The sequence below is a fragment of the Thermoflexibacter ruber genome, from assembly GCF_900113045.1.
Taxonomy (GTDB): Bacteria; Bacteroidota; Bacteroidia; order Cytophagales; family Thermoflexibacteraceae; genus Thermoflexibacter; species Thermoflexibacter ruber.
This window is the reverse complement of sequence record NZ_FONY01000019.1, coordinates 32,722-90,392: the sequence shown is the minus strand read 5'-3', so window position 1 is coordinate 90,392 and position 57,671 is coordinate 32,722. Positions and strand designations below refer to the sequence as shown.

Annotated in this window: 45 protein-coding genes, 1 tRNA gene and 1 pseudogene (1 of these 47 running past the window's edge); 22 read left to right on the top strand and 25 right to left on the bottom strand. The window is 38.6% G+C overall.

Annotation, left to right across the window (positions count from 1 at the left end; all coding sequences use genetic code 11):
- From secE to BM141_RS11705, 4 genes are all read right to left on the bottom strand, one after another.
- A protein-coding gene (gene secE / locus BM141_RS11720; protein ID WP_091545466.1) for a preprotein translocase subunit SecE crosses the window boundary here: on the bottom strand, nucleotides 1-127 show its 5' portion. Its footprint begins 65 nt before the window's first position; 127 of the gene's 192 nt are visible here — the first part of the coding sequence; the start codon lies at nucleotides 125-127; the stop codon falls past the left edge of the window.
- A gap of 19 nt (nucleotides 128-146) precedes the next feature.
- Nucleotides 147-219 (bottom strand) — tRNA-Trp (locus tag BM141_RS11715).
- 81 nt (nucleotides 220-300) lie between these two features.
- On the bottom strand, nucleotides 301-1,230 hold the full coding sequence (locus BM141_RS11710) for an MlaD family protein (RefSeq protein WP_091545464.1): 930 nt from the start codon (nucleotides 1,228-1,230) through the stop codon (nucleotides 301-303).
- Nucleotides 1,231-1,329: 99 nt separating this feature from the next.
- Nucleotides 1,330-2,115 (bottom strand): N-acetylmuramoyl-L-alanine amidase family protein, encoded by a 786-nt coding sequence (locus BM141_RS11705; RefSeq protein WP_091545462.1) that lies wholly within the window; start codon nucleotides 2,113-2,115, stop codon nucleotides 1,330-1,332.
- Between the two features lie 264 nt (nucleotides 2,116-2,379).
- On the opposite strand from BM141_RS11705, the gene BM141_RS11700 reads away from it, so the two are divergent.
- Nucleotides 2,380-5,001 (top strand): putative LPS assembly protein LptD, encoded by a 2,622-nt coding sequence (locus BM141_RS11700; RefSeq protein WP_091545459.1) that lies wholly within the window; start codon nucleotides 2,380-2,382, stop codon nucleotides 4,999-5,001.
- A 9-nt stretch (nucleotides 5,002-5,010) separates the two neighbouring features.
- Here BM141_RS11700 and BM141_RS11695 read toward each other — a convergent pair whose 3' ends face one another.
- From BM141_RS11695 to BM141_RS11670, 6 genes are all read right to left on the bottom strand, one after another.
- Entirely contained in the window at nucleotides 5,011-5,871 is an 861-nt protein-coding gene (locus BM141_RS11695) for a polysaccharide deacetylase family protein (protein WP_221407672.1), read from the bottom strand.
- Between the two features lie 22 nt (nucleotides 5,872-5,893).
- Entirely contained in the window at nucleotides 5,894-7,840 is a 1,947-nt protein-coding gene (locus BM141_RS11690; protein ID WP_091545454.1) for an ATP-binding protein, read from the bottom strand.
- 54 nt (nucleotides 7,841-7,894) lie between these two features.
- Complete coding sequence (gene miaE, locus BM141_RS11685; RefSeq protein ID WP_091545452.1) at nucleotides 7,895-8,476, bottom strand: MiaE family protein; 582 nt, start codon at nucleotides 8,474-8,476, stop codon at nucleotides 7,895-7,897.
- A 10-nt stretch (nucleotides 8,477-8,486) separates the two neighbouring features.
- Nucleotides 8,487-9,821 carry an ABC1 kinase family protein gene (locus tag BM141_RS11680; RefSeq protein ID WP_091545450.1) on the bottom strand — a complete coding sequence of 445 codons (1,335 nt, stop codon included), beginning with the start codon at nucleotides 9,819-9,821 and terminating at the stop codon, nucleotides 8,487-8,489.
- A 125-nt stretch (nucleotides 9,822-9,946) separates the two neighbouring features.
- Nucleotides 9,947-10,573, bottom strand: coding sequence for a TetR family transcriptional regulator C-terminal domain-containing protein (locus BM141_RS11675; RefSeq protein WP_091545448.1), 627 nt, complete (start codon nucleotides 10,571-10,573; stop codon nucleotides 9,947-9,949).
- A 255-nt stretch (nucleotides 10,574-10,828) separates the two neighbouring features.
- Nucleotides 10,829-12,004, bottom strand: a complete 1,176-nt coding sequence (locus tag BM141_RS11670) for an O-succinylhomoserine sulfhydrylase (protein WP_091545446.1) — start codon at nucleotides 12,002-12,004, stop codon at nucleotides 10,829-10,831.
- 250 nt (nucleotides 12,005-12,254) lie between these two features.
- On the opposite strand from BM141_RS11670, the gene BM141_RS11665 reads away from it, so the two are divergent.
- Nucleotides 12,255-13,793, top strand: coding sequence for a YifB family Mg chelatase-like AAA ATPase (locus tag BM141_RS11665; protein ID WP_091545443.1), 1,539 nt, complete (start codon nucleotides 12,255-12,257; stop codon nucleotides 13,791-13,793).
- 53 nt (nucleotides 13,794-13,846) lie between these two features.
- Here the strand turns inward: BM141_RS11665 and ccsA are convergent, their stop codons facing one another.
- The 3 genes from ccsA to BM141_RS11650 form a co-directional block, all read right to left on the bottom strand.
- Nucleotides 13,847-14,539 carry a cytochrome c biogenesis protein CcsA gene (ccsA, locus tag BM141_RS11660; RefSeq protein ID WP_091545516.1) on the bottom strand — a complete coding sequence of 231 codons (693 nt, stop codon included), beginning with the start codon at nucleotides 14,537-14,539 and terminating at the stop codon, nucleotides 13,847-13,849.
- Nucleotides 14,540-14,567: 28 nt separating this feature from the next.
- Nucleotides 14,568-15,596, bottom strand: coding sequence for a recombinase RecA (recA, locus tag BM141_RS11655; RefSeq protein WP_091545514.1), 1,029 nt, complete (start codon nucleotides 15,594-15,596; stop codon nucleotides 14,568-14,570).
- A gap of 491 nt (nucleotides 15,597-16,087) precedes the next feature.
- Nucleotides 16,088-16,435, bottom strand: a complete 348-nt coding sequence (locus BM141_RS11650; RefSeq protein ID WP_091545441.1) for a hypothetical protein — start codon at nucleotides 16,433-16,435, stop codon at nucleotides 16,088-16,090.
- Between the two features lie 183 nt (nucleotides 16,436-16,618).
- On the opposite strand from BM141_RS11650, the gene BM141_RS11645 reads away from it, so the two are divergent.
- The 5 genes from BM141_RS11645 to rpiB all read left to right on the top strand — a co-directional run bounded on the left by BM141_RS11645 (nucleotide 16,619) and on the right by rpiB (nucleotide 23,621).
- Nucleotides 16,619-17,131 (top strand): (2Fe-2S)-binding protein, encoded by a 513-nt coding sequence (locus tag BM141_RS11645; RefSeq protein ID WP_091545439.1) that lies wholly within the window; start codon nucleotides 16,619-16,621, stop codon nucleotides 17,129-17,131.
- A gap of 26 nt (nucleotides 17,132-17,157) precedes the next feature.
- The gene (locus tag BM141_RS11640; RefSeq protein ID WP_091545511.1) at nucleotides 17,158-18,585 is read left to right on the top strand and encodes a glycoside hydrolase family 140 protein; all 1,428 of its coding nucleotides are present in this window, start codon (nucleotides 17,158-17,160) and stop codon (nucleotides 18,583-18,585) included.
- A 52-nt stretch (nucleotides 18,586-18,637) separates the two neighbouring features.
- A complete protein-coding gene (locus tag BM141_RS11635; RefSeq protein WP_091545436.1) occupies nucleotides 18,638-20,824 on the top strand; it encodes a xanthine dehydrogenase family protein molybdopterin-binding subunit in 2,187 nt (728 codons plus the stop codon).
- 168 nt (nucleotides 20,825-20,992) lie between these two features.
- Nucleotides 20,993-23,098: a ComEA family DNA-binding protein gene (locus BM141_RS11630; RefSeq protein ID WP_177217357.1), complete on the top strand. Its 2,106-nt coding sequence runs from the start codon at nucleotides 20,993-20,995 to the stop codon at nucleotides 23,096-23,098.
- 76 nt (nucleotides 23,099-23,174) lie between these two features.
- Nucleotides 23,175-23,621 carry a ribose 5-phosphate isomerase B gene (gene rpiB / locus BM141_RS11625; RefSeq protein WP_091545432.1) on the top strand — a complete coding sequence of 149 codons (447 nt, stop codon included), beginning with the start codon at nucleotides 23,175-23,177 and terminating at the stop codon, nucleotides 23,619-23,621.
- On the opposite strand, the gene BM141_RS11620 is transcribed toward rpiB, so the two are convergent.
- From BM141_RS11620 to BM141_RS11610, 3 genes are all read right to left on the bottom strand, one after another.
- The gene (locus BM141_RS11620) at nucleotides 23,618-24,658 is read right to left on the bottom strand and encodes a quinone-dependent dihydroorotate dehydrogenase (RefSeq protein ID WP_091545430.1); all 1,041 of its coding nucleotides are present in this window, start codon (nucleotides 24,656-24,658) and stop codon (nucleotides 23,618-23,620) included. The two genes, rpiB and BM141_RS11620, sit on opposite strands and share 4 nt — an antisense overlap.
- Nucleotides 24,659-24,726: 68 nt before the next feature.
- The gene (locus tag BM141_RS11615) at nucleotides 24,727-25,695 is read right to left on the bottom strand and encodes an SDR family NAD(P)-dependent oxidoreductase (protein ID WP_091545427.1); all 969 of its coding nucleotides are present in this window, start codon (nucleotides 25,693-25,695) and stop codon (nucleotides 24,727-24,729) included.
- A 256-nt stretch (nucleotides 25,696-25,951) separates the two neighbouring features.
- Nucleotides 25,952-26,665, bottom strand: a complete 714-nt coding sequence (locus BM141_RS11610; protein WP_091545422.1) for a superoxide dismutase — start codon at nucleotides 26,663-26,665, stop codon at nucleotides 25,952-25,954.
- A gap of 162 nt (nucleotides 26,666-26,827) precedes the next feature.
- On the opposite strand from BM141_RS11610, the gene BM141_RS11605 reads away from it, so the two are divergent.
- Complete coding sequence (locus BM141_RS11605) at nucleotides 26,828-28,165, top strand: glycosyltransferase 87 family protein (RefSeq protein ID WP_091545419.1); 1,338 nt, start codon at nucleotides 26,828-26,830, stop codon at nucleotides 28,163-28,165.
- Between the two features lie 209 nt (nucleotides 28,166-28,374).
- Here the strand turns inward: BM141_RS11605 and BM141_RS11600 are convergent, their stop codons facing one another.
- Entirely contained in the window at nucleotides 28,375-28,887 is a 513-nt protein-coding gene (locus BM141_RS11600; RefSeq protein WP_143090903.1) for a hypothetical protein, read from the bottom strand.
- Between the two features lie 288 nt (nucleotides 28,888-29,175).
- On the opposite strand from BM141_RS11600, the gene BM141_RS11595 reads away from it, so the two are divergent.
- The 3 genes from BM141_RS11595 (at nucleotide 29,176) to BM141_RS11585 (ending at nucleotide 34,292) form a co-directional block, all read left to right on the top strand.
- A complete protein-coding gene (locus BM141_RS11595) occupies nucleotides 29,176-31,650 on the top strand; it encodes a penicillin acylase family protein (RefSeq protein ID WP_091545414.1) in 2,475 nt (824 codons plus the stop codon).
- A gap of 202 nt (nucleotides 31,651-31,852) precedes the next feature.
- On the top strand, nucleotides 31,853-33,241 hold the full coding sequence (glmM, locus tag BM141_RS11590; RefSeq protein WP_091545412.1) for a phosphoglucosamine mutase: 1,389 nt from the start codon (nucleotides 31,853-31,855) through the stop codon (nucleotides 33,239-33,241).
- A 52-nt stretch (nucleotides 33,242-33,293) separates the two neighbouring features.
- Nucleotides 33,294-34,292, top strand: a complete 999-nt coding sequence (locus BM141_RS11585; RefSeq protein WP_177217356.1) for a lysylphosphatidylglycerol synthase transmembrane domain-containing protein — start codon at nucleotides 33,294-33,296, stop codon at nucleotides 34,290-34,292.
- Here the strand turns inward: BM141_RS11585 and BM141_RS11580 are convergent.
- The 5 genes from BM141_RS11580 to BM141_RS11565 all read right to left on the bottom strand — a co-directional run bounded on the left by BM141_RS11580 (nucleotide 34,289) and on the right by BM141_RS11565 (nucleotide 38,258).
- Nucleotides 34,289-34,627 (bottom strand): hypothetical protein, encoded by a 339-nt coding sequence (locus tag BM141_RS11580; protein WP_091545407.1) that lies wholly within the window; start codon nucleotides 34,625-34,627, stop codon nucleotides 34,289-34,291. The two genes, BM141_RS11585 and BM141_RS11580, sit on opposite strands and share 4 nt — an antisense overlap.
- Nucleotides 34,628-34,632: 5 nt before the next feature.
- Entirely contained in the window at nucleotides 34,633-36,618 is a 1,986-nt protein-coding gene (locus BM141_RS11575) for an ATP-binding protein (protein WP_091545404.1), read from the bottom strand.
- Entirely contained in the window at nucleotides 36,605-36,766 is a 162-nt protein-coding gene (locus tag BM141_RS23430) for a hypothetical protein (RefSeq protein WP_221407671.1), read from the bottom strand. The genes BM141_RS11575 and BM141_RS23430 overlap by 14 nt, the downstream gene beginning before the upstream one ends.
- 74 nt (nucleotides 36,767-36,840) lie before the next feature.
- Nucleotides 36,841-37,500: a hypothetical protein gene (locus tag BM141_RS11570; RefSeq protein WP_091545402.1), complete on the bottom strand. Its 660-nt coding sequence runs from the start codon at nucleotides 37,498-37,500 to the stop codon at nucleotides 36,841-36,843.
- A 257-nt stretch (nucleotides 37,501-37,757) separates the two neighbouring features.
- A complete protein-coding gene (locus BM141_RS11565) occupies nucleotides 37,758-38,258 on the bottom strand; it encodes a RidA family protein (protein WP_091545509.1) in 501 nt (166 codons plus the stop codon).
- Nucleotides 38,259-38,468: 210 nt separating this feature from the next.
- On the opposite strand from BM141_RS11565, the gene BM141_RS11560 reads away from it, so the two are divergent.
- The 7 genes from BM141_RS11560 to BM141_RS11530 all read left to right on the top strand — a co-directional run bounded on the left by BM141_RS11560 (nucleotide 38,469) and on the right by BM141_RS11530 (nucleotide 50,849).
- Entirely contained in the window at nucleotides 38,469-39,665 is a 1,197-nt protein-coding gene (locus tag BM141_RS11560) for a DegT/DnrJ/EryC1/StrS family aminotransferase (protein ID WP_091545399.1), read from the top strand.
- A 319-nt stretch (nucleotides 39,666-39,984) separates the two neighbouring features.
- A protein-coding gene (prfB, locus tag BM141_RS11555; RefSeq protein ID WP_143090902.1) for a peptide chain release factor 2 occupies nucleotides 39,985-41,062 on the top strand; the annotation gives its coding sequence in 2 pieces (ribosomal slippage) (nucleotides 39,985-40,035 and nucleotides 40,037-41,062; 1,077 coding nt in all).
- Between the two features lie 111 nt (nucleotides 41,063-41,173).
- Nucleotides 41,174-41,599, top strand: a complete 426-nt coding sequence (locus BM141_RS11550; protein WP_091545396.1) for a hypothetical protein — start codon at nucleotides 41,174-41,176, stop codon at nucleotides 41,597-41,599.
- Between the two features lie 122 nt (nucleotides 41,600-41,721).
- A complete protein-coding gene (locus tag BM141_RS11545) occupies nucleotides 41,722-47,202 on the top strand; it encodes a S8 family serine peptidase (RefSeq protein ID WP_091545393.1) in 5,481 nt (1,826 codons plus the stop codon).
- 108 nt (nucleotides 47,203-47,310) lie between these two features.
- Nucleotides 47,311-48,222 (top strand): DUF3078 domain-containing protein, encoded by a 912-nt coding sequence (locus tag BM141_RS11540; protein WP_091545390.1) that lies wholly within the window; start codon nucleotides 47,311-47,313, stop codon nucleotides 48,220-48,222.
- Between the two features lie 229 nt (nucleotides 48,223-48,451).
- Nucleotides 48,452-49,039 carry a gluconate 2-dehydrogenase subunit 3 family protein gene (locus BM141_RS11535; RefSeq protein WP_091545387.1) on the top strand — a complete coding sequence of 196 codons (588 nt, stop codon included), beginning with the start codon at nucleotides 48,452-48,454 and terminating at the stop codon, nucleotides 49,037-49,039.
- Nucleotides 49,040-49,136: 97 nt separating this feature from the next.
- Nucleotides 49,137-50,849 carry a GMC oxidoreductase gene (locus tag BM141_RS11530; RefSeq protein WP_091545385.1) on the top strand — a complete coding sequence of 571 codons (1,713 nt, stop codon included), beginning with the start codon at nucleotides 49,137-49,139 and terminating at the stop codon, nucleotides 50,847-50,849.
- A 97-nt stretch (nucleotides 50,850-50,946) separates the two neighbouring features.
- Here BM141_RS11530 and BM141_RS11525 read toward each other — a convergent pair whose 3' ends face one another.
- Nucleotides 50,947-52,575 carry an acyl-CoA carboxylase subunit beta gene (locus BM141_RS11525; RefSeq protein ID WP_091545507.1) on the bottom strand — a complete coding sequence of 543 codons (1,629 nt, stop codon included), beginning with the start codon at nucleotides 52,573-52,575 and terminating at the stop codon, nucleotides 50,947-50,949.
- Between the two features lie 232 nt (nucleotides 52,576-52,807).
- Between BM141_RS11525 and BM141_RS11520 the strand changes: the two genes are divergently transcribed.
- The 4 genes from BM141_RS11520 (at nucleotide 52,808) to BM141_RS11505 (ending at nucleotide 56,376) form a co-directional block, all read left to right on the top strand.
- Nucleotides 52,808-54,112, top strand: a complete 1,305-nt coding sequence (locus tag BM141_RS11520; protein ID WP_091545383.1) for an aminotransferase class V-fold PLP-dependent enzyme — start codon at nucleotides 52,808-52,810, stop codon at nucleotides 54,110-54,112.
- Between the two features lie 83 nt (nucleotides 54,113-54,195).
- Complete coding sequence (locus BM141_RS11515; protein WP_091545381.1) at nucleotides 54,196-54,570, top strand: response regulator; 375 nt, start codon at nucleotides 54,196-54,198, stop codon at nucleotides 54,568-54,570.
- A 117-nt stretch (nucleotides 54,571-54,687) separates the two neighbouring features.
- Nucleotides 54,688-55,659: an ABC transporter permease gene (locus BM141_RS11510; protein WP_091545378.1), complete on the top strand. Its 972-nt coding sequence runs from the start codon at nucleotides 54,688-54,690 to the stop codon at nucleotides 55,657-55,659.
- 39 nt (nucleotides 55,660-55,698) lie between these two features.
- Nucleotides 55,699-56,376, top strand: a complete 678-nt coding sequence (locus BM141_RS11505; protein ID WP_091545376.1) for a leucine-rich repeat domain-containing protein — start codon at nucleotides 55,699-55,701, stop codon at nucleotides 56,374-56,376.
- A 78-nt stretch (nucleotides 56,377-56,454) separates the two neighbouring features.
- Here the strand turns inward: BM141_RS11505 and secG are convergent, their stop codons facing one another.
- Nucleotides 56,455-56,811, bottom strand: a complete 357-nt coding sequence (secG, locus tag BM141_RS11500; protein WP_091545373.1) for a preprotein translocase subunit SecG — start codon at nucleotides 56,809-56,811, stop codon at nucleotides 56,455-56,457.
- 48 nt (nucleotides 56,812-56,859) lie between these two features.
- Nucleotides 56,860-57,671, bottom strand: a pseudogene (locus BM141_RS11495) (hypothetical protein); the annotation flags it as partial.

Sequence of the window (57,671 nt, the reverse complement as noted above, 5' to 3'; positions counted from 1 at the left end):
CTGCAAATATTAGGGAAGCAACTAATACTAAAATAGTGTGGGATTGTAACTCTTTGTACTTAGTCCAAGTTACATGCTCTACCATCTCATTTTTACACTCTTTGACAAACTGAATTATCTTGTTCATTATCTTAACTTTTTAATTGCACGGGTGGCAGGGATCGAACCCGCAACCTACGGTTTTGGAGACCGCCACTCTACCAGTTGAGCTACACCCGTAAGACTACCTTCAAAATTGGTTCGCAAAGGTAGAAATATTTTTTTGATAATCCAATTTGTTATGTAAAAATTTATTTCAACTTATTTCTTTGGTTCACTTTTGTCCTTTCTGCCAAAGACGGAAAAATGCACGTATCGCTTGGGATGTTCGCGAAAATCTACCAATAACTTATCTAAATCGGCGATGGTTTTGTTCAGATTTACGTAAACTGAATCGTTGCCCATGAGTTTAGTGAGGGTTTCACCTTGTTTCATGGAGTTGAGCATTTCATTAAGATTTTCCACAGATTTGCGTGCCTCTTGCATGGTGCTGGCAAGTTTCATAGCATTGACCGAATCTGCAATAGTGTTCATCTTGCTCATCAGCGGTTTAATACTCTTTTCTGTTTCGACCAAAGAGGTAGAAAGTTTGTCTAAATTAGACGTGATATTGCTGATTCTTTGGCGATTATCTATCATAATGCGATTGACATTGCCTGTGGTGGATTCTAAGTTATTCAAAATATTTTTGATGTTGCTGCTCAGTCCCTTATACTCTGTAAGCAGTTGATTTACTGAGGTGATGGTAGTATCTAAGCTACTCATGAGGGGATTAGCTTTAGAAGCTACCATGCCCATCAATCCTTGGTCTATGTTGGCTTTTAGTGTATCATCTTGCTTGATTGCTTGTCCTTGATTGACTACTATTTCTATCATCTTCCCTCCCAAAAGCCCGTTATCTTTTAGAATAGCCACAGAGTTTGTATTTAGCTTTATCTTTTTGTCCAAATCAAACTCTACTAAAATCTTACTGCTTTGGTTCTGCAAGATTTCCGTAGCAATAACTTTCCCTACGCTCATCCCGTTGATTTGCACAGGGTTAGAAGGAACTAAGCCATCTATTTTATCATATACTACAAAGTAAGTAGCTGTAGAAGAAAGGAAATCGTATCCTTTTAAAAAGTTTACTCCAAAATAAAGGATTACTCCGCCAATGACTGTGAGCAAACCCACTTTAAGTTCTTTTGACACTGATTTTTAGATGATTAAGTTAGTGTTATTATATCTGCTAAGCCTCTATTAGGGTTTATAAATGCTAATAGGGTTTTACAAAGTTAATAACAATTGCTTTTATTTCTTGTTTTCTACTGCATTTTTGTATTTTTCTATAGCTTTAAAAATGCCATAAGCGATATTTTTCTTGCCGTGCTTCCCTTCTAAGTAGTTCTCCTCATCTTGATTAGTCAAGAAACCTACTTCCACTAAAACACTGGGCATGGCTGTTTTCCAAAGTACTACAAAGCTACTTTGTTTTACCCCTCTGCTTTTGCGTTGGGCGGTTTCTACAAACTCGTTTTCTATGTACGAAGCTAATCGGAGGCTATTGTTTTGAAAATTATTTTGATAATTAGCTAAAATAATGTGGCTCATAGGGGAGTTAGGGTCAAAGCCGTCGTATTTCTCTAAGTAATTAATCTCACTGAGAATTGCTGAGTTTTCTCTTAGGGCGACCTCATCATCTTCGTCTATGTTACTTAACCCCATGATGTAAGTTTCTGTACCACAAACGTTTGCAGAGGAAGCCGAGTTACAATGGACAGATATGAACAAATCACCGTTTTCTCTATTGGCTAACCTTGCCCGCTCTCTAAGTTCTACAAACTGATTTTCGCTGGTGCGGGTGTAAACAACTTGGATATCGGGCAAATAGGTTTTTATCAAAGCACCCACTTCCATAGCTACGTCAAAACAAACATCTTTTTCCTGTAGTTTTTTGCCAAAACAACCAGGGTCTTTTCCTCCGTGTCCTGCATCAATGACTATCTTTCCTAACTTGTTGGGTTTTATACACAAAGGCGTATAAGAAGCTAATACAAGGCAACTTATTAGCAAAGTTGCAAATAATTGCTTTTTCATGCGAAGTAAAGGGGTTAATTTTAAATTATAAAGTATTAAAGCAATTGCTATTAAAGTAGAGCCACACCTACTTTTAACGAATTAAGAATAAATAAAATTGTATCTCAGCTATAATTTATGTTAAATCTTACATGCTTGTTTGTATGCAAAATTGCATAGTGCTAATATTGTAGCCTTAAAATATGTCTATTGTAATTTTTGATGTACTTTTTAACAAAAAAAGCAAATCTTTGTAAAAAACTAAAATATTCAATAAAAATATTATTGATTTTTAGTTGTTTTTGTCATACCTACGGTTTATTCGCACAAACAGAACCTGCGGATGATACAAGTAAAGATTCTACCTTTATCAAAAAAGACTCTATTCCAGTCAGAGATATTAAAACAACGGTTATTTACTCTGCCAAAGATTCCATTCGCTTTAACGTTATCAAACAAAAAGTCTATCTCTATGGAGATGCCAAAGTTACTTATGGAGAAATTGCGTTGAAAGCCTACAAAATAGAAATAGACTGGAAAACAAGCATAGTCAAAGCCACAGGTCGCAGAGATACGGTAAAAAATGAAGATATAGGCTTACCTGTTTTTACTGATAAGGGAGTAGATTACAAGGCAAAAGAAATGACCTACAACTTCAAAACACTTAAAGGTGTTATCAATAGTATTACAACTAAACAAGGGGACGGATTTATAGTAGGAGAGCGAGTCAAGAAAGACCAATATGACAACCTTTTCATGGGCAGAGGGATTTATACTACTTGCGACCTTCCACACCCGCATTTTGGGATTCGGGCTAAGAAAATCAAGGTAATTCCGGGGAAGTTGGTCGTAGCGAGTATGTTTAACTTGGAGTTAATGGATATTCCTTTGCCGTTGGGCTTCCCATTCGGCATGTTCCCCCAACCTAAAAAGCGTGCTTCGGGTTTTGTCATGCCCCAATATGGAGAAACGCGGGAGAGAGGTTTTTTCCTTAGTCAAGGCGGTTTTTATTTTGCTATTAGTGATTATGTAGATATGCAAATTTTGGGAGAGATTCACTCTCGCGGTGGCTGGGGGGCTACTATGCAATCTAACTATTTAAAAAAATATGCCTTCAATGGGAATTTTGCCTTCCGTTATAATCGCAGAGTAAATGAAATCCCCGGAAGTTTAGAAGCAAATATCGTCAATGATTTTAATATTACTTGGAGTCATACGCCTCAAAGCAAGGGCAATGGAAGGTTTAGTGCCAATGTCAATGCTGGGACAAATAGCTTTAATCGGAATAACTCCTTTCAACCCAATAACTTTCTTCAGTCTTCTTTCAACTCCTCTGTAAACTATACCTATACTTTCCCTACCCTTCCTTTTACTTTTAGTGCAAGCCTGCGACACACACAAAATATCATTACCAAAATAGTAGATGTCGCTCCTGACATCAATCTGACTATGCAAAGATTGCAACCATTTAAAAGTAAAACAGGGAAGAAAACCCTACTCTCTGAGCTTTCTTTTAGCTACAATATGACGGGTAGGGCTACGATTACCAACCTTTTCCAAGGCGGTAGTGGCTTCTCCTCTGCGGAAGGAGTGAAACTTGCTAATGTAGCTACCAGAGCAGATACGGTAGCTTTTAACTTCCAAAATTTGTCGCGTATTTTCCAAAATACCCGAATGGGTATGGAGCATAATATCCCTCTAAGTACCTCTGTTACCGTACTGAAGTATATCACTATGAACTTAAATGCTACCTACAAAGAGGTTTGGTATCCAGAAAAATATAGCTATACTCCTATCAAATCAGATTCCGTACAAATAGATACGCTTAGAGGTTTTTCCCGCTTCAATGACTACAACGGAGGTCTGAGTATGCAAACTCGCTTGTATGCTTTTTACTATCCTAAGTCTAAAAAAATAGAAGCCATCAGACATGTGATAAATCCTTCGCTATCTTTATCTTATACTCCAGACTTCAGTTCACCTTTTTTTGATTTTTACCAGCAAGTACCTATTCAAAAAAGGCAACTGACCAGCGTAGGCGAGGCAACAAGAGAGATAGTTGCCCCCATTTCTCGCTTCAATGGGATTTACAGCACACCGCGCAGAGGGGAAGCAGGAACTATTAGCTTCAACCTAACGAATACTTTAGAAGCCAAATTGAGAAAATCTGAGGAGGATACTGCCGCCAAGAAGCCCGCAGAAAAAATCATGCTTTTAGACAACTTTGGCTTTACTACCAGCTATAACATGATAGCAGACTCTTTCAAACTCGCCCCCATCGCCTTGAATGCAAGAACGAGATTGTTTAAAAAATTAGATATTAATTTCTCGGCTACGCTTGACCCTTATACCTTTGAATTGCAAAGTATTAACCCTACTACGGGAAATATTATACAAAGACGAGTAGATAAATATGCTTGGCAGACGGGCAACGGTATCGGCAACTTGACTAATGCCAATGTGGCTATATCTACTAACTTTAAGCCACCTTCTGCTAAAAAAGAATACAAAGACAGCCGCTATACAGAAGAGGAGTTAGCCTTTATCAATGCCAATCGCAATCTCTATGTAGAGTTTGATGTGCCTTGGACGTTAAATATCAGCTATAATTTTAGCTATTCTAAGCAAGGATTTGCAAAGTCTAACATCGTGCAGACCTTGAATTTTAATGGAGATGTCAGCATTACTAAAAAGTGGAAAATAGGCTTTAACTCAGGCTATGACTTTGTAGCTCAGGCATTGAGTTTTACGCAGTTCAATATCTCTCGTGACCTACACTGCTGGGCAATGACGGCTACTTGGATTCCTTTCGGACCCAGAGCAGGTTATACAGTTGATATCAACGTAAAATCTGCCTTGCTTAGAGATTTGAAATTGAGTAGGAGAAACAGTTGGTATTTTAGATAAAATATTTCCTCAAAAAGCCTTGACTAACAGTAATTTATCCAAAGTAACCAATTCATAGCCTTCCTTTTGCAGAAAGGTTATTAGCAAAGGAAGTGCTTTGAGGGTATTTTCCCTGTCCTTGCCTGAGCTATGTAATAAAATAATGCCTCCATTATGAGCGTATTTTTCTACTCTTGCCAAAATTTCTTCGGGGCTATTTCTGCTTGTATCCCAGTCATAAGTATCTATAGACCAATTAATTATCTTGTAGTTTCTAATACCCAACTCTATGATTTGCTCATCGGTCATTACTCCATAGGGAGGACGAAAAAGTAAGGGCTGGATTTCAAGATACTTGACAAACTCTTGCTCTGCCAAAGCAAGGTCTGCCAATGCCTGCTCCGTTGTCATTTCAGTCATTTTTTGATGGGCAAAAGAGTGATTTCCTATTAGGTGACCAGCGTTTTTAATAGCTTCTGCGTTATACCGATAGGCTTTTAAGCGGTTAGCTATCAGAAAAAAAGTGGCTTTTACTTTATATTTATCTAAAATTCTCAACACTTGTGGGCAATACCAATCATCTGGACTATCATCAAAAGTAAGGGCAATCTGTTTTATTTTTTTGCGTTTGGCGGCGGGTTGCTCTAAAAAATATACATCAGGGAACTTGTAGGCTTGGCGTTCTATTTCTTTTTTAAAAAGATATTGCGCCTCATTGCTTGGCTCGCCGTTCATAGATGTTTGATAAGAAAAAGAGGAATTAGAAAAGTCTTGCAAATATCTTACAGTTTTTTGGTGGGTAAAAGGCTTAAAAGTATATAAGAGGGCATAAAAGGAAATAAAAAGCAAGCAAATAATCAACAATTTTTCTTTTATATTCTTCATTTTCATTGTTTCCCTTTTGAATTCTTTTTCAAATTTTCTGGCGTGCTTGCTCTCTGACCTCATCACAAAGTTGAAATATTCTTCTTTGCAAACCTTGTAATGCTTTTCCCTTGTCTTCTGCACTTTGATAAATGCTTAATGTACTATCAATTTCCTCTTTTAGTGTATCTTCATTAATCATCGCAAAAATCATGTTGTATTTGTGAACAAGGTCATTGATAGCTTTGCTATTTATTTGTCCCTCTTTGCTAATCATGTTTTGATAATCTTTTTTAAGCTCATCTAATACATTGATGACTTGTTGCATCAGTTCTTTTTCAAACGCTGTATCACCTTGACTAAATTCTTGTATCTGACTCAGGTTCAGACTTAGCTCATAATCAGAAGGTTGCTTAGGAGGGAGATGTTTTTGCAACTTTTGCAATAAATCGGACATCTCAAAAGGTTTAGTCAAAAAGTCAGTAATTTGAATATCTTTTATCTTTTCAGCTATGTCTGTATATGAGTAAGCCGTCATCAGAAAGATAGGGATGGTTTGGAAGGGACTACCTGTTTTATTCCTGATTGCTTTGATAGTTTCACTGCCGTTAAGTATAGGCATATTCATATCTAAGCATAGTAAGTCATAATGCTTATTTTCTAACTTTTGCAAAACTTCCTGCCCATTTTTTGCCGTTTCCACATCAAAACCAATATTTTGCATTTTCTTTGTAACGACCATGAGGTTGATTTCGTTATCATCTGCAATCAGTACAGAACGATTGGCATACTGATACATGATTGATTTGTCCTGCAAGGTGCTTATAGGTTTGCTTTGCTCAAAAACAAGTTCAAAGTAAAAAGTTGTGCCTTGATTTGCCTTGCTCTCGACAAAAATTTGCCCGCCCATTGCCTCTATCAACTGCTTGACAATAGTCAAACCCAACCCTGTTCCTCCATAAAGGCGATAAGTTTCGTTACTTTCTTGGGTGTAAGGCTCAAAAATAGAAGCCAATTTGTCTGCGGCTATACCTACGCCTGTATCCTGCACTACAAACTTAATGCGAAACTTGTTTTGTACGGTGATTTCTTCTAAACTTGCGGCTACTCGTACTTCTCCCTTTTCAGTGAACTTGAGCGAGTTACTTACCAGATTATAGATAATTTGGGAAATACGAGTAATATCTCCTAATAAATAGTCTGGAATTTTCTCATCAATAGAAAAAAGCAATTTGATTTCTTTCTTATCAGCTAAGGACTTGAAAGCTAAGGCGATATTATTGAATATCTCTCCTAAGTTAAAGGGAACCTGCTCAAAAGTAATTTTCTTTTCTTCTAACTTAGAAAGGTCTAATAAGTCATTAACAATGGTTTTTAGTTGCGTAGCTACTTGCACAAGGGCTTTTAGGTAGCCTTGTTGCTGTTCGGTGGCGGTTTCTTCTAACATCTCAGCTAAGCCCAAAATTCCATTTACAGGAGTGCGAAGTTCGTGGCTGGCTTTAGCAAAAAAGTCATTTTTCATGGCTTTGGCTCTTTCCAATTCTTGATTTTTCATCAAGATTAATTCATTTTCCAAAGCAGTTTTTTCATGTTTTATCTCCAATAGCTCTTTTTCCATTGCCGTAGCACGCTGCTCTGTAACTATTTCTTGCAACTGCTCATACCGCATAACCTCATCTCGCATGACGCAGATATAATACGCATCGGCATCGTTTCGTTTTTTGGTCAGGATTAAATCCAAAATTTGGGTAGGATTATGGGGAAAATTAATTTCTACCCTTGGGAAAATAAGTTGCTCGTCGTCTGGGGTATCTTTCAAAATTTCGTGGATATTGTCTATGATAGGAATAGGAACGGTACTTTGTTTTTCTTTGTAATCGCTAAGTGCAATGATTGTATCGCATGAGTCTATCAAATACCCATTTTTATCAAAAAAAATTACCTGACACTTCTCTTCGTTCAGGAGAAAGTTTACCTTAAAGTCGATGAGTTTCATTAAAAAAGTAGTTATAGAGAATCAACTTGCAAAAATAATACGAGTTTCTAAAAATCAGTGTATTCTGTCCCCTCTTACATCAAGGTTTGCAATAATTTCTGCTTCTATTCTCAAAAACTCCTGCCAACGTTGAGCTACTTTTTCTTTGGGAAGGTATTGGCGTGCCAAATCCATAAATGTAGTATAATGCCCTGCCTCAGAAACCATAAACTCATAGTAAAACTGCCTCAAATCGGGGTCGGAGTGATTTTGCCAAAGCATTTTGAAACGCTCACAACTGCGTGCTTCTATCAAGGCACATACCAATAATTTGTCTAATAGCCTTACTTCCACAGAATTACCTTTGGTGATGTGTGCCATGAGTTGGTTTACGTACTCGTCTTTGCGTGCTTTGCCTAACTTGATACCTCTGCGTTTCATCTCTGCCAATACTTTCTCAAAATGTTCCCATTCCTCTGCTACAATGGGGGCAAGGGTTTCTACTAAGGCTTCTTTTTCAGGAAACTCTACAATCAAAGAAATACAGGTCGTAGCCGCTTTCTGCTCGCAGTAAGCATGGTCTATGAGAATTTCTGCAATATTTTTTTCTGCTACATCTGCCCAGCGTGGGTCAGTGGGTAATTTCAAGTGCAACATAACAAAAAATTTACCTTGCCTTCCAACTCGTATGGGTTCTAATATTGGCTTTGAGTTGGTTGAGCATAGAATACAAACCAAAATAAGTGCGATTCAAATAAAGTGCTTCTTTTGAGCCTCTTGGCTTGGTAGAATTTTTAAGCTCAGGAGTTTTGGCTAACTTTTCTCCAAAATCATATAGCATTTTAAAGTACTCATTGTTCCCAAAGTCAAAAGTTTCTTGGCGGAAAGGGCTGACCGTCAGGCGAATCATGTCTTTAAAAATATTGGTAAAAAGTTCCTTTTCATGCTCGGTGTCATCTTCATAGATAAAGCCCAACTCATAAAAAGCATCTAACATCATCTTATCATCATCTATGATTTGTGGGTTAATTACTTTGAAATGAACGCGATAGTACTCCAAAGGAATGACTTTGACGCAACCAAAATCTATGATGCCCATAGTTCCGTCTGCCCGCATCAAAAAATTGCCGGGGTGCGGGTCTGCATGAACTGATAACAATTCGTGCATCTGGTAATCGTAGAAATCCCACAAAGATTGCCCAATTTTGTTGCGGACTTCCTGAGAAGGATTGGTCGCTAAAAACTCGTTGAGGTGCTGCCCTGTAAGCCAATCCATTGTCAAGATTCGCTTAGAGGAATACTCTGGGTAGTATTGGGGGAAATCAATATTGGGGAGATGGGCGCAGGCTTGCGAAATTTCTACTCCCCTTTTTAGCTCCAACTCGTAATCCGTTTCTGCAATAAGCATCTGCTCTACCTCTCCCATATACATCTGCAAGTCTTTTTCTTGCAAGCCAAGTATCTGTTTTGCAAAGGGTTTGACCATTTTTAGGTCAGAACTTATGCTTTCCGCTACGCCCGGGTATTGCACTTTTACGGCAAAATATTTTTCTCCTTTGCTTGCCTTATGTACCTGCCCAATAGAGGCAGCATTAACGGCTTCTTTGGTAAAAGTATCAAAAATTTCTGTGGGAGATTTGCCAAAATACGTTTGAAAAGTTTTGACTACTAAGGGATAAGAAAGCGGCGGAGCAGAATACTGTGCCATAGTAAATTTATCGGTGTAGGCTTGGGGGAGCAGGTTCTTGTCCATGCTCATCATTTGGGCTACTTTAAGCGCGCTACCTTTTAGTTCGCTCAATGCCCCATAAATATCTTCTGCATTTGCTTTGTCTAAGTCTTCCTTGCTTAGGTTGGGGTTTACTACTTTTTGAGCATAATGCTTTACGTAGTTTGCCCCTACTTTTACGCCTGTTTTTACAAACTTAGTAGCTCTCTCCACTTTAGAAGTAGGAATACTAGATTGAACTTTTAAATTAGGGTCTTTGATTTCGTCAGCCATGATTTTTAATATAGTGATTCTTTGAATAGTTGGTTGTTAATTGTTAGTTGTTAAATAGTTGAACAGCTACTTATGTTTTGAAATACAAAACTCAACTATTTAACTATTTTAACTATTCAACTATTTTAATTCTTGCTAAAAAGGAATTTGATAAAGTCGAAAGTAGCATCTGCAATATTTTTACCTAAGAGGTCAAAGGCTAAATTGACTGATTTCTCGATGGCAGCATCGGTGCGTTCAAAGTTTTTGCTACTATCGTATATCCAAAAGCGAATAATGAAAACGGTTTCCCACCAAATAGCCCCTGCGTAGCGTTCAGTCAAGAAAGTGCGGTCTGCAATTTCTCCTGTATAAACTCCTTCGGTAATAAGCTGAGAAACAAAGTCATGGAAAGTTTGCTTGCTTTCTTTCAATACGCCTCCATCCAAAGGAAAATCTTTCTGATTTTTAAAGCTATAAGTAGCAAAAGAGCGAACTGCTTTGAGGTTTTCTATCAAAGTAAAATAAAAAGATAGGATTTTTTCTCTTACTGTATAGCCTTCATATACTTGCTCTTGCTGGATTTTTTCTATGGTGTCTTTGAAAGTATCTGACCAAATGGCGGCTTCCAAATCATAAAAAGTAGTATAATGTTCATAAAAAGTCTTCTCTTCCCCGCCTATGTTTTTCATAAACAAGTAAATAGATTCTGGTCTTTTGCTGTTTTGCAACACATAGTCTATATAGTGCGTTTTGATGTCTTTGATGTCCATTGTGTATTGAATAAGTTATTAATTATCAGTTAGATGATTGATATTAGATGTTAGTATTGATACTTAATTTTTTTTACTTTATTTCTTTCAAAAATCATTTGTAAGCACACCTCACAGGTTTGTGAAACCTGTGAGGTGTAAAAGATTGATAATAATATTTTTTTACTCAAATAAATTCACAAACTAATTTTGTTTGGGTATATAAAAGAACTTCATCTTATAAACTATGAATTGAGCAAAAAGGTTGTATTTTCTTTAAGAAGAATGTTGAATTGCTTGGGTAATATCTGCGATGATGTCTTTGATATTTTCTAAACCTACGGAAATTCTGACCAAACCTGCTGTAATGCCTACTGCCTGCCTTTCTTCTTCTTTGAGTTTGGAGTGTGTCATAGAAGCGGGGTGAGTTGCCGTTGTTCTTACATCTCCTAAGTTTGCTGTTAATGAACACATTTTCAAGGCATCTAAAAACTTTTTGCCTTGCTCTAAACCTCCTTTGAGTTCAAAAGTTACTACTCCTCCGCCCAGACGCATTTGCCTTTTTGCCAAATCATGCTGAGGGTGTGAGGGCAAGAAAGGGTATTTGACTTTGCTAATCTGTGGCAGAGTTTCTAAGTAAGTAGCTAATTCTAAAGCATTTTGGCAATGCCTTTCCATGCGGACTGCCAAAGTTTCTAAGCTCTTAGAAAGCACCCACGCATTGAAAGGCGACATAGCAGGTCCCGTATGCCTTGCAAAAAAGCGAATTTGTTTGATGAGGTCTTTGTTTCCTAAAATAGCCCCGCCAATAGTTCTTCCTTGTCCGTCTATGAATTTGGTAGCAGAGTGGGTTACAATGTCTGCGCCATACTTAGCGGGAGTTTGCAAATAGGGAGTGGCGAAGCAATTATCCACATTCAAGATGAGCTTGTGTTTTTTTGTTAGCTTGCCTAACCATTCCAAATCTATAATGTCCAAAGCGGGATTAGAAGGAGTTTCCAAAAAAATCATTTTGGTATTGGGCTGGATAGCAGCTTCCCATTTTTCAGGCTCGGTAATATCCACATAAGTATGAGAAATCCCCCATTTAGGCAGTATCATGGTCAGAATCTGATGCGTAGAGCCAAAAACAGAACGCGAGGCAATGATGTGGTCGCCTGACTGAAGCAATGCCGCCATGCTCACAAACATTGCCGCCATGCCCGAAGCCGTCGCTATTCCGTCTTCTGTACCTTCTAAGAGGCATAGTTTTTCTATCAATTCGGAATTGTTGGGGTTGGAAAAGCGCGTATAAATGTTTCCTGCAATTTCATCAGCAAACAAAGCCCTGCCCTGCTCGGCAGACTCAAAAGTAAAACTTGACGTGAGGTAAAGAGGGACAGAGTGTTCTCTGAACTCGGTCTGCTCTACTTGGGTGCGAATGGCGTTAGTTTCAAAATTTTCGTAAGACATGATTAGATTGTTAGTTTATTCTAAAGTTTTGTTTTTTTGGCAAAACAGTTAATTTTGTTTAAAAACTATTTAAAGGTTTATTAGATTTGAGAGGTTTTTTTCTTAGTTCCTTGATTTTGAAGCACTATTGATGAAATCAAAGAATAAGCAACGCAAGTTATGCAAAAAATCTCAAAATGATGCTTCATAGGAGAATGATGCTGTAAATAAAATTTGTAATTTTCACGCTTTAAATAATCAAGCTAATTGTATGGTTTCCAAAACGTATGGTGCTTCTACTTATGGGGTTGATGCTTCTATTATTACTATCGAGGTCAATGTAATGCAAGGGACAAAGGTTTTCATGGTAGGTTTGGCTGATAGTGCAGTAAAAGAAAGTGAACAGCGTATTGAGTCCTCTTTGAAGCACTACGGCTATAAAATGCCAAGACAAAAAACTTTGGTGAACCTTGCCCCTGCTGATGTTCGCAAAGAAGGCTCTGCTTATGACCTACCTATTGCTTTGGGAATCTTAAAAGCCTCAGAACAAATCTTTTCAGAAGAATTAGAAAAGTACCTGATAATGGGGGAGTTGTCCTTAGACGGCGAGCTTAGACCTATCAAGGGTGTATTGCCTATTGCGATTGAGGCACGGAAGCGAGGATTCAAAGGTTTTGTACTGCCCAAAGATAATGCAAGCGAGGGAGCAATCGTCAATAATTTGGACATCATAGGGGTAAGCAATATCCAAGAGGCAATAGATTTTTTTGAGGGAAATTTAAAAATTACTCCTTTGGTAGCAAATACCAGAGATATTTTTTTTACTACTCAAAATGAATATGAAGCTGACTTTTCTAACGTGCAGGGGCAGGAAAATATCAAGCGTGCCTTAGAAATAGCAGCAGCGGGTGGGCATAATGTCATTATGATAGGACCTCCCGGCGCAGGAAAAACTATGCTTGCTAAACGATTACCCTCAATTTTACCGCCATTGACCTTGCACGAAGCCTTAGAAACGACCAAAATTCACTCTGTTGCGGGTAAATTAGGAAAAGCTATGGGACTAATTGCTCAAAGACCTTTTCGCTCCCCTCATCACACGATTAGCGATGTAGCCTTGGTTGGAGGCGGCGGTAATCCTCAACCCGGCGAAATTTCCTTAGCTCACAACGGCGTACTGTTTTTAGATGAACTACCTGAGTTTAAACGAACTGTGCTGGAGGTGATGCGACAGCCTTTGGAAGAGAGGAAAGTAACTATTTCCAGAGCAAAAATTTCCGTGGAGTTTCCTGCTAATTTTATGCTTATAGCCAGCATGAATCCTTGTCCTTGTGGCTATTACAACCATCCTGAGAAGGAATGTGTCTGCCCGCCCGGTGCAGTTCAGCGTTACCTCAACAAGATTTCGGGACCTCTTTTGGACAGGATAGACCTGCACATAGAAGTTACGCCTGTGTCCTTTGACCAAATGACTTCCAATAGACCCTCAGAAAGTAGTGAACAGATTAGGAAAAGAGTTATCAAAGCAAGGGAAATACAGACTGAGCGTTTTAAAAATCACAAAGGTATTTATTCCAATGCGATGATGCCCTCTCAGATGGTCAAAGATATATGCCAAATTAGTCAAGCAGGAAAAACCTTACTGAAAACTGCAATGGAAAAATTAGGACTCTCGGCACGTGCTTATGACCGTATTTTGAAAGTTGCTCGCACCATTGCAGACCTTGCAGGAAGTGAGGACATCAAAATAGAACACTTAGCCGAAGCTATCCAATTCCGTAGTTTGGACAGGGAAAATTGGGCGGGATAAAGTACTTACCCACCCAATTCTCCATAACTTGATTAGAATCGCAAAATGATGAATTACAAACTCTCTAACAAACTTGGCTCATTTTCTTGCTCTGCTACGCTTTCCTCTACCTTTCTTAATCTAACTCTCAAAGTAGTAATCCAAACCCCTAAGAGCGTCCAACCTACGACGGCAGGATAGAAAACTAAACGCAATCTTGAATCTAAATCATAGGCATTAAAACCGGGATTACCGCCATTGCCAGGGTGCAATGAATCGGTCAATCTTGGCAAAATATATATCAGAGGAATGTATGTAGCAAAAGCAAAAATGTTATAAATAGCACTGATTCGTCCTTTTTGCTGTCTATCCTCAAAGGAGTTTCGCAGAAGCAAGTAGGCAAAATAAATAAGCAAGGCAATAGCAGCAGCATTCTGCTTGGGGTCGCCACTCCAAGGACTGCCCCAAGTGAATTTTGCCCATTCCATTCCTGTCAGTATGCCTAATATGCCAAATACGATTGCCATGTTTGCAGATTCTACTGCCCAAGTATCATTGTTAAAAGAGGACTTTCTCAAATAACGAATAGAAAAAACAACAGAAACGGTAAGTAGAATCTGCATTCCAAACCACATAGGTACGTGAAAATGCAAATTTCTTATGGTTTCGTTTAGTATAGCTAAGCGGGGGGCTTCAAAAAGTAAACCTCCAATAATAGTATAAAAAAGCAAAACTACTGCTAAGATTTTCCACCAATTTTTAAATATAGTATTCATTTTCAAGGTCAATTAATCTTTAACCATTATCAATTTCAACTTCTTCTCCTCTTGCCTTTGCCCTTACCTTAGCCTCTAACTCTTCCATGAGTTCAGGATTATCTAAGAGAATAGTTTTTACCGCATCTCTGCCTTGTCCAAGTTTGTTAGTTTTATAAGAGAACCATGAACCAGATTTTTTGATAATTTCCATCTCACTGGCTAAGTCAATAATCTCACCTACTTTGGAAATGCCCTCGCCATAAATAATATCAAACTCAGCTTGCTTGAAAGGAGGGGCTACTTTGTTTTTTTGTACTTTTACTCTTGTTCTGCTACCTATCACATTTTCAGCACCTTCTTTGATAGCACTAATCCTGCGAATATCTAAGCGTACAGAGGAGTAGTACTTCAAAGCATTTCCTCCTGTGGTAGTTTCAGGGCTACCAAACATGACCCCAATCTTATCACGCAACTGATTGATAAATATGCAGCAGCAGTTAGTTTTGCTAATAGTTCCTGTGAGTTTTCGCAAAGCTTGCGACATCAAACGTGCCTGCAAACCCATTTTGCTATCGCCCATTTCGCCCTCTATCTCTGCTTTTGGAACAAGTGCCGCCACAGAGTCTATCACCAAAATATCTATAGCCCCAGAGCGAATCAAATGCTCGGCAATCTCCAAAGCCTGCTCGCCATTGTCAGGTTGTGAAACAAAAAGATTATCCAAATCTACTCCTAATTTTTCCGCATATACCTTGTCAAAAGCGTGTTCTGCATCTATAAAAGCCGCCAACCCGCCTGCCTTTTGAGCCTCAGCGATGCAGTGCAGCGTCAAAGTCGTTTTCCCTGAGGCTTCAGGTCCGTAAATCTCCACGATACGACCACGCGGCAAGCCACCTACGCCCAACGCAATATCCAAACCCAGCGAGCCTGTAGAGATACAAGGCACTTCTTCTACTTTATCGCCATTCAGTTTCATTACTGTTCCCTTGCCGTAGGTTTTATCCAACTTCGCAAGCGTTAGCTCGAGCATTTTTAATTTTTCAGATTTATCATCTACTGCTGCCATTTCCATTGTCTATTTTAAAGTTTAATAAAGTCTAATGCTGTTTTAAAGTTTCAAAGTTAAAAATTTGCTTCAAAAATAACTCACAAATATAAGTACTTTGTTTTGAAATTATGAAATTTATAATTGATTTTTTCAATAAATAAATAAAAATAGTAACAAATCTTTGATGTGTATGACTTTAAGTAAGCAGATTAAATCATAGATAAACATTTATACTCAATCAAAAGTGGTTTTGAAATTTTCTTTACTGCAAAGTCTCGGTTCTCTGACACTTCTTGTGTAAAACTTATGTAAGCATTGGACTTTAAGACTAACACAGTAGCTGTGCTATTTTTGTAGAAAATAATGAATATTATACCATATAAAACCGCGTAGCAGTGGCATATTTCACGCCTACAGCCTTGCTGTATATTAGTTGGGCTTATTCTTTTCTACCAAGATGACAGCCCTACGGGCTTAAAGTTAGATGTAGTATGGTTCATTGGCTAACTCTACAAAAAATGTAAGAGAACCAAAGTCCCTTTCTTAGCAAGAGAAAGGGATTGAAAAATCATTTTATTTTGAGTATAATTCTTATCCGTCAGTAATGTGCCTTGCCAATAAATAATTCTACCGATTAGAGTATGTTTAGAAAATAGCAAGCCATTTGTTGAAAAATACAAAAAGGGTGTTTTGAACGCCTCAGGCTTGGAATCTTGATAGAAAAATACTTCTTGAAAAGCCTCGTAGCGGCGAAATCTTGCCTTAAGATTTGGCGTTCTTGAGAAGCACTTTGCCTTCTTTTCTACAAAGATTTCGCACTTATGGAGGTTATCATTTTTCAATTTATTGAAAATCAATTTTTTATATTCTAAAATATACTCTTAGCACAGTTAAACCACTAAAAATTGACAAATCAAACTATAAATTAGAAAAAAATGGTAGATTTGTAATAGTTATAAACACCCCTAATTTCAAAACTTGCATTTCATCAATCCAAGTTTCTTTTTTGGCAATTTTTAGAATATAAAAAACTAAGTTTTATGGCTGAAATTAAACTCATTATCAACGAAAAAGAGCATACTGTTGATGTAGAGCCACAAATGCCACTCCTTTGGGTCATCAGGGACTTTGCTAACCTAACAGGCACAAAGTTTGGCTGTGGAATGTCGCAGTGTGGGGCTTGCACGGTGCATTTAGATGGCAAGCCTATCAGGTCTTGTACTTTTCCTGTGGTAGCTGTGCAAAAACAAAAAATTACGACCATTGAGGGAATTGCTATGGACAATTCGCACCCCGTTCAGAAAGCATGGATTGAGGAGCAGGTGCCTCAATGTGGTTACTGCCAGTCGGGTCAAATCATGTCTGCCATTGCCTTATTAGAAAAAAATCAGAACCCTACTGACGAAGACATCGATACTGCTATGGCAGGAAATCTCTGTCGCTGTGGTACTTATGGGCGAGTTCGCAAGGCTATCAAAAAAGCTGCAGAAGCGATGCGAAATAATCCTGCTTATCAGAAATCCAAAGCAAGCGGAGATAGCGGAAATAAATAAACGCATGAAACAAAATACAAATGAAAATGAAAAAGTGCTATCTATTTCTTTGGTTTGCGGTGCTTTTGCTATCAAGCCATGCCTATACTCAGAATATCAAACTAAAAGTATCTGATAATAAGCGATTTATCATAACAGATAAAGATAAGCCTTTTGTATGGGTAGGCGATACGGCTTGGGAGTTGTTCCACAAACTAAACCGAGAAGAAGCAACCGAATACCTCACTACCAGAGCCAAACAAGGTTTTACCGTCATTCAGGCAGTAGTATTAGCCGAACTTGACGGATTGCGCGTGCCTAATCCTTATGGAGAGATTCCTTTGCACGACTTTTCTCCTGAAAAACCCAATGAAAAGTATTTCGAGCATGTAGATTTCATCGTCAACAAGGCAGAAGAATTGGGTTTAGTAATAGGAATGTTACCCACTTGGGGAGATAAGTTGTATTCCTTGCACCCTGGCGCGGGTCCCGTAGTTTTTAATAGGAATAATGCGGCGGTTTTTGGAGAGTTTTTGGGCAAAAGATATGAAAACAAACCAATAGTTTGGATATTAGGCGGTGATAGAAATGTGGATAGTTTCGAGGTCTTAGAAATTTGGCGTGCTATGGCGGCAGGTTTGCGAAAAGGCGACAAAGGCAAGCACCTTATTAGCTTCCACCCAAGAGGAGGAGCAAGTTCGTCTTATAGCTTGCATAACGAGGATTGGCTGGATTTTAATATGTACCAAAGTGGTCATGCTTTTCGCTACAATAAAGTGTATCAATACGCTACCAATGACTACCTGCTCCGTCCTACTAAACCTTTTGTGGATGGTGAGCCTGCTTACGAAGACCTGTCCATAAGATTTTGGGAAGACACAGACTGGCAAGCAGCCTTAGCAGAAAACGGCATAGTCAAAGACATGAGCTATTTTAAAAAAGACTTTTTCACCGCTCACGATGTTCGGGTTCATGCTTATTGGGACTTTTTGTCAGGAGCTTGTGGCTATACTTATGGCAATAATGCGGTTTGGCAAATGTTTAAGAAAGGGAGTAAGCCTATTATTGCTTGCCTGACGGATTGGCGAGAAGCCTTAGACCGTCCAGGTGCCAATGATATGCAGCACGTAAGGAAACTGATGGAAGCAAGACCGGTTTCTAAAATAGTACCAGACCAGTCTTTGGTGTATGGTCTTAATGGTAATGACAGCACACACATCAGGGCGGCGGTAGCTTCTGATAACTCTTTTGCCTTAGCTTATCTGTCAGTAGGTCAGTCTATTACTGTAGTAATGAAAAAAATTGCAGATAAAAATGTGGTGGCTTGGTGGTACGACCCGCGAGAAGGGACATCAAGCAAAATAGGAGAATTTACTAATACAGGTTTGCAGACTTTTACCCCACCTTCTTTAGGTGAAGGGAATGATTGGGTACTGATTTTAGACAGTGTAACTAAAAAATATCCTAAGCCGTAAGAATTTTTTACAAAATCTATATGATTTAGAAAAAAACTAAAAAACGATTATAATGGAAACAAAAAATAAATATAAGAATAAGCAAAGTGTAGAGAAAAGCCCTAATGCTATTTCTCGTCGCTTTTTCTTGAAAACCGCAGGGGCAGGCTCAGCACTCTTAGCTATTGGTTTTCAAACTTTGGGTGGGGAACTAATGAAGTTCAAACCCACTGAATTTAACCCGCACCCACTTGTTTTGCTTGACGCAGAGGGCAAAATAACTATCATGGCACACAAGCAAGAAATCGGACAGGGTGTCTATCAGTCTTTACCTACTATTATTGCAGAGGAAATGAATTTTTCTTCTTTAGACCAAATTAACATCAAGTTGGCAAATACAGCCACTAAATACGGCGACCAAAGTGTAGGAGGAAGCTACTCTGTAAGAGGCTATTACACAGATTTGCGGAAAATTGGGGCGGGAGTAAGAGAAATGTTGGAAAAGGCGGCGGCAAACCGTTGGAAAACTACGCCCGAGAATTGCTATGCAGAAGATGGAAAAGTTTTTTTGAAAAGTGATAAATCTAAGTTTTTATCTTTCAAAGAATTAGCTGAGGAAGCAAGCAAGTTGGAAGTTCCCAAAGAACCTAAGCTCAAAGATGCCAAAGATTTCAAACTCATTGGCAAATCTTTACTACGCCCAGATATTCCTTTGAAAACCAACGGTTCTGCTATTTTTGGGATAGATTTCAAAGTAGAGGGAATGTTGTACGCTTCGGTGGAACACTGTCCTGTCTATCGTGGGAAAGTGAAAAGCGTAGATGACCGCAGGGCAAAAAACGTAAAAGGCGTAAAAGCAGTAGTGCAAGTAGAAAGAAATTTGTTTAAAAATTCATTCTTTGGCGTGGCAGTGGTTGCAGAAAACTACTATGCCGCAACCGAAGGCAGAAAGCAACTCAAAATAGAGTGGGATACCGCAGGTTACGACCAAATTAGCACAGAAAATAACTTAAAGCAGTTCAAGGCATTAGCTAAAACAGAAGGCACGGTTTATGAAAAAATTGGCGATTTTGATGCTACTTTCAACAATGCACCTACTAAGTTAGAAGCTGAGTACGAAACTTCCTTTGCCGCCCACGTTCCTTTAGAACCTATGAACTGCATAGCCCACGTAAAAGAGGGGGAATGTGAGATTTGGGTATCGACCCAAGTACCAAGCGACGTAAGAGAAACCGTAGCCAAAATGTTAGGTTTAGATGTTGAAAAAGTCAAAGTAAACCTTTCTTTTGTAGGTGGTGGCTTTGGTAGGAGACTCACAGCAGACTATGTAACCGAAGCAGTCAATATTTCCAAACAAGTAAAAGCCCCAGTAAAACTCATCTGGACAAGAGAAGATGACATTTCCCAAAGTCCCTTGCGCCCAGCTACTTACAGTATTTTGCAAGGTGCATTGGATAAAAATGGTAAGGCTATCGCTATTCACCATAAAGTAGTTGCTCCTTCTATAGGTTTTGAAAACTTCGGTGGAAAAGTAGGAGAAGAATTTGACAAAGGAGCATTGGAAGGTTTTGATAAAAGTGCCTATTCCATTCCCAACCAAAAAGTAAGCGGGGTTTACTTCAAAACTGACATTCCGCTGATTTGGTGGAGAGCAGTTTACTCTACTACTACCGCTTTTGCTCACGAAAGCTTTATAGATGAAATGGCAGTGAAAGCAGGAAAAGACCCCTTGCAGTTTCGCATAGACCTCATAGAAAAAGATGAACGCATGAAAAAAATGCTCATTTTCTTGGGCGGAAAAGCAGAGTGGAGCAAAGCTCTACCTCCTAATTGGGGCAAAGGTGTAGCTTGGTGGCAGTTTTTCGCAGGGCAGGCAGGGCATGTTGTATATGTTTCTAAGCAAAAAGACAATACGATAAAAATAGAAAAAGTAGTAGTAGCGATTGACTGCGGAACGGCAGTAAACCCTGACAACATAAAAGCACAAGTAGAAGGAGGAACGGTCATGGGCTTACGCGAAGCGGTAGCCAACGAAATTACCTTCAAAGGTGGGAAAGTAGAGCAAGGCAACTTTAACAATTACAAGCTATTGCGCATGAATGAAGTCCCTCCTATCGAGGTGTATATCGTTCCCAATAGCGAAGTTCCTCATGGAGTAGGCGAGCCGGGGCTTCCTCCTGTGGCTCCAGCTTTGGCAAATGCAATTTTCAACTTGACAGGAAAAAGGATTAGAAAGATTCCTTTTAAGTTGGAAGGGTAATCAGATTTTATGTCGGACCTAAGCCCTAAAGACTTTGAAAATCTTTAGGGCTTAGTATTTTGATTATAAAATAGTTATACTAATTTTGTCTGCTAACTAATTTCTTTTCAGTAGATTCGGAGAACAATGAATGTTCAGAAGATTTTTTTAGTTTACCTTCTTCTTTTAGTGTTTTTATCTTATGCCCTGCCCGACGGCTTCGCCCAAACTCGCCCCTCGCTTAACCCCAAAGTCAAACCTGCTGAGGCAGATTTAGATAATTTCATTCAATCGCTTTTTGCCGTTCAAGATGAGAATATTAACTACGAAGACGCTTATGAGGCTCTTTATCTGTATTTTGCCAATCCGCTCAATCTCAATACTGCTACTCGTGCCGAGCTTGCTTCGCTTTATATTCTTTCAGAGAATCAGCTCAATAGTTTTTTTAAGCACAGAGCAAAAAATGGAGAATTGCTTTCTATCTATGAGTTACAAGCCATAGAAGATTTTGACTTAGGGACTATCGCCAAGCTATTGCCTTTTGTAACTATTTCGGAAACTACTTTTCAGCAAGATAATCGCTCTCTACTCCAGAAAATTCTTGAAGAACCTAATAAGTTTTTGATTTATAGACACTCACGTACCTTAGAGCAAAAAGAAGGCTACAAGCCGCTTACCCCTGCCGATACGCTTTCTAATGGGAATTTTCGAACTCGCTACGCAGGCTCACCTGACCAAGTTTATGCTCGTTTTCGCATCAGTCATTCCAAAGATTTCAGCTTGGGCTTTACTTTGGAAAAAGATGCAGGAGAGCCTTTGGTTTGGAATCCTAATAAAAAGCAATATGGTTTTGATTTTATTTCTTATCATTTTGCTTTGTTCAATCGCGGGAAATTAAAAGCTTTAGCTTTGGGCGATTACCAGATTCAAATAGGGCAAGGACTCTTGCTTTCTGCGGGTTTTTACATAGGCAAGGGCGCAGAAACAGTAGCTACTGTCCGCAGAAGCAACTTAGGTATTAGACCTTATACCTCCGTCTTAGAAAGTGGCTTTTTTAGAGGGGGAGCGGTAGCCTACCAAGTGGGAAAATTTGAAGTAACTACTTTTTTATCAGCGACTAAGCAAGATGCCAATTTAGCCAGCGTAGGGGTAGATACGCTCAACGAAGCAGATGCCTTTACCAATGCTATCGTCAGAACGGGCTTGCATCGCACTCCCAGAGAAATCGCTTCAAAGAATCAGATTAATGAGTTTACCTTCGGCTCTGACCTCACCTATCGCAGTAAAAATCAAAACTTTGAAATTGGGATGACTGCTTTACAAACTAATTTTAGTGCGGCGATTTTACCTTTGGACAGGATATACAATCGCTTTGAATTTAGCGGGAAAAGTAACCACAATTTGGGCTTACATTACAATTATTTATGGCAAAATTTCAATTTTTTTGGGGAAATCGCAAGGTCAGCAAGCGGCGGCATAGGTGCGGTAAGTGGCTTTATTGCTACGCTGAGTTCCAAAGTAGAATGGGCGATGTTGTATAGGCGTTATGATAAAAACTTTCACAGCTTTTATGGCAATGCTTTTAGTGAAAATACACGGAACATAAATGAAAATGGAGTATATATGGGCTTGAAAATCAAGCCTAATCGCCGTTGGACTTTTGCTGCTTACTACGACTATTTTCGCTTTCCTTGGCTCAAATTCTTAGTAGATGCCCCTTCTAATGGATACGAGTTTTTATCGCGGATTTCTTACCAACCTGCTAAGACTATCTTGCTATATGCACAGTTCAGAGAGGAAACCAAAGGCAGGAACTTTGAAGGAAATACTGCTCGCATAGACTTTGTAAGCCCTTCTACCAAAAGGAATTACCAACTCAATGCAGATTTTAAAGCTACCGATTTTTTAGTGTTGCGTTCTCGCGTGCAGTGGAGTACCTATCAGCAGGAAGGAGGCTCACAAACAAGCGGTTATGCCATTATCCAAGACCTTACTTATGACAAAGCGAGGTGGAAGTTTAGCACTCGCTTTGCTATTTTTGATACAGATGACTTTGAAAACCGCCAATATGCTTTTGAGAAAAATGTACTATACGCCTTTTCCGTTCCTGCTTACAATGGCATAGGTTTTCGCAACTACTACCTTTTCCAATACAGCCTGAGCAGAAAAATCGACCTTTGGTTTCGCTATGCCTACACGACCTATCGCAACCAAAAATCTATCAGTTCAGGTTTAGAACGCATCACGGGCAATCAGAAAACAGATGTGCATTTTCAAGTGAGAATAAAGTTTTAATGAAAGTTTTTGCCGTAATGCGATAAGAAAAGTACAAATACTCGTAAATTTGCAACCTAAATGCGAATTAGAAAATATGGATACACACATTGCTATTGGTAGCGACCACGCAGGTTTTCAATATAAGGCAGAGATAATCAAGTTTTTAGAGGATAAGCAGTTTATAGTTAAAGATTTTGGCACTTACAGCGAAGCCTCTACGGATTATGCAGATTTTGCTCACCCTTTGGCAGAAAGCATAGCCAACAAGCAGTATGAGAAAGGAATTTTGATTTGTGGAAGTGGGAATGGGGTCGCCATAACTGCTAACAAACATGCAGGAGTACGCGCCGCACTTTGCTGGAGTGAGGAGATTGTAGCCCTTGCTCGTCAGCACAACAACGCTAATGTACTTTGCTTGCCTGCGCGCTTTATCTCTTTGGAAGAGGCAAAAAAATTTGTAGAAACTTTCTTAGATACCGCCTTTGAAGGAGGAAGACATGAAAGAAGGGTAGCCAAAATAGATGCTTGTGCTGTTGCCTAATTGCGAAAATACTGACTTATGCCACGCTTTATTTCTTTGACTATGCCTGCCCCTTCATAGACAAAGCCTGTATATATTTGGACTAAGTCTGCCCCTGCTTCTAACTTTTCTATGGCATCTTTGGCGGTAAAGATGCCCCCTACTCCTATGATGACAAAAGATTTGTCCAATTTTGACCTTAGAAATCGGATAATTTCTGTACTTCGCTGTTTCAGGGGTTTACCACTAAGTCCACCTGCTCCGATAGCTTCTATTTTTGCTTGTTGTGTGTGCAAATTTTCTCTGCTAATTGTGGTATTTGTGGCTACAATTCCTTCTATTCCTGTTTCTTTTACTATTTCCACGATGTCGTGGAGTTGGCTATCATTCAAGTCAGGAGCTATTTTGAGTAAAATAGGCTTAGGCTTCGCTTTTTGTTGATTTTTTTCTTTGAGTGTTTTCAATAGATGCTTTAATGGCTCTTTGTCTTGTAACTCTCTCAAATTAGGCGTATTAGGCGAACTTACATTGACGACAAAATAATCTACGAAATCATGTAATGCTTCAAAAGCCATTTCATAATCTTGAATTGCTTGTTCATTGGGGGTAGTTTTATTTTTGCCAATATTTCCCCCTACAATCACTTGGGAGGTTCTTTTTCGCAGCCTTTCTACTATTTTTTCTACTCCTTCATTATTAAAGCCCATACGATTGATAATCGCCTCATCTTCTAATAGCCTGAATAAACGTGGCTTAGGATTACCTTCCTGAGCCTTTGGCGTAACCGTACCTATTTCTACAAAGCCAAAGCCCAAACTGTCAAAAGTTTCTACGAGTTCTGCATTTTTATCAAAACCCGCCGCTAAGCCGATGGGGTTCTTAAATCTCAAACCCAGAAGATTTCTTTCTAAGGTGGGACTTTCAAAATAATATAACCACTTCACAATGTTTTTAGTAAAAGGTATCTGAAAGAGGATTTTTAGTAGCTGGAATGTCAATCTGTGTGCGGTTTCTGCACTTAGTAAAAATAAAATTGGGCGAAAGATATGCTGATACATGAATGCTTAGTTTTATAAATGCTTTTTCCTCCTGCAAAAGTAAAAAATAACTTGCTAAGAAATACAAATTATTTACCTATCCAGTCTTTATTAGCCAAATACCATTCTACACAGTTTTTTATTCCTGTCCTAAAATCTACTTGGGGTTGCCATGCTAATATTTTTTTTGCCTTATCAATGTTTGCCCAAGTAGCTCTCATGTCCGAATTTAGAAAATCTTGATACACAACTTCCGCTTTTTTCCCTAAATATTCCTCTATGAGTTGTATCATGTAATTGAGTGTATAAGTGCCATTGCCTCCTCCAAGGTTAAAAATATCATAGCCGACATTTTTCAAGGCTTTGACCGTACCATTAGCAATGTCTTCTATGTAAGAAAAATCGCGAAACTGCGTCCCATCCCCATGGATAATCACTGGCTTTCCTTCATCTATCCATTGGATAAAGCGAAAATAACTCATGTCAGGTCTGCCCGCAGGTCCGTAAACAGTAAAATAACGCAAAATAGAAACGTCTATACCATACAAAGAATGATAGGTATAGCACATCATTTCCGAAGCCCTTTTGGTGGTAGCATAGAGAGAAATAGGAGTTTCTACAGATGAACTTTCATGAAAGGGAACTTCTAAACCTGAGTACACCGAAGAGGTAGAGGCAAAAACAAGTTTTTTGACTTTGTACTTTTGCATCATTTCTAAGATATTCAATGTTCCCTGTATATTAGTATGAAAATAGGTATGTGGGTGGATTATGCTTTCTCTTACACCTACCTTGGCAGCCAAGTGAATGACTGCGTCAAACTGATGTTGGGCAAATAATTCTTCTAACTTTTTTGCGTCTTGAATATCTATACGATGAAAGGAAAAATTATCGTGTTCTTTAAGCTGACTAAGTCTAAACTCTTGCAAAGTGCGATTTTCACTGTTATTCATACTATCTAACCCAATTACTTGACATTGATTGCTAAGTAATATTTTTGCTGTACGCTGCCCTATAAACCCAGCTACCCCTGTAACCAAAATAGTTCTACTCTCCATTAATAAAAATGCAATAAGTAAAAGTGATAAAATTTATGAGAAAAATACAATTTTTTGTTTATTGTATAATGATTGAAAGAGAGGGGGTAATTATTAATTGATTGAAAATCAAATAGTTAGATAGAAGGAATTAGTAGCATAAAAATAAAATAGAACTTGCACTAATTTTATTCATAAAAAAGTGCAATTACAGCTATTCATTTACAATATTAACAAATTTAGTTCCAAAAAATCACTTACGGTGGCAAAATACCTATTAACTAACAGAAGCAAATCTTTTGGCTACTTCGTCCCAATTCACTATTTGCCAAAAAGCATTGATATAGTCTGCTCTTTTGTTTTGGTATTTGAGGTAGTAAGCATGTTCCCAGACATCTAAGCCCAGTATAGGTGTTCCTACTTGTTTGACTATCTGGCTCATCAGAGGATTATCTTGGTTGGGAGTATTAGAAATAAAAAGTTTTTTATCCTTCCCCACACAGAGCCAAGTCCAGCCTGACCCAAACACTGCTTTTGCAGCATCACTAAAATTTGTCTTAAAACTATCCAAAGAACCAAAAGTAGCATTAATAGCCTCAGCCAATTTACCTGACGGAGCGGTAGATTTGGGGGACAGGATACTCCAAAACAAAGAGTGGTTATAATGCCCTCCTCCATTGTTGCGAATGGCTGCATCTTTTTCTGTGATTGCAGGCAGGATTTCCTCTATTTTTTTTCCGAAAAAAGTAGTATTCTGCACCGCTTCATTTAGTTTTTGCACATAAGTAGCATGATGCCTACCGTAATGAATCTCCATCGTCATCTTATCGATGTGTGGCTCAAGAGCTTCTGTCGGGTAGGGCAGTGGCAAAAGAGAAAATTCTTTGCTATTAGAAATCTTTGATTTAGCAGTACTACAAGCTACCAAAGGCTCTACCAGCGTTGCCGCAGCAAGAATACTGCTTGTTTTTAAAAAAGTTCGCTTATCCATATTAGTAAACTCAATATTTCGCAAGAATAGTAGATTAACTCTTAAAACTATCAATATAGAATTTAAAAATAAGTATTTTGTTCCATAAAATAAAAAAAATGTCATTAGATAGCATAAAATTTGCCCAACTATCGTTAGGAGTATAAACTAACCCCCTAAGCCATGGCACTCACTAAAAACAATGATTTTACGAAGCTACTTCCCAAACATACCTTCCTCTTTCTTGCTACTGTCTGCGTAGCATTGTGTTTTATTTATGCTAAAGCTGATAATAAAAATGATTTTGATGTTTTCTTAGATGCTGCGGTAAGATTGCAGAGGTTAGAAAATATATACCAACCTCCTTTTATTTATAATTTACAATACTTTTATAGCCCATTGTTCGCACTTTTGCTTATTCCTTTCTCTTATTTTTCTTTTAAAACCATAGGTGTTATTTGGCTACTCCTTAATACGTTTTTGCTTTTGCGAACATGGAATATTTTTGAGTATTATTTAGATAAGACTAAACTCTCTCCAAAAGGTCATCTTGTGTTGATTATTCTTTCTTTTGCTGTGGTATCCAGATTTATTTTTTTTAATTATGAGCGAGTGCAAATGACTATCTTTCTTCTTTGGGCAATGATGGAGTCCTCCTATCAAATTTTTCAAGGCAGAAAATTAGCGGGGGCTTTACTACTTGCTTTTGCTATTAATATTAAAGTTTTGCCTCTGGTGATGATTCCTTACTTGGTGTATAGAGCAGAGTTTAAGGCAAGTATTTACACTTTTTCGGCTTTGCTGACCTATCTGTTTGTTCCTGCACTTATCTTGGGTTGGGAGTATAATCTATTTCTGCTCAAAGAGTGGTGGGCTATTATCAATCCTACCCAGCCTACCCACATCATAGAAGATGACTTGGGAGCTTATGGATTAGTGCCTGCTTTATCTACACTTTTGATAGAAACAGAGCCTCTCTTTGCCATCAAACGCAACCTGTTTTCTTTGGAATACGAGCAGGTGTATTGGATTATCAACGCTTTTAGAATAGTGCTTATCTTATTAACCTTATATTTTTTAAGAACGCTCCCTTTCAAAAAAGCAAGTTCACGATTACACTTATTTTACGAACTTAGCTACATCTGCCTCATTATCCCTCTGATATTCCCTCATCAGCGCAGGTATTCTTTTTATTTTATTTTTCCTGCGGTTACTTACCTCATCTATTTTTTGCTTGTCAATTATGATAAGTACTTCCCTCGCTTACGGCAGTACAGCAAATTTATTGGGCTAATAATTACATTCGTAATCAGTACTACATTCCTCATATTCATCAGAAGAAGGGTGTTAGGCAGTGAAACTATAACCTTAATGATATATTTTCATATTATTACTTGGGCAACTTTGTTGCTTATTCCTGCCTTGCTTTTTGCCAATCCTAATTCCTTAATGCCGCCTATTATTGTCAAAAACTCCTCACCACCAATAGGTATGAAGAAACATGATTTAGTTTCTACATAAGTCTAAACTTACCTTATCGATATTCAAAAGATAACTTTGGTTAGCAAGGCAGTTCCTTCACTCCAGCATAAGGCATAAACTTAGTCATATTGGGATAGATAATTTTTCCCTTTTCAAATAGTGCATAGTACGAGCCAAACTGCTACCTTGCTTTTTTTCAAACTTTTTTGTAACATCTTGAATATCAGAAAAAAGCAATCGCAATTTAGTCATTTACTGTCGAGATAAGCATCGTATTCCTCATTGCTAAATGCGGCAGGCGATTCTATGTGTACTGGGTTTTTCTTCCCGTTAAATATCAGATAGGTCAGATAAGGATTATCAGTTGTATAGACAAAAGTACTTCCATCTTTTTTAATAAACTTTATTTTTTTGCTCTCAGTATGTATGGTTTTCAATCCTTTACCTTCGCAATAATCCATAATAAGCATCTGATAATAACCTGTATCATCTCCTACTACTTCCTGCTCCTCCTCACTTAGATTTTCCTCTTCCTTTGCTTTCTCTTCGGGGGTTGGCTCTATGATGACCAAAGCAGGTTCGCTCACAATGAAACCCTCAAAATCATCGTTCTCGGCTGCATTTATTACAGTTGCCGCACTGTCGTTTGTTGATACTTCGGCAGAGCTACTTGTACTTTTTTCCTTGCAGGCATAGACATAAAAGCATAAAAAGCATAACATAACATAAAGTAAGGATAGAAAATTATTTTGAGTATTCATAAATTTAATAGATTAGGTGTATTAAAAATTATGTACTTGCTTAAACAAAGTTAGCAAAAATAATCAAATATAAAAATAGAACTCCTAATAATCAAGAGTTCTACTTCAATTTGAAAACTAAACTAACAAACAAATTTCTATACCGTAAACTGCGCTTTTCTACTTTTGTTTAAGAGTGGGTAATAGATAGGTATATTTAAAATCTATCATAAGCAAAAAAACAAGGTAGTTTGTAAAAAATCAAAATTTTCACTTAGCTTTGAAAACTGTAAAAAGAAAGTTTAGAAAATGAAAACTACCCTCAAAGTCATAGCAACACTTTTATTTGTCCTCCTATTAGCAGGTGCCGTTTTGTATGGGTATTTGCTCACGCTCAAGCCTCAAATGGAAGGCAAAATTGCATTAAAAAATCTGCAAGATTCTGTCAATGTGCATTTTGACGAGTATGGTATTCCTCATATCTATGCTCAAACCGAAACTGATGCTTACCGAGCTTTGGGCTACTTACATGCTCAGGAAAGACTTTTCCAAATGGAGATGATTCGCAGAGTAGCTTCGGGAAGATTGTCAGAAATCTTAGGCAAGGACTTTATACAAACAGACAAGTTTTTTCGCACTTTGGGTATCAATCAGTTTGCAGAAAAATCCGCAGAAACTTACTTAAAAACCGATGCTCTCCCTTACCAAAAAGCTACTCTTGCTTACTTAGACGGCATCAATCAATTCGTAGAAAGTGGAAAAACACCCATAGAGTTTACCATATTAAGTATTCCCAAAGAAAAATTCACCCCCAAAGATTGTTACTTAGTTACCGCTTACATGGCTTTTGGCTTCGCTCAGGCATTTATCACTGACCCACTTATTACCAAAATCTATGAAAAATTAGGAGAAGATTATTATAATGATTTGTTGGTTCACTCAGACAGCACTATTCTCAAAATTCCTGTTATGCAAAGCAAAGGCGTAAAATTAGACTCTCAGCAATACACACTCAAAAGCAAAGCATTGAAAAATGAACCTCAACTTGGAGAGTTAGCTGCTTTAACTGCTCAGATAACTGACTTACTGCCTATTCCTCTTTTGCATGGGAGTAACTCATGGATAATCAGTGGAGCAAAATCCAAATCAGGCAAGCCCTTGCTTTCCAATGATGCTCATATTGGCTATTCGCAACCTGCAGTTTGGTTCGAGGCACATTTGGAATATCCCAACATGAGTTTTTACGGCAATTTTCTGGCAGGTTTCCCTTTTGGAATCATAGGACATCATCGCACTGCTGGCTGGGGGCTGACCATGTTCGAGAACGATGACATAGATTTTTATAGAGAAAAAACTAACCCTGAGCGAGCAGACCAAGTCTGGTACAAAGACAATTGGATAGATTTAGAGGTACGCAATGAAGTAATTAAAGTAAAAAGTGAAGATGATGTAAAGTTTCAAGTGCGTTCTTCTAAGCATGGGGCCATTATTAACGATGTCATCAAAGAAGTTGAAGAACTCAATCCCGCCCCTGTAGCAGTTTGGTGGACTATGCTTCAAAACCCAACTAATGCCCTGCAAGCTATTTATAAACTCATGCACTCACAAAGCCTAAGCGAAGCCCAAAAGGCAGTAAGCCTCATAGATGCGCCAGGACTAAACGTAATGTATGCTAACCAAAACGGCGATATTGCTTGGTGGGCGGCGGCAAAGCTACCCAAGCGACCTACTCACGTCAATTCTGCACTAATTTTAGATGGTGCGAGTGGCAAAGACGAGGCGAATGACTATCACCATTTTGTCGAGAACCCTCAAAATATCAATCCAAGCCAAGGTTACTTATACTCTGCTAATAATCAGCCTGAAATGGTCAATGGGGTGCTTTACCCAGGTTACTACCTTACTGACGACAGGGCGAGGCGAATCGTACAATTACTGGAAAGTCGTAGCGAAAAATGGGACATGAAAGCCTTAGAAGAAGCTATTAATGATGTAACTTCTGCTTCTGCCTATGAGCAAATCAAGTTGTTTTTCAATATCATAGAAAGCAACGAGCCTGCTCAAACACCACTTTTCCAGCACGAAGCTATACAAATACTAAAAAAATGGAAAGGTAACTACGATAAAGAAGAAATTGCCCCAACGATTTATGCAAAGTGGCTGTATTTCATCACAGAAGGAATCTTCTTAGATGAATTAGGAGAAAGAGATTTTAATACTTTGCAAAGAACTCACTTATTGCTTTTTACTCTCCCTAAGATTTTCAACAATCCTAATTCTGTTTGGTGGGACAACGTTAAGAGCAAAGAAAGCAAAGAAAGCAGAAAAGAAATCTTGATACAGGCATTTAATAATGCCATAAGAACCCTTGAAAGCCAATTAGATACAGATATTAGTGATTGGCAGTGGGGCGAGGTACACCTTTTAGAACATGAGCATCCTCTGGGTAGGCAGAAACCATTGAACTACCTTTTCAATGTAGGTGCTTTTAGTATTAATGGAGGTTTTGAAGTCATCAACAATGTCAAGTCTATACTTCGCAAAGAGAAAATTCAAAAAGTAACCGCAGGTCCTTCCAAACGTATTTTGATTGACTTTGCAGACATAGAAAATGCCCAAAGTGTACTCCCTACAGGACAGTCGGGCTATTTTTTGAGCAAGCACTACGACGACCAAGCTCCCCTATACAATGAAGGCAAGTTCCGCAAAATGCTCATGAATGAAAAAGAAATCTTATCAAGAAAACAAAGTACACTTATATTTGAAAAGGCTACAGAAAAATAGCAATTTAAAAATCTAAGGACAGAGCATTTCTTGCATATACTAACTTATTTTGCTAATTTTGTAATTCATTTGATAACACAGAGGTAAGTACTTTTACTAATCGCTGTTTTTCAAATGCTTGAGATTTTATTAATTTTTATCGTTCAAATAATTAATTTGATAAAAACCTAAAAAACTTTTTCTTTACTAATCAACTTTCTTCATGTCATTAATTAAATCTATCTCTGGTATTAGAGGTACACTTGGGGGTAAAGTAGGCGATGCCCTTACTCCTATTGATATTGTCAAATTTACTTCTGCGTTTGGGAGTTGGGTCTTACAAACCAGCAAAATTGAAAAGATAGTCATAGGCAGAGATGCCCGCCAATCAGGAGAAATGGTAAGCAATTTAGTTGCTGGTACATTGCAAGGACTGGGAATAGATGTAGTTGATTTGGGGTTGGCAAGTACACCTACTGTAGAGATGGCGGTAGTCATGGAAGAAGCAGGCGGGGGTATCATCATTAGCGCAAGTCATAATCCCGTGCAGTGGAACGCCTTGAAATTTGTCAATGCCCAAGGAGAGTTTCTCAGTGCAGAAGACGGAGAAAAAATATTAGAAATAGCAGAAAAAGAGGATTTCGAGTTTGCAAAAGTAGGCGCGTTGGGGAAATATAGGAAAGATGATACTTATTTGCAAAAACACATTGAGGCTATATTAAAATTGCCTTTGGTCGACAAAGCTGCCATAGAGCAAAGAGATTTTTATATTGTAGTTGATGCTGTAAATTCTGTAGGAGGAATTGCCATTCCTGCATTGCTAAAAGCGTTGGGTGTCAAAAAAATACACGAACTCTTTTGCGAACCCAATGGACAGTTCCCTCACAACCCAGAGCCTCTTCCTGAGCATTTGAACCTGATTTGTTCGGAAATCGAGGACGGAGATTATGATTTAGGCATTGTGGTCGACCCAGATGCAGACCGCTTAGCATTTATTTGTGAAGATGGTACGCCCTTTGGCGAAGAATACACTTTGGTTTCGGTAGCGGACTATGTACTCCAAAATAAAACAGGTAATACAGTTTCCAATCTATCCTCTACCAGAGCCTTGCAAGATGTTACTCTAAAAAGAGGAGGAAACTACATCGCTGCCGCAGTAGGCGAAGTAAATGTAGTAACCGCAATGAAAGCTAACAGTGCTGTCATAGGAGGCGAAGGCAACGGCGGGATAATCCTACCCGAACTTCATTACGGCAGAGATGCCTTGGTTGGCGTTGCCTTATTCCTTACTTACTTGGCTAAGTCAGGCAAATCTGCCAAAATGTTAAGGGCAACTTATCCCAGTTACCATATTTCTAAAAACAAAATAGAACTTACTCCTGACATCAACGTAGATTTGATTTTAGAAAAAATCAAAGAACGTTACCAAAAACAGCCCATTAACTCCATAGACGGAGTAAAAATAGAGTTTGAAAGAGAGTGGGTTCACTTGCGAAAGTCTAATACCGAACCTATTATTCGCATCTATGCCGAATCTGAATCCCAAGTTACCGCAGATGCTTTGGCAAGGAAAATCATTATGGACATCAAGGAAGTTATTACAGAAAAGTAGAAAGATGAATAGTAGTGGTGAGAAACATAGTAATACAAAACAACAAATTATAATGAAAATCAACTTTTTATCTATTTTAAAGTATAGTATTTCCTTTCTCATTGCTATTGCCATTTTTGCTTATATCTATCAAGGACAAGACTTAGGCAAGATGTTTAGCGACTTATTAGCCACTAAATGGCAATGGATAGCCCTGTCCATGAGTCTGTCTTTGCTTAGCCATGTAGGGCGTGCATGGCGTTGGAGTTTGATGTTTAAGCCTTTGGGCTTTCAAGTAGGTATTTATCGCCCTTTTTTGGCAGTAATGGTAGGGTATCTTGCTAATTTTATCCTTCCACGCATGGGAGAGGTTACGCGTTGTACTATTCTCCAACGTACCAATTCTATTCCTTTCCAACAATCTTTTGGGACAGTCATTGCAGAGAGAGCCATAGACTTTATTTGCTTGGTTATTGTTACTTTACTTACTATCTTTTTAGAGTTTGACAAATTAGAAAGTGTGTTAAATGACATATTTAACCAAGGTCAAACACAGGAAGCAAGCAATCTTAAATGGATTTTACTGGGCATAGTGCTGATAGGTAGTCTAATTGCTTTAGGAATTTGGACGTTTTTCAAGAAAAAAATTCAAGCATTAGATATTTACAAAAAAATTGTTTGGATTCTTTTGGGTTTGCGGGATGGCTTTATGAGTGTGTTGAAACTTGATAAGCAGGATAGAGTACTATTTTTCGTACATACCTTTGCGATTTGGTTCTTGTATCTTGTTACCTTCTATGTATTATTTTTTGCACTCACAGAAACCTCTGGCTTAGATATTTACTGCGCCTTAGCAGGTTTGGCAATGTCTGGAGTAGCTATAGTCGCTCCCGTACAAGGCGGTATAGGGGTTTATCATTATCTCATTTCCAAGACCTTAGAAACTTATGGCATAGGAGAAAACGCAGCAAAGTTTTTTGCTTTTATGTCCCATAACTCTCAGGTTATCTTGTGGATAGTAGTAGGTTCTATTTGCCTTTTGCTTAGCCTATTGGTAAAAAAGTCTAATTAATTTGCTAACTTAACGTTCAGTGCCTCAATAGCTTGAGCAAGCAGACTTTTCATCTGTATTCCTTGGGCTTCTAACTGCTCTTGTGGGGCATTCCTTGAAACAGAAGCCTTCATTTTTTCTTGGAGTTCCTGAACGCCGTCCAAAGAGAGCGTTTTGACAATGGTGCGAAGGTCATGATTTCTTAGACGAAACTTTGGCAAATCTTTATCTGTGAGAAATTCCTCTACTTCTTTGATATAATTTTGCAATTCGTTGATATAAATTTGGAGCAAATCACGCGCAAAGTCTGCATCGCCCATAGTTAGTTTGTCAAAATTATCGAAATTTATTTGCATATTTTTTAGCTAAACTTATCTGGCTCGAAAGTTAATAAATTTTTAAATTTTATAGCATATTGAATGATTTTTTGATGCAAATCTGAGGGATTAAAAGGTTTTAACAAAAAGTCATCCATGCCTGCTTCTTTGGTTCTTTCGTTTACTCTATCCATGACAGAAGCCGTGAGTGCAATAATTGGAATATGCTGGAAATATTCTTCTTCTATTCTCCTTATCTTCTTCGTTATTTCAAAACCATCCTCATCGGGAAGGTGAATATCCATGAGGACTAAATCATATTTTTTTGATTGTATTTTGGCAATCGCCTCTTGGCTATCCCGAGCAAGGTCATATTTGATTCCCCATTGTTTAAAAAATCGCATCGCTACAAACTGATTTACTTCATTGTCCTCTACCAACAGCAAGCACACCTCTGACTTGATTTTTTCTAATAATTTGCTTTCATTGCCCTGATTATCTATGTTTTTAGCTTCACTTTGGACTTTCCCAAAGCTAAGGTCAAAGGCAAATGATGTCCCTTTGCCTACCTCGCTGGCTACTCTGATTTTACCACCTTGCTGCTCAACTAAGTTTTTTGTAATCGCCAAGCCCAAACCTGTGCCACCATATTTGCGTGTAGTATCTGCACTTGCTTGTGTGAATACTTCAAAAATAGTATCTAACTTATCAGCTGGGATTCCTATGCCTGTATCATCTACGGTAAATAATAACTTCACCGCCTCTTGGGCATGAGTTAATACTTTGATAGAGAGAGTTATACTTCCTTGTTCTGTAAACTTACATGCATTGCTGAGTAGGTTAGTCAAAATCTGATTCAGCCTGACAGAATCTCCAATGAGCATCGTAGGAACAGCAGGCTCTATCATAGCTTGGATAGTAAGTTGTTTAGTTTTTTTGTTAGAAAAGATAAAAAATTTTAGTAAGTTGTCCACTAATGCTCTTATATCAAAGGGGATTTTTTCAAATACTACTTTTCCTGCCTCTATTTTAGCAAAATCCAAAACATCATTCATCAACCTGACTAAATTATTGGCGGCAAATTGCAAAGTTTGAATTTTTTTAATTTGGCTTTTTTTAGGCTTCTCCTCGAGAAGCAAATGGGCTATTGACACAATAGCATTCAAGGGTGTGCGTATTTCATGGCTCATATTAGACAAGAACTGTGATTTGGTCTGAGCCATTTTATCTGTCATTTTTTTAGCCTCTTGTATTTGCTTATGCGATTCTGTGAGCTGTATTTCATTAAACTTTTGTGCGGTAATATCTTGCACAGTGCCAATAAGTTTGATGGTTTTGCTATGACGAGTAATCAGTCGCCCTGTGATTCTTACCCATTGTGCATGGGGATAAGATAATATTGTTTTTAGTTCTATATCAAAAGGTGCTTTCTGTTGGATAGTTTCTTGAACAGTTTGCCAAAGCAAGCGGCGGTTTTCAGAAGAAAAGCAAGCAAAAAGTTGATTTCTACTAAAAATCAAATCATGGGCTGAGTGATTGAGCAAGCGAGCAATTCCTGTGCAGAAAAGTTTGTTGGTAATTAAATCATATTCCCAAGAGCCAATGCGCGCTATTTGTTGAGTTTCTTGTAAAAGGTAGTTTAACTTTTTATTGTAGCTATTATCATAAATAATGCATAAATAAAAGTTCTGCCCAACTTGTTGGCAATACCTAAAAGTGAGTTTAGCTTTAAATTTATGTCCCGTAATAGTAACTAATCTAATTGCTTCTGTATGCGTACCCAACAGATTTTTTTCTATTTCGTACTTATCATTATTTTTCTTGACTATCCATTGCAAAAGATTTGTCCCTACGATTTCTTCTTCTCTTTCTGCTCCTAAGACTTCTAAGGTACGCGGATTGCAAGATAGTATTTGTAAACTTTCAGCTTCTATGACAAGGACTAAATCGCTGGTATTCTGAAAATAGTGTAAGAAAAATGTATCTTTAAGGAAATCATGTTGAGTCAGAAAATCACTATCCTTCTCCATAGTTTGGTATCTTAGATTGCTTACCTACATCATAAACGTACTCATCTTTATTATCGTAGGCAAGGATAATTGGTCTAATTTTAAAAAACTTATTCACAGCAAAGTGATATAAAGCATAAGAAGTAGAAGGGTACTGCTTAGATAACACTAAAAAGAGGCAAAAGTTGGGAAAGAATAAGCATTCACCTCTTTCTAATGAGATTATGAAATTTTTCAGCTTTTTTATTTAGCCATGTATTTTTTTCTTAACTCTGCGATTTGGTCTTGCTTGAGTTTTTGAAGCTTTTTGTCTTGGTCTTCTACCCACTTTACTTCTGGGTAGCTGTTATCAGGATATTTTACTTTGTAGTAAACATACTCTATGCCGAACTCCTTAAAAATATTTTTATAATAATCTTCTATGACTGTAAAATTAGCGCGTACATTTTTCTTTAGCTCTGTAAACTTCACATCTTCGGCTAAGATGATAGCTTCAATACTTGCTAAGTCCTTACGCATCATCGCTTTATTTACTTTTTTGGTAGTTGTAGGGCTGCTTGCGGTGCTTGGTTTTTCTCCACTGACGTTGCTCATGATTTCTTTGAACGCCGCATCATCTATATAAAAATCCTCCGCCATTTCCTTTGGATTGACAGCAAAACCAATAAAAGACTCATGTTTTGCCAAAATGCTCAACATCACTTGAAATTTCCAAGAAGTTACTTTTTCTATTTCTTCTCTTGTCATTGCCGTCCACTCTTTGCCATAGTAGCTTACCCATGCTGCTGAGTCAGTAGGGTCTTTTTCTACCTTAGCCCACAAATCAGGTTTTTTCAAAGGGTCTTTCGTCCATTCCGCCGTCTGTCCCCAAGCATAGGAAAACAAACAGACTGTCATCAACATTATCAAAAAATATTTTTTCCCAATGGATAGAAAATGATTCATCTTTATTATTAACTAATAGTTGTATGCAAATGCTTTGAATGAGTTTATTCCGATAAAAATGAAACTTAATATACTGGTTTTTGTTTCAATTAGCTTCATGCAATCAAATATTTAACCAAAAATGCACAAAGTAAGTGGCTGGTGAAGAAATTTGATTTTTTAACAACAGAAACTTTTTAAAGTGCTATACTATACTAAATTTAATACAAAAAAATTTAAGGATAAACCGCCACCGCTTCTATTTCTACGAGCAACTCGGGACGTGCAAGAGCAGCTGTGGCAAGCGTAGTGCGTGCTACTTTGACAGGGTTTTGTGCATTATTAAAAAATACCTGATAGGCTCTGAACCATGCCGCAAAATCAAATTCCTTGTTTTTATTTGGGTCTGGAGCTATATAAATCCGCAAAAAAACCACATCTTTCAAACCTAATCCTGCTTTAATGAGTATGTCCTCAATGCGTTTCATAGTATTGATACTCTGCGTATAAGTATCCCCATATCGCTTATAAGGGTCTGTGCTTGTACTATCTAATAGCGGGGCTACGATTCCGCTTGTGAAAAAAAGTTTTTTCCCAGCGGGAATTTCTACCCCTTGTAAAATCTGAGCAGTTGGGTTGTCATATCTCTTGACCTGCTCTTGCAACTTGCAAGACCATAGCAAAATAGAAATGAACAAGAACAATAAACCTAATTCTATGTATTTGGCTCTAAACATATCATTAATTTGGCTTGACAAATTTAGTTGATTCTCAAAGGAAAAACAAAAAGATAAGGAAGAAAATAAAGAGGTTGGAGAAAATCTCATTGGCAAATGAGGGGATTAGCTTAGTATTTTTTACTTTTGCAGTCTAAATTTTGGATTTAGCTGATTAAATCTGAAATGATAGCTTAACTATTTTTTAAATTTCAATCTTAATAAAAATATATGCCAGGTTCAGAATTATTTGGTGCTGAAGAACGCAAAGAGGTTATGGACGTGTTAGAAACAGGCATTATGTTTCGCTATAACCACGACCAACAACGCAAAGGAATTTGGAAAGCAAGGGAGTTCGAACACGAATTAGCTAATTTTGTAGGTGCAAAACATGCTCACGTAGTATCAAGTGGCTCGACTGCCGTAGCTACGATGATGGCGGCTTGTGGAATAGGGACTGGCGATGAGGTCATAGTGCCTGCTTTTACCTACATTGCTACCATAGAAGGTGCGCTCTTGAATGGTGCCTTGCCCGTATTTGCAGAAATAGACGATACGCTTTGCCTAAGTCCAGAAGGTATCAGAGCCGCTATAACGCCTAAGACCAAAGCAGTGGTATTGGTACAGATGTGCGGGGCAATGGCTCGCATGGACGAGATTATTGCACTTTGCAAAGAACACAATATCATGCTTATAGAAGATTCTGCTCAGGCTTTGGGGGCTTCCTACAAAGGTAAAATGCTGGGAACACTTGGCATAATGGGGGCTTATTCTTTTGATTTTTTCAAAATTATCACGGCAGGTGAAGGAGGCGCCATAGTTACCAATGACGAGCAGTTGTATAAAAATGCAGATATGTACTCTGACCATGGACACGACCACATAGGTGATAACAGAGGTATGGAAAAGCACCCTATTTTAGGGTTCAATTACAGAATCAGTGAGTTACATGCTGCAGTTGGTCTGGCACAACTTCGCAAAATCAACTATATTTTAGAGCGGAAAAAAGCTAATAAAAAAGTATTGAAAGAGGCTTTGAAAAAATATCCTGAAATAACATTCCGTTTTCTCCCAGACCCAGAGGGCGACTCAGCCACTTTCCTTTCTTTCTTTATGCCTAATGAAGATTTGGCACGGACTACGGCAAGAGAGTTTGCCAAAGCGGGGATAGGAGTAAACTATTGGTTTGACAACAACTATCACTACATTAGGAATTGGGAACACCTCAGAGAAATGAAAACAGTAGCCAAACTTCCCATAGAAATCTTAGGAAGTCGCCAAGATTATCGCAACTTACAACTTCCTCAGTCTGATTTGATTATAAGTAGGTTGATTTCTGTAGGGATTCGTATTACTTGGACGGAAGAGGACTTGAAAAATATCATTCAAAAAATGGATACTATTCTCCAAGAGGTTTTGCAAAAGTAATATAAAGAATAATATAGAACACGGATAATACTGATTTTACTGATAAAACACAGATTTTTGGGTAGTTCCTCAGTGAAAATCAGTCTAATCTGTAAAATTCGTGTTCCATAAGTATATGAGCAAAAATAATCGCTCCAACCCTTCAGTTGCACTGCGCCCCTCATTGGGGAAGAGAGTCAAGTACGTGATTATCAAGAAGTATTTCCCGTAGGGGAAAAATTTAGATAGGAGCAGAAGAACTATTATTTTTGTTGAATTACTTACTTAATGAGAATGTGTCTTTATTTATAATAAATATAAACATATATTTTATTCCACTATGACCAAAGAGCAACTCAAAGATTTGAAAGCGCGAGTAGATGCGCTGAGGAGGTATCTTTGACTACGATACCAAAGCAGAAGAAATCAAAGCCTTAGAAACCCAATCCTTAGCCCCTGATTTTTGGGACAATCCTGCAAAAGCTGAGGAGATTTTAAAGAGCATCAAGAATAAAAAAATTTGGACAGATAGCTTTGATGAACTCCAAAAACTCATGGAGGACTTTGAGGTCTTGCATGAGTTTTACGAATCAGAGGCAGTAGAAGAAAAAGAACTTCAATCAGAAGCTCAAAAACTCATCAAAGCGATTGAGGAATTGGAGTTTAAGCGAATGTTAGGGGCAGAGGAAGACCAGTTAGGAGCTATCTTAGAGATTAACTCTGGTGCTGGAGGCACAGAAAGTCAAGATTGGGCAGAAATGCTCCTTCGTATGTATATCATGTGGGCAGAAAAGCACAACTTCAAAGTGAGCGAAATAGACTACCAAGCAGGGGAGGGAGCAGGTATCAAATCTGCTACTATTGAAATAGACGGTCAGTTTGCCTATGGTTTTTTAAAATCAGAAATTGGCGTACATCGCTTAGTACGTATTTCTCCTTTTGACTCCAATGCGCGCCGCCATACTTCCTTTGCATCTGTTTTTGCTTATCCTATCATAGATGACACGATTCAGATAGAGATTAACCCTGCGGACATCACTTGGGATACCTATCGCGCTGGTGGGAAGGGTGGACAAAATGTAAACAAGGTAGAAACTGCGGTACGCCTTAGACATGCACCCACAGGCATCATCATCGCTTGCCAAGAAGAACGCTCACAAGGCATGAACAAAGAAAAAGCCTTAAAAATGCTCAAATCTCGCCTTTACCAAATAGAAATAGAAAAACGCAATGAGGAAAAGGCAAAATTAGAAAGCACTAAAAGAAAAATAGAGTGGGGTTCTCAGATTCGTAGCTATGTCATGCACCCTTATAAGTTAGTCAAAGATTTACGTACTAATGTAGAGCGTACCGATGTGCAAAACGTCATGGATGGGCAAATAGATGACTTTATTAAGGCTTATCTTATGGAGAACTAAAATAATTCGTGCAAAAAAAACGTTTTCATTTTGCTGATATTTTTTTATATTCTTTATATTTACAGCATTAATATTCTTAATTAAGTTATCAAACCTTAAAACTACTCATCAATGAAAAGGTTACTTACTTGCACTATATTTATATTATTTGCTTTTTATACAGTATCTTGCACCAACCAACAAGTAGCTATTACCATAGCCTCCATTCTTAGCCAAGGTTCAGGCACATGGAAGGTTTCTTATGCAAAATTTGGAGATGAAGAAGCTCCTGCGGGAATGTATGACGGTTTTCTGATTGTATTTAAAAGTAACGGAAGCTACTCAGTAACTAACCCCAAAGGTTCGGCTGTCGCCCCTACTACTCAGCCTACAGGGACATGGAAAGAAGGAACGCGAAATACGGTCATTTTTGACGGAACAGTTACAGTTAGAGAGGTAAGTGGTACACTTAGAAGTAATAAAGTAATTTTTGAGTGGGAAGTTTCCATTCCCGGTAAAGTAACCACTACTTACAGAATAGAATTGGTTAAAGTTTAAAATATTTCCTATTTGATGAACTTATATAAAGATATTGCCCACAATTAGAACAAATTGTGGGTTTTTTTTATTAAAAATTCAATTAATCTATTGTTTCACTTTTACATTTAAAACAACTCATTATGCAATCTTTTTTTACCCATCTTACTAAATTTATCTTGCTTTTACTAATTGCTTTTAATACTTATGCTCAAGGTGAATTTGTTCAAGTGCCTACTACTTATGAAGTATATGAAAATGGAGAAAAAATAAAATATGACATTTCAAAAAAGCATATTTTTGTCCAGTTTTCTTCTCTTGCTTCTGACAACGATAAAAACTTGATTATCAATTCTATTCGTAAACTATTAGACCCACAAAAGACTATTCAAGAAGAAGATAAAAATAAGAATTTTGTCATATTAAATCTTACTGCTCAGCTACAAACCCCAGAGTTACAAACTATTTTGCGAAGGTTAAATCAACATCCTTTGGTACAAATAGCCAATCCATTTATCCTAAGGCAAGGCTTGAAAAAACAAGAAGCAGCATTAGGTATTTCGCATCAGATTTATGTAAAACTCAAATCAGGAACATCCTTAGCCAATTTGCAAACCTTAGCCCAAACCAAAAGAATAAACCTTGTTACAAATTATCAGTATGATGAGAAAGTGTATTTGCTCAATGTGAGTAAACTTTCTGCGGGAAATCCTATACAGATAGCTAATGAGCTTTTTGAAACAGGGCTTTTTGAGTATGTAACTCCTAATTTTTATGTAAAGCCCGAATTGGCTGAGGCAAAAATTTCTCGACTTGACCGAAAAGAAAATGGTTTTAAAAAAGAATATGGCTTCAAAAAGTTTGATAAAGAAGAAACTACCGTCAATGACCCCTTATTTTCTTTCCAATGGGCATTGAAAAATACAGGAGCGTTTGCCACCCCTCCTGCGGCTCCTTACTACGACTTTTTCCGTACCCCTTACAACAATTTTACCGTAGGAGCAGACATCAAAGCTACTTTTGCATGGGATATTAGCACAGGTGCAGGCATCAAGGTAGGTTTGTTTGACGATGGTACTCAGCGTTCTCACCCTGACTTAGCGGCAAATATTTCTCCTTTGGGTTTTGACCCTGCCAACTCGATGAACTTAGGAGATTTGGATATAGGCAAAAGTACAGGACACGGCACAGCTACTGCAGGAGTAATAGCCGCAGTTGCCAATAATAGTACAGGTATTGCAGGTCTTGCCTATCACTCCCAACTCATTCCTGTTCAGATAGCTACAGCAACTTTGGTAAGTGACTACGCCCTTGCTTATGATTGGGGTTGGCAAACGGCTCAGATGGACGTGATTTGTAGTGCATGGAACTGGACTGACCCTCTTTTTAATGCTCCTATTTTAAACGATGCCATACAAAGAGCATTTAATCAAGGACGAGGCGGAAAAGGTTGTATTTTGCTTTTCCCTTCGGGCAATAACGGACTAAACTTTGCCGAGTCCCCTGCCAATCTAAGCCAAGTGATTTCTGTAAGTGCCACTACCTCAGATGATTTGAAAGCAAGTTTTAGCAGTTTTGGAAAATCAGCCGACTTGGCGGCACCAGGGTCAAATATTATTACGACTGATGTTTCAGGAGAACCTTTTGTAGGGTTCAAAGGCTATACCGCCGTAGATTATGTAAGCATAGACGGCAGTTCGGTAGCAGTTGCACAAGCGGCAGGAGTAGCCGCACTGATTTTGGCAGTCAATCCAAACTTGACGGCTACCCAAGTCAGAGAAATTTTGCAAGGAAGTGCGGAAAAGGTAGGAGGCTATACGTACAGCATTTCCAATCCCGATGCTAAATCTCCTCAAACCAATACTTGGTCAGCGGAGTTGGGCTACGGCAGAATCAATGCTTTTACTGCGGTAAAAATTGCTAACAAGCAAAATACCTGCTCTGGTACAAACTTATTGTCTTTGCCATCGGGCTATTTTGATGATGGAAATGTATTGCAGGGTTATGCGAATAATGCAGACTGCCGTTGGCTCATTCAGCCCACAGGCGCAAGTACGATTATTTTGAATTTTTTAGATTTTTTCTTAGCGGAGGGTAACGACAGAATTATTGTTTATAACGGAAGTGATACCAACTCTCCAATCATTGGAACTTTTACAAAAAATAATCCTCCTCCTGCAAACGTAGTTTCCAATACAGGAACAATGTTAGTTCGTTTTCTTACTGACAATGAAGTTACGGACAAAGGTTGGCGTGCATTTTATACTTCTAATACTCCCTCTGCGGATATTGTAGCAAATACTACTACGCCTTGCTTAAATTCTCCTGTCAATTTTTCCATTATCAATCAAAATGGAAATATTACGGGCTACTCATGGAACTTTGGAGCGGGGGCAGTACCAGCTACGGCAAATACCGCTGTACCTCCTGCGGTTACTTACCAAAGTGCAGGTTTAAAGACTATTTCCTTGACGCTAATAGGCAGTAGTGGAAATGTAGTGATTCAAAAGCCTAATTTTATTTTTGTTGCCTCTACTCCTATCAGTAGCATTGACGAGGGTTTTGAAGTACAACTCCCTGCCAACTGGCAAATTACCAATAAAAATAATCAAGGGAGAACTTGGGAACGCCTACAAGCAATGACCTTAGTAGGTGGCTTTGCAGAAAGCCAATCGGCTGTATTTTTCAATAATTTTGAAGAGAGCCAAATAGGTGCAGAAGACTACTTACAACTGCCTTCGCTGAATTTTACAGGAGTTACCAGCCCTGCGCTTACTTTTGATGTAGCTTATGCGCCCTTTGTTTCTGTTACTAATTTAAGAGGGAACGACAAGCTACGCATAGAATACTCCACTAATTGCGGAGCATCTTGGACAAGTATTTATGATAAAAGTGCCTTGGGAATGGGAACTGCTCTCATCGGTGGGAATTTGGCTACCACAGCAAGTCAAGGCAATGCCTTTGTGCCTTCTTCATGCACACAATGGCGTAGAGAAAATATCACCTTGCCCATGTTAGCCAATACCAACAATGTGCTTATTCGCTTTGTCAATGTCAATGGATTTGGAAATAACGTTTATTTAGATAATATAAAAATTGCCAACGGAGTAAGTTCACCTACCAATTTATTGGCAAGTCCTGCTTCCCCTTCTCAAATTAACCTATCTTGGACGGATAATTCAAGTAACGAGTTGGGCTATCTCATTGAGCGTTCTGCGGTCGCTCCTATTTTCCCCAATCCCACTACTTTTGTACAAGTAGGGCAGGTCGGTGCCAATGTCAGCACTTTTAATGACATAGGGCTTGCGGCTAATACTACTTATTGGTACAGAATCAGTGCGATACAGCAAAATGGCATTGCTACTCACTCCAACGGGCAGTGTGTAGTCAGTGCTACTACCTCTGTGGGTGCAACTACCAACTTACTGTTTGAGAATTTCAATGCAAGTTGTGGAACGCTCCCTGCGGGCTGGACAAGCAACCTAATAGCAGGAAATATTGCTTTTGATTTTTGGCGGGTTGATGATAACCCCATTACTTCTTTGAGCTACGGTAAATTGGGGAGTCCTGCAAGTGGTTGTTTTGCTATTTTTGATTCTGATAAGTACAGCGCAGCAGGAGGAGTAGAAAATGTGGCGTTGGTTTCCCCTACCATAGATGCTACGGGAATCTCTACGGTTATTTTGCAGTTTAAGCACCTATTTATTTCTAACTTTTCCGCACAAGGTTTGGTAGAAGCCTTTGATGGCACAAGTTGGAATACCGTACTTACTTATCAGTTTGGGACGCAGGGTTCTATTGGGCTGAGCGGTAATAACTCGACTCCTCTTGCTGTTTCAGTGGATATTTCTGCTTTTATAGCCAATAAAAATACTGGACGAGTACGCTTCCGCTGGCTCGGGAACTATGGTTTTGCTTGGGCAATAGACGACATAGCCGTAGTAGGTACTTTGGGTGCGCCTATCAACCTAACAGCTACCTTAGCTACTGAAAATCAGGTAAATTTGGCTTGGATAGATACTACCGAAGGAGAAGACGGTTTCAATATAGAGCGTTCTGAAACTTCTGCGACTTCGGGCTTTACACTTATTAATACAGCCCCCTTAGCTACAGGTGCAGGCAGTACAGTTGCCTATGCAGACAACACAGCAGTTGCAGGCACAAGGTATTGGTACAGGGTACAAGCCTACAAAGGAATGTCCGTTTCCTCTTTTTCCAATGTGGCTCAGGTTACTACTTTGTTAAGCCCTACAGCTTTGACTGCCACCGCTCTTAGCACTTCTTCCATACGATTGGACTGGACAGAAAACAGTGCTAATGAAAGTAGTGTGATTGTAGAAAGGTCATTGAATCCTAATAGCGGCTTTGTAACGATTGCTACCCTTTCCGCTAATACTAATACTTTGATAGACAATAACTTATTAGAAAACACAACTTATTTTTATAGGGTAAGAGTAGTAAAAAATGCTTTTAGTTCTGCTAATAGCAATGTAGCTAATGCTACTACTTTGCTCAATGCAGTCAGCAATTTAGTAGCTAATGCCATCAGTCAAAGAGAAATTAGTTTGCAATGGAACGATAACTCTACCAATGAGTTAGGCTATGTTATAGAGCGTTCTCTTTTGGCTATGTCAGGTTTTAGCATGTTGGTAAGTCTTCCTCCTAATTCAGTCAGCTATACAGACATCGGCTTAAATCCAGATACCCAATATTTTTACAGGGTATATGCTGTAAGTAGCATGGCAAGTCCTGCGGTTTATTCCAATGTAGCCAACGCACTTACCTTCCCTGCTACTCCTACTAACTTGATTGCCAATGCTTTGAGCTTTTCCTCTATTCAACTCATTTGGCAGGACAATGCCACCACAGAAATGGAATACAAGGTAGAAAGGGCAAATGCGCTTGACGGAAATTTTAGAGAAATAGCAACACTTGGGGCAAATCAAACCACTTACACCGATGCAAATTTAGCAAGCAACACAAGGTATTTTTACAGAGTAATCGCTACCAGAGGGCAAGCAAGTTCTGCTTATTCTAACGTTACCAATGCTGTTACGCTTGATGACCCTGCCCCACTCGCTCCAGTTTTAAGAGGACAAGCAGGAAGTCAATCTGTTTTGCTTACTTGGGAAACTGTAAGCGACGCAAGTAGGATAGCTTATTATGAAATTTATATGCTCGATGCCAACAACCCACAAAGGCTGGTTGCTACTACAGACGACACTCGTTTTGTAGTTAGAGGTTTAACCAATGCAGTTACTTACATCTTCCGAGTAGTTGCCGTTAGCCGCTCAGGAGCATCAAGTCCATTTTCTAATAGCGTAACTTTGCGTCCTTCTATTATTTTGGGAACGGAAAATTTAGAAAAAGAGATAGTTTTCAATATCTATCCTAATCCAAACTCAGGAGAGTTCAAAGTCCAGTTCCAAGGAAATAGCCAAAGCCGAGTTTTGTCTATCCAAATGATAAATATGGCAGGACAAGTGATTTATCAAAAGCACATCAACGCTTTGGGGTTTTACGAAGAAAGCATCAACTTGCCTAACCTTGCTTCTGGGCTGTATCTGATTCATATACAGACCAATCAAGGCGAGTGGAGAAAACAAGTCAGCCTGGTCAGGTAAGAAATTAATCACAAGTACTAAGAAAATTAAAATATAATCCTTTGAAAATCTCTCAAAGGATTGTATCATTGTATATTTTAAGCATGTCATTCCTGTAATAAAAAAATTATGAGAAAGTTTACAACAATTTTATTTATCACCTTATTTCACATAAGCAGTATTAATGCCCAAGATACAGAAGCCAAAAAAGATACTTCTTATTGGAAAAAAGCAGGCAGCATCAGTTTTAACTTTGCCAATGTAGGACTATCTAACTGGGCGGCAGGTGGCGTAAGTTCTATTTCTTTGGGAACAGTGGTGAATCTAAGTGCAGACTATGCCAAAGATGCCCATTCATGGAAAAACTCTTTGCTTTTTGCTTATGGAGTGATGCGTCAAGGAGGTAGTGAGGCAATTTTCAAAAAGACAGATGATAACCTATTGCTCAACTCGCAGTACGGCTATCACTTAGGCAGCAGTCGTTGGAGTTGGGTCATAGGAGGAGGATTGCGTACCCAAGTAGCTGACGGTTTTCTCTTTGCCCCAGACCCGCTCAATCCGGGCAAAGAAATTTCTACACGCATTTCTACTTTCATGGCGCCAGGGTATTTTTTGCTTAACACGGGGATAGAGTATAGCATTAAAGATATTTTCTCTGCAAAGTTAGCACCTCTGACTTGGCGTATGACCATAGTTAATGATGAGGCTCTTTCTCGCGCAGGAGCTTTTGGAGTAGAAGCAGGTAAGAAAACACGCAGCCAGTTAGGTTGGACGCTTTCTTCTACTTTTAAAAAAGAAGTGATGAAGAATGTAACTTTTCAAAATGTACTCAACCTTTTTGGAGATTATGCTCGCTTAGGCGTAGTAGTAGTAAATTGGGAAACTTTGTTAGTAATGAAAGTCAATAAATACCTTAATACGACTTTTGGCACACAACTCATTTACGACCACGATGTAAATGTAACACGTAAAGATGGCACAGTAGGGCAAGCAGTCCAATTCAAACATGTACTCAATATCGGGGTAGCGATTAAACTTTAAAGCATTAGTTTGGCAGTTATTGATACAATTTTGCAAAAATTTGGATTTTCCAATGATTTTTTTATAGCTTTGAGAATGGTTCAACATATAGACAAATACATTTACATAATGTGCTTGTTCTCTGCCATTCAATATCAACAATTAAAAAATCAGACCTATATACACCTGTCGACTATCTAAAAAACTGATTTATCATTTTAACTTCAAATCATAAATTAACTAATTGAAAATGAATCGTCGTGATGCAATTATGCGGGTATCTACCATGATGGGTGGAACACTCGCCGCTCCTTGGCTGACTTCTATGCTAAGCGGCTGCTCCAACTCTCCAGAGGAAAAACAAGCAATTTTGGAGAGTTTTACTCCCGAAGTAAAAAACCTTTTAGCTGAGATAGCCGAAACCATTATCCCCGCTACTGACACGCCGGGGGCAAAAGAAGCAAAAGTGCAAGACTACATTGCTGACATTGTGGCTGACTGCTTTAACGAAAAAGACCGTACAGCCTTCTTTAATGGATTAAATGAGTTTCAGAAAAAAGCGAATGAAACCTATCAAAAAGGTTTTGAACAATTGGAGGAAGCGCAACGCATAGAGTTCTTGACTAAAATGGAGCAGGAAGCCAAAGACTATGCAGAAGCTAACAAAGGAAACAAAGAAGCACCCGCTCACATTTTCCGTACTTTGAAAGGTCTGACGCTGACAGGTTACTTCACCTCCGAACCCGGTGCTACCAAGGCACTCACTTACGTACATATACCTGGTAAATATCAAGGATGTATTCCTTTGGAAAAAGGACAAAAAGCATGGGCTACTTAATGCCAAATTACTAATTGATAATTACTAATTCGTCATTGGTAATTAGTAATTTATAACTCATCATTCTTAACTCATAATTTATAACTCATCATTAAATATGGCTGGTTTAGAAGTAAATTTGAATTTGAAAGCCAAACAGCAAAATACTTATGATGCTATCGTAGTAGGTTCTGGCATCAGTGGTGGCTGGGCGGCAAAAGAACTTTGTGAAAAAGGTTTGAAAGTCCTCATGCTCGACAAAGGCTGGGAACTCAAACATGGAGAATATGAAACCGCTTTCAAGCACCCTTGGGAGTTTAAATATCGCGGTCGTATTACTGACAAACAGCGTCAGTCCCACCCATTTCTTAGCCGCGATTATCCTTATAGCGAACACAACGAAAAATATTGGTTCAACGATGAAGACTCCCCTTACACAGAAATAAAACGTTTTGACTGGTATCGTCCAAACATTGTAGGGGGTAAGTCTATCATGTGGGGTAGGCAGTCGTATCGCCTAAGCGAAATGGACTTCGAGGCAAATGCCAAAGAAGGTATTGCTATCGATTGGCCTATACGCTACAAAGACATCGCTCCTTGGTACGATTATGTAGAAAAATTTGCAGGCATCAGTGGGCAAAAAGAGGGGCTTCCCCAACTTCCTGATGGGCAGTTTTTGCCACCTATGGAGATGAACTGCTTAGAAAAGCACGTAGCAGCAAAAATTAAAGAAAATTTCAAAGACCGAATTATGACTATTGGTCGGGTGGCAAATCTTACACAAGGCATCAACGGGCGTGCCGCCTGCCAATACCGCAACTTGTGTAGCAGAGGTTGTAGCTATGGAGCTTATTTCAGTACCCAATCAGCTACCCTGCCCGCTGCTATGAAAACAGGAAACTTGACAGTAAGACCGCTATCTATCGTCAAAGAAGTAATATATGATGAAAAAACAGGCAAGGCAAGTGGGGTAAGAGTGATAGATGCTACTAATAAAGACAACATCATGGAGTTCTATGCAAAAATTATCTTTATGAACGCCTCTACACTTGGTACTACGTTGATTTTGCTCAATTCCATTTCTAACCGCTTCCCTAATGGCTTGGGCAACGACAGCGACCAATTAGGACGAAACCTTATGGACCACCACTTCCGTTGCGGTGCTTCAGGAACTTACGAAGGATTTGAAGACCAATACTATTTTGGAAGAAGAGCAAACGGGTTCTACATTCCAAGATTCCGCAACATAGGTAAAAATGACAGAGATTATATTCGTGGCTTTGGCTACCAAGGTAGCGCAAGTCGCTCTGGTTGGCAAAGAGGAGTAGCTGAGATGGGCGTAGGTAAAGATTTCAAAGAATCCTTACTCGTTCCCGGTAACTGGACTATGGGCATGACCGCTTTTGGAGAGTGCCTACCTTACCAAGAAAATAGGGCTTACCTGAACAAGGAAAAGTTAGACAAGTGGGGAATGCCTACGCTCACTATTGACTGTGAGTTCAAAGAAAATGAAATGAAGATGCGTAAAGACATGATGAACGATGCCGCAGAAATGCTCGAAGCCGCGGGATTGAAAAACGTAAATACTTACGACAACGGTTCTTTCCCTGGCATGGGTATCCACGAAATGGGAACTGCACGCATGGGCAAAGACCCCAAGACTTCTGTATTAAACGGTTTCAATCAAATGCACGCAGTAAAAAATGTATTTGTTACTGACGGTTCGTTTATGACTTCTGCGGGTTGCCAAAACCCTTCTTTGAGCTACATGGCATTTACGGCTCGCGCTTGCGACTATGCGGTGAAAGAGATGAAGAAAGGCAATATTTAATTCTTTTTTAATATATGCTCAAGCAAAAAGCCCTTACCAGCAAACTGGTGGGCTTTTTTGCTTTTAACTTCGTTTAGTTTTGAATAGCATTAAATTTTCAAGTTTGTATTACCCCTACGTTGTATCTTTTCTTGATAGGAGCATGATTGGCTGCTTCTATGCCCATAGAAATTACCTTGCGCGTTTCTAAGGGGTCTATTACCCCGTCTGTCCATAGACGAGCCGCTGCATAGTAAGGAGAGAGCTGCTCATTGTATTTTTCTGTAATTTCATTAAGCAAGGTATTCTGCTCCTCTTCTGTGAGCTTTTGTCCTTTGGCTTCCATAGAAGAAACTTTGATTTGCAAAAGCGTTTTTGCCGCAGAAGCTCCACTCATTACTGCCATTTGTCCTGTTACCCAAGAGTAAATCAAGCGTGGGTCATACGCTTTGCCACACATGGCATAATTACCCGCTCCATAAGAGTTACCAATGATAATCGTAAACTTAGGTACCACAGAGTTGGACATGGCATTGACCATTTTTGCGCCGTCTTTAATGATGCCTCCATGCTCGGCACGGCTACCTACCATAAAGCCTGAAACATCTTGTAAAAAGACTAAAGGAATACGCTTTTGGTTACAATTCATAATAAAGCGAGTTGCTTTATCTGCGGAGTCAGAGTAAATTACTCCCCCCATTTGTATCTCGCCTTTTTTAGATTTGACTACTTTCCTTTGGTTAGCAACGATTCCTACTGCCCAGCCGTCTATGCGTCCCAAACCACAAATCAGCGTTTGCCCATATTTTTCTTTGTACTGCTGAAAATCAGAATTATCTACCAATCGTAAAATAATTTCTAACATATCGTAAGGTTTAACTCTGTCCGCAGGCAAAATACCATAGATTTCTTTTTCGTCCAATTTGGGGAGAGCGGGAGTAGCTCTATGAAAACCAGCTTTTCTTGTTTCTCCCATTTTGTCAAAAATATTGCGGATAGTTTGCAAGCAAACCTCATCATTAGGCATTTTGTAGTCTGTAACGCCAGAGATTTCGCAGTGCGTAGCTGCTCCACCAAGCGTTTCATTATCAATATTTTCCCCGATGGCAGATTTGACCAAATACGAACCCGCTAAAAATACACTTCCTGTACCCTCCACAATGAGTGCCTCGTCAGACATAATGGGTAAGTAAGCCCCACCCGCCACACAACTCCCCATGATTGCCGCAATCTGCACAATACCCTTAGCAGACATAATCGCATTATTTCTAAAAATGCGTCCAAAATGCTCTTTATCAGGAAAAACCTCATCTTGCATAGGTAAAAATACCCCTGCACTGTCCACCAAGTAAACAATAGGCAGCCGATTTTCCATACTGATTTCCTGCGCCCTCAAATTCTTTTTAGCAGTCATTGGAAACCACGCTCCTGCTTTTACAGTAGCATCATTCGCCACGATAACCGCCTGACGACCAGAGATGTATCCTATACCTGTTACTACACCAGCCGAGGGGCACCCCCCTACTTCTTCATACATTCCATCGGCCGCAAAAGCACCTATCTCCAAAAAAGGTTTATCTTTGTCTATTAATAAATCAATACGTTGTCTGGCAGTGAGTTTCCCTTGCTTGTGTTGTGCTTGTATGCGTTTTTCTCCACCGCCAAGCTTTACTTTTTCATGTTTAGTTTTTAGCTGATAAATTAGTTGTTTGATTTGGTCTTCATTCTTATTAAATTCTAAATCTATGCTCATTGTTTATTGTTAAAATAATTTGATGATTAGTTTTCAATTCTCCTTTCAAAATTACAGTAACTTTTCGTACAAAATCTTTAATTACAGAAAAAATAACCTGCTTATCCCACCCAAGTTAAATTTTTGAGCAGAAAAGTGGTTTCCATTTTCTTGTTTTAAAGAAAAAAATAATAGATTTATCATGCTAATTAAGTCTAAGTAGGGAATATTTTAAATAATTACACAAATGGATAGAAATTCACGCCGAGATTTTGTTAAAATATTGGGAGGAGTAGCGGGAGTATTATCAATCAGTCCTTCCATAGAAACCGTAGCTAAGGAATTAGACAAAAAGCTATATCATATCCCACAAATCCCTTTTGACGAAGATGTTACTAAAAATGAGGACTATTGGGTATGGGTACAACAATCCTATACTATTTCTCCTAATGTAATTAATTTTAATAACGGCGGGGTAAGTCCACAACCAGTCATCGTACAAGATGCTTTGGACAGATACAACCGCCTAAGTAACGAAGCCCCCAGCTATTACATGTGGCGAACTTTAGACGAGGGAAGGGAAGGTTTGAGGCTGAAGTTAGCAGATTTAGCAGGCACTTCTCCAGAGGAAATAGCCATTAATCGCAATGCTACAGAAGCCTTAGAAACCGTTATTTTTGGTCTGAACCTGAAAAAAGGCGATGAGGTTGTGCTTACTAAGCAAGATTATCCGAACATGATTCATGCTTGGAGGCAAAGAGAAAAAAGAGATGGAATTGTACTAAAATGGATTAACTTAGACTTACCTTCCGAAGATATTGAGTATTTGGTAAGGAAGTATGAGGAGCAGATGACGGATAAGACCAAAGTGGTCATGATTACGCACCTGATTAATTGGTGCGGGCAGCTTCTCCCTGCCAAGCAAATCAGTCAAATGATACGCAGGAAAAATAAAAATATTTATATTCTCATAGATGGGGCACATTCTTTCGCTCATTTTGACTTCAAGATTCCTGACTTAGAAGGAGATTTTTTTGGTACAAGCCTGCACAAGTGGCTTTCTGCCCCTTTTGGAACAGGTATGATGTATATTAAAAAAGAGAGAATCAGTGAAATTTGGACGATGTTTGCTTCTGATAACCCACAAAGTAGCGACATTCGCAAGTTTGAGGTGTTAGGTACTCGCTCCTTCCCTACGGAGATGGCAACAGGCTATGCAGTTAATTTTCACAACGCTATTGGCTCACTAAGAAAGCAAAAGCGACTACACTATTTAAAAAACTACTGGGTAGAAAAAGCTATGAATATCAAGGGTTTTAGCGTGCAGACTTCTTTGCACCTTGACTTTTCTGGGGCGATTGCTACCTTTGCTCTCAAAGGCATGACCGTGGCGGACTTATCCTCTGCTTTGTTCAAAAAAGCCCGAATCCATACCACTGGCATCAACTGGGAAAATATCAACGGAGTAAGAGTTACGCCTCATGTCTATACCCAATTGAAAGACTTGGATAGATTAGTTGATACAATTTATCATATTTCTAAGGAAATTTAACACTTTCAAAATTGTATTTAGCAACTTTTCGCTAATTTTGTTTTGCTTTGTAATATTGATTATCTTATTAGCTTTACTAAATCATGGCAAACAAAAAAATACTTGTGGTAGAGGATAATCCCATCAATGTTATTGTACTAAAAAAATTCATTGAAAGCTACTGCGACTTAGACACCGCTACGAATGGGCAAAAGGCGATTGAAATGGTAGAAAAAAATGATTATGCTTTGGTACTTATGGATATTAATTTGGGAGGAGAGCAGATGACAGGAGTGGAAGTATTGCAAAAAATCCGAGCAAACGAACACTTTAGATATCTTCCTGTGGTAGCTGTTACTGCTTACGTTACAGAAGAAGCTATCCAAAAATTCAAAGAAGATGGCTTTGCTGACGTAGTCAATAAGCCTATTGACAAAGAACGGATACTAAGTGTAGTAAGTAAATACGTTGGGACTTAGTGAAGTCCACCTTTCTCCAATAAAAAGCCTGAGAGAATTATTTAACCTCTTTCATTAATACAAGCACATAAAGTCAAAGAGTAAAGTAGTGAATTAAGACATAATCTATGTAGTAATATGAATTTTAAACAAATCCTTTTCAGATTTAGCCCCTATTTCGGTTTACTTTTTGTCTTTCTCTTATTTGTTATTCTCTGCCCTCCAGCTTTTTATTCATTTTTTAATATCAAAACCATTTTTACCCAAACAGTCATCGTAGGCATTGCGGCAATGGGAGCAACTATGGTGATTATCTCAGGGGGTATTGACCTGAGCGTAGGTTCTCAGATTGCTCTTGGCACGGTAGTTATTGCCAAAGTGTTAAATATGAGTGGTTTAGACGGGCAAGCAAGTGGACAAGTTTCTCTATTGGCGGCGATGTTGAGCATTTTTGCTTGCATGGCTTGTGGAGTAATCACAGGTTTGGTCATTTCCCAATTTCGCATCGTACCTTTTATCGTTACCTTAGGTATGATGCAGATAGCCAGAGGAGTAGCCAAGTGGTTAGCCAACGAGCAGACCGTAGCCTCACCTGCTAACTCCATGACCTCACTCATGTTGGTAGAACCTGAAAGTGAATGGCTGGTTTTGGGTGCTTCGGTCTGGATTATGCTGATTTTGGTAGTTATTCTTTCCATTATTTTAAAGTACACTATCTTAGGACGCTATATTTTTGCTATAGGTTCTAATGAGCAAACTGCCCGTCTTTGCGGAATCAATATCAGCAAATATAAAATCCTTATCTACATGCTCAGTGGGGTTTTCACAGGCATTGCGGCTATCATGCAGTTCAGCAATCTGACCGTAGGCGACCCTACCGCCGCCAATGGTATGGAATTGGATATTATTGCCGCAGTAGTCATAGGTGGAGGTTCTCTGAGCGGGGGTGAGGGCAGTGCCGTAGGTTCTTTGATAGGGGCGTTGATGATGGCAGTATTGAGAAATGGGTGTAATATGCTGGGCGTACCCAACTATGTGCAAGAAATCATTATTGGTTTGATTATCGTTGGGGCAGTTTTAATAGATAAACTAAAACATCGCTTGAGATAAAACCTCAACTGAAGCAACTAACTATTTACTCACTATACTATGATAAAAAGACTTCGTAATCTCCTTGTTTTCATTGTATTGGCGTATATTGCATTATACTTTGTAAATGCAGAAATCGTTACAGCCATCAACGAACAGATTTTAGACTTGCTGAGAGGCAAAACAGAAAAAACAGGTACAGAAAAGCAAGCGAATTTATTGACAGAAACGGAACTTAATGAATATGAAACTTATACCTCGCTTAGTGAAATAAGCAAAAATCCTCAAAAAGTATTTAAAATTAATCTTAGTAATCAAAGATTAGACGCAATCCCCGCAGAAGTTTTCCAATGCAAGAACTTGCAAGTGTTAGACCTGAGCAACAATCAAATTAGCCAAATTCCCGAACAAATCCAAAACTTAGCACAACTCCAAGAGTTGAATCTATCCAATAATCAACTTCTTACTGTTCCTCCTTCTTTAGACGACCTCAGTTTTTTGAGAAAGTTAGACCTATCCAATAATCAACTTGGCGAACTGCCCGAAGTATTTAGCAATTTAGCAAGATTAGAAGAGATAAACCTTGCGGGAAATAATCAAATTCATCTGAAAAAGGTTCTCAGTGATTTAGGATATAGCCGCAATCTGAAAAAACTCATCTTGAAAATGCAGTCCCCTGAAGCACAAAAAGAAATTCAAAACCTTAAAAAGCTACTTCCTGATATAGTTGTAGAATAAAAACAAAATATATACAGCCTTACAGGTTTTGGATAAACCTCATAAGGCTGCATAAAGAACTATTTTAGGCATCATTACCTATTTTGCACTGTCTATAGTAATGGTAGGTGTAGAAGTAGAGGTAGTGTCTGTAGTGGTTGAGGGAAGAGTAGATTTTTCCTTTGCTGCCTCTACGTTAGGGCTTGAGAAACCTTCGCCTGCTTCTGGTTTTTCTATCACGATATTAGCAGTCAAAGCAAGCACCATGATAGTAATAGCAAATCCCCAAGTTAATTTTTCAAAAACATCTGCACTGCGCTTTGCACCCATTAGCTGATTTGCTCCAGAGAAAGCCAATCCACCTGCACTTCCACTGCTTTTAGGATTCTGTGCCAAAACCACTAAAATTAGTAACACCGCTACTACGATGATTACACCGATAATTAATCCTGTCATTGTAATTTATATTTTAAAGTCTATCAAGTTAAAACCTACTCCAAACGGTTATGAGTTTTTCAGATTTTCAATTTGGAGTGCAAAGTAACTACTTTTTTCTGGATTTTTCAAACTTAATCGCTGATAAATCTCAATAGCCTTTTGTTTATTTCCTTGTTTGATATAAATTTTTGCTAAAAACTCAGAAGCAGCTCGTTCATTCTCCTTTGTACTCTCCTCTGCAAGGTCTATGCTTGGCTCGTTGAGCCTCTCTCTATTTATCTGAATAGTAGGGCTTTCTTTAATAAATTGGTCGATAATACTTCGCTGGTATTCTTGCGAAGATTTTTTATAAGTAGGTTTAATCACTGTTGGTGTATGCTCTTGTTGATGTTCATCAAAAAAGTTCGTTGTATCAAATTCCGCTGTAATTTCCTTTTGACTCAGCACATCTAAAACATCTTCATCTGAAAAATAAATAGAAGTATCCGTCAATAAATTGTCTTTCTCTACCTCATCAGATAGCTCCTCATCAAACTGGGGAGAAAAATCAAGATGACCATTCATCTCTTGGTATGCTTGTCCTTCTTCCTCTTTTCTCAAAGTATAATCATCTAACAAGGTACTACTTTCATGTTCTTCTCTTCCATCGTTATTTGCTAAAAAGTCTGCTTCTGTTAGGTTTTCAAAAACAGCTAATTGCTTTACATACTCAATCTCTCTCGCCTCCTCCTCTTTGCGCAAATAATAAGCATCTAACAAATCTATGGAAACAGCCTCTACTTCTGCTATTTCCTCACTTACTTCGCTGGCTGACAAGCGGTTAGTAAACTCTATTACCTCCTCCTCTTTGCGCAAATAGTACGCATCTAACAAGCCTA

Excerpts from the sequence above, each read along its gene's own strand:
- BM141_RS11550 (WP_091545396.1), top strand. The coding sequence starts at position 41,174 with ATGAAAAGGTTACTTACTTGCACTATATTTATATTATTTGCTTTTTAT.
- BM141_RS11645 (WP_091545439.1), top strand. The coding sequence starts at position 16,619 with ATGGCTGAAATTAAACTCATTATCAACGAAAAAGAGCATACTGTTGAT.
- glmM (WP_091545412.1), top strand. The coding sequence starts at position 31,853 with ATGTCATTAATTAAATCTATCTCTGGTATTAGAGGTACACTTGGGGGT.
- recA (WP_091545514.1), bottom strand. The coding sequence starts at position 15,596 with ATGGCAGCAGTAGATGATAAATCTGAAAAATTAAAAATGCTCGAGCTA.
- BM141_RS11530 (WP_091545385.1), top strand. The coding sequence starts at position 49,137 with ATGGCTGGTTTAGAAGTAAATTTGAATTTGAAAGCCAAACAGCAAAAT.
- BM141_RS11570 (WP_091545402.1), bottom strand. The coding sequence starts at position 37,500 with ATGTTGATGACAGTCTGTTTGTTTTCCTATGCTTGGGGACAGACGGCG.
- BM141_RS11640 (WP_091545511.1), top strand. The coding sequence starts at position 17,158 with ATGAAAAAGTGCTATCTATTTCTTTGGTTTGCGGTGCTTTTGCTATCA.
- BM141_RS11510 (WP_091545378.1), top strand. The coding sequence starts at position 54,688 with ATGAATTTTAAACAAATCCTTTTCAGATTTAGCCCCTATTTCGGTTTA.
- BM141_RS11565 (WP_091545509.1), bottom strand. The coding sequence starts at position 38,258 with ATGTTTAGAGCCAAATACATAGAATTAGGTTTATTGTTCTTGTTCATT.
- BM141_RS11535 (WP_091545387.1), top strand. The coding sequence starts at position 48,452 with ATGAATCGTCGTGATGCAATTATGCGGGTATCTACCATGATGGGTGGA.
- BM141_RS11595 (WP_091545414.1), top strand. The coding sequence starts at position 29,176 with ATGAAAACTACCCTCAAAGTCATAGCAACACTTTTATTTGTCCTCCTA.
- secG (WP_091545373.1), bottom strand. The coding sequence starts at position 56,811 with ATGACAGGATTAATTATCGGTGTAATCATCGTAGTAGCGGTGTTACTA.
- BM141_RS11695 (WP_221407672.1), bottom strand. The coding sequence starts at position 5,871 with ATGAAAATGAAGAATATAAAAGAAAAATTGTTGATTATTTGCTTGCTT.
- BM141_RS11520 (WP_091545383.1), top strand. The coding sequence starts at position 52,808 with ATGGATAGAAATTCACGCCGAGATTTTGTTAAAATATTGGGAGGAGTA.
- BM141_RS11610 (WP_091545422.1), bottom strand. The coding sequence starts at position 26,665 with ATGGATAAGCGAACTTTTTTAAAAACAAGCAGTATTCTTGCTGCGGCA.
- BM141_RS11560 (WP_091545399.1), top strand. The coding sequence starts at position 38,469 with ATGCCAGGTTCAGAATTATTTGGTGCTGAAGAACGCAAAGAGGTTATG.
- BM141_RS11620 (WP_091545430.1), bottom strand. The coding sequence starts at position 24,658 with ATGTATCAGCATATCTTTCGCCCAATTTTATTTTTACTAAGTGCAGAA.
- BM141_RS11505 (WP_091545376.1), top strand. The coding sequence starts at position 55,699 with ATGATAAAAAGACTTCGTAATCTCCTTGTTTTCATTGTATTGGCGTAT.
- BM141_RS11615 (WP_091545427.1), bottom strand. The coding sequence starts at position 25,695 with ATGGAGAGTAGAACTATTTTGGTTACAGGGGTAGCTGGGTTTATAGGG.
- BM141_RS11580 (WP_091545407.1), bottom strand. The coding sequence starts at position 34,627 with ATGCAAATAAATTTCGATAATTTTGACAAACTAACTATGGGCGATGCA.
- BM141_RS11670 (WP_091545446.1), bottom strand. The coding sequence starts at position 12,004 with ATGTCTTACGAAAATTTTGAAACTAACGCCATTCGCACCCAAGTAGAG.
- BM141_RS11705 (WP_091545462.1), bottom strand. The coding sequence starts at position 2,115 with ATGAAAAAGCAATTATTTGCAACTTTGCTAATAAGTTGCCTTGTATTA.
- BM141_RS11540 (WP_091545390.1), top strand. The coding sequence starts at position 47,311 with ATGAGAAAGTTTACAACAATTTTATTTATCACCTTATTTCACATAAGC.
- BM141_RS11600 (WP_143090903.1), bottom strand. The coding sequence starts at position 28,887 with ATGAATACTCAAAATAATTTTCTATCCTTACTTTATGTTATGTTATGC.
- BM141_RS11680 (WP_091545450.1), bottom strand. The coding sequence starts at position 9,821 with ATGGCTGACGAAATCAAAGACCCTAATTTAAAAGTTCAATCTAGTATT.
- BM141_RS11545 (WP_091545393.1), top strand. The coding sequence starts at position 41,722 with ATGCAATCTTTTTTTACCCATCTTACTAAATTTATCTTGCTTTTACTA.
- BM141_RS11575 (WP_091545404.1), bottom strand. The coding sequence starts at position 36,618 with ATGGAGAAGGATAGTGATTTTCTGACTCAACATGATTTCCTTAAAGAT.
- BM141_RS11515 (WP_091545381.1), top strand. The coding sequence starts at position 54,196 with ATGGCAAACAAAAAAATACTTGTGGTAGAGGATAATCCCATCAATGTT.
- BM141_RS11675 (WP_091545448.1), bottom strand. The coding sequence starts at position 10,573 with ATGGACATCAAAGACATCAAAACGCACTATATAGACTATGTGTTGCAA.
- BM141_RS11690 (WP_091545454.1), bottom strand. The coding sequence starts at position 7,840 with ATGAAACTCATCGACTTTAAGGTAAACTTTCTCCTGAACGAAGAGAAG.
- rpiB (WP_091545432.1), top strand. The coding sequence starts at position 23,175 with ATGGATACACACATTGCTATTGGTAGCGACCACGCAGGTTTTCAATAT.
- BM141_RS11665 (WP_091545443.1), top strand. The coding sequence starts at position 12,255 with ATGGTTTCCAAAACGTATGGTGCTTCTACTTATGGGGTTGATGCTTCT.
- miaE (WP_091545452.1), bottom strand. The coding sequence starts at position 8,476 with ATGTTGCACTTGAAATTACCCACTGACCCACGCTGGGCAGATGTAGCA.
- BM141_RS11585 (WP_177217356.1), top strand. The coding sequence starts at position 33,294 with ATGAAAATCAACTTTTTATCTATTTTAAAGTATAGTATTTCCTTTCTC.
- BM141_RS11635 (WP_091545436.1), top strand. The coding sequence starts at position 18,638 with ATGGAAACAAAAAATAAATATAAGAATAAGCAAAGTGTAGAGAAAAGC.
- BM141_RS11605 (WP_091545419.1), top strand. The coding sequence starts at position 26,828 with ATGGCACTCACTAAAAACAATGATTTTACGAAGCTACTTCCCAAACAT.